This is a genomic window from Siccirubricoccus sp. G192 (assembly GCF_019084075.1).
In the GTDB taxonomy this organism is placed as follows: Bacteria; Pseudomonadota; Alphaproteobacteria; order Acetobacterales; family Acetobacteraceae; genus G192.
Window position 1 is genome coordinate 1 of sequence record NZ_JAHREN010000003.1, and the last position, 57,671, is coordinate 57,671.

Below are 57,671 nucleotides of genomic sequence, written 5' to 3' on the forward strand. Positions count from 1 at the left end.
TCATTTGTCGGCAATCCGGCAACTCCGGCCTTTCGCCTCCAGACCGCAGCGCAGGAGGTCCTTCCAGAAGCCAGAACTTCGCGTGTTAAGCTATCGTGATAGGAACTTAGCGCGTAGGGGCAGGCATTGGTCGAGCGACAAGAGCGGCGGGGGGGGAACCGCCGAAGGCGGCAATTCACTTGTCCACATCGACGCGGACCTGATCAAGCGGATCCAGACTACAGCCATCGACCGGGCGTCTCCGCGTCCAGCCTGGTGCAACAGGCCCTCACCAGAATTCTGAAACACGAAACACACCCGGCGTCCCGAACGGGCGCTTTCGAGTCCGAAGTGCAGACTGCCCGTGACCTGTGTGAACCCCACCCGAACGTCCGGCGGTCCGATCCCGAGCCGGACATTGAGGCTATCGCCGAGGTCATCGAGGCTGCGGTGGGGACGCGGCCGGCTTCTTCGCGCGCAACCACATCACGGGCGGCATGCGCCAACTGTTCGAGCTCGGCATCGCCCGCCTCGACAAGCGAAGTGACCAGGCGGTCTACACGCTCACCCAGGCTATGGGCGGCGGCAAACGCACCTGATGGTCGCGTTCGGCCTTATCGCGAAGTCGGCCGCCCTGCGCACCAGGGTTCTCGATGAGGCTGGCATCAACGCGCCCAACGGCTTCGGCGACGCCAAGGTAGTCGCCATCTCCGGCCGGAACCCGACGGACAACTTCATCTGGGGCGAGATAGCCCGCCAGCTCGGGCGCGAGGACACCTTCCGGAGGTTCTGGAGAACGGCGCTCGCGCGCCCGGCGAGAAGGACTGGGTCGAGCTAATCGGCGACAGGCCGACGCTCATCATGCTGGACGAGCTGGCGCCCTACCTGGACTACGCTCAGACGCGCGAACTTGGCTCTGGCACCTAGCCAACGTCGTCACCTACGCCCTGGCGAACCTGTTCTCGGCCGCCATCAAGCTGCCGCGGTGCATGGTCGTTGTCTCCAATCTCTCAGCCGCCTATCAGGGCGCTAGCAAGTCCCTCGCGCAGACGGTCGCGAACCTCAGCCAGGAGGTCCGCCGCAGCGCGAAGGAGATCACTCCCGTCGCCCTTAACTCCGGCGAGGTGTTCGACATCCTCCGGCGTCGCCTGTTCACCAAGCTTCCAGACCGCGAGGCCATCGACAAGGTGGCCGTGGCCTACGCGAAGAGCATGGACGAGGCCGTCCGCTCCCGCGTGGTGGCCAAGACGCCCGAGCAGTTCGCGGACGAAATCCACCGCTGCTACCCGTTCCATCCGAGCCTGCGCGACCTGGTCGCCATGTTCAGGAACAATGAAGGCTTCCGGCAGACCCGCGGCCTGATGCGGATGGTCAGCCGCGTCGTACGCGACGTGTTCCGCGAGGGCAGGCCGAACAACGTCTACCTTATCGGCGTCCAGCACATGGACCTCAACGATTCCGACATGCGGAACGAGGTCCTGCCCTTGGCGAACCTGCACAACGCGGTCGCCAAGGACATCGCCGACGGCGGCCAAGCCCACGCCGAGACCGTCGACAAGGAGCTGAGCTCCGACGCGGGTACGCAGGTGGCCAACGTCCTGCTCTCCGCGTCGCTGATGCAGGGCTTCGACTCGAAAGCGGGCCTAACCAAAGAGCAGGTCATCGAGTGCCTGATCTCGCCTGGGCGCACCATCGAAGAGTTCCAGAACGCATTCGATGCGCTGCTGAAAGATGCCTGGTATCTGCACCGCGGCTCGGGCGATGTCGTCTACTTCGCCCAGCAAGAAAACATCACGAAGCGCCTGCAATCCGAGGCCGAGAAAGCACCCCAGCCCCGGATCGACCAGAACATTCAGGAGCGCTTGGCGCTCGTTTTCAAGGCGGTCTCCGGCAAGGCGTACCAGGAGGTCCTGGCGTTGCCCGAGATCGGCGCCATCGACCTCTCCGGCCCGCGCAAACTCATCGTGGTCAGCCCCGACAGCAAGCTGCCGCCCGAGACGGCCGAGAAGCTCTTCGCGGGCCTGACCCAGAAGAACAACTTCCTCGTCGTCACGGGCAGCCCGACCCACTTCGCCAGCCTGGACGGCGTCATGCGCCGCCTCTACGCGGCCGAGAAGGTTCTTCGCGACCTCCGCGCCGATGACCCGCTCCGGTCGGAGGTCGAGGATCGGCGCAACGGCGCCGAGTTCGAGTTCCTGACCACGGTCGAGCATGCCTTCAACCGCATCTGGTATCCCGGCAGGAAGCCCGATCGGTCCATGGGGCTGCTGGAGCAGAAGTTGGAACTTCGGACGGCGAAGGGCGCCGACGGCCGCTCCTCGCTGTCGGGCGAGGCCGCCATCGAGACCGCCCTCATCAAGGCGGGCAAGTTCGAGCCGAATCCGGAAGCCAAAGCCGATGGCTTGATCACGCGCATCTCCGGCAACCCGGAGACGAACCAGGGTGGTCAGCTTTGGCCCGACGGCTCCGCCTTCAACACCATTCCCTGGTCGGACATCACGGCCCGGGCCAAGGAGAACCCCCAGTTCGTCTGGCTCCCGCCAGGCGGGCTGGAAGCCATCAAGCGCGAGGCCACCAAGACCGGGAAATGGCGTGACCGGGAGAACGGCAAGATCCAGCGGGGACCGTTCCCACCCGACATGACGCGCGTCTCCATCACCGAGGAGGGCCGCAACCATGACACCGGCGCGGTGACCCTGTCCGTGCAGGCCGTGGATGCCGGGCAGACGCCCCGCATCCACATGGCGGAGGGCACCTTTGTCAACGGAAGCAGCCCCGAGCTCAAGGAGCTCCGCTTCACGACCACGGCGCTCCGCCTCGCCTTCCTGGTGATCGACCCCAAGGGTGACCATCCGACGGGCGACGCCTATGTCTGGCGCAACAGGATCACGCTCCAGCACACCACATCGCCGAGCGCGGATGGCCGCAAGGTGGAGCTGTTCGCCAGGCCGTCGGCGGCGGCCATCCGCTACACGACGGACGGGTCCAACCCGCGCGAAGGGACCGTCTACGAAGGTCCATTCACCGTCACGCCCTTCATGGCGCGCGGCGGCAGCGAGGTGATGGTCCGCGCTATCGCCATCGATGGCGATCTCGAAGGGACGGAGGACTTCCGGATCTCCGTCCAGAAGGCAAAGCCGAAGGAGCCCGGTGACCCGGACTCTGTGGATACCGTCCCCACGCTTCGCGAATACGTGGACGAGACCCGTGCCGCGAACTTGACGCTCGACATCAGGCAGACCAGCACGGAGAGCTTCTTCGCGCTGGCCGGGGCGCTGAAGGATGCGAAGGCACAGGCCGTGATCGCGCAGATGCAGGTCGGCTTGGGCCAGGAAGCCTTCTCTATGCGCCTCGGCAGCGACCTGCGGCTCTCCGGTGAGGGGCTGTCGAACGTCGTCGAGTCCATCCGCGTCGCCGTCGGGCAGCCGAACGCCGATGTCACCGCCCACGTGAAGGCCGTCAGCTTCCCCACTGGGCGCGATCTCATCGCCTTCGTGGAGACCCTGAAGGTGGACGTCGGCGATCCGCGCGACTGCGTGACGCAGCCGCAGACGAGGTCCACATGATGGCCGCCGCCGTCAGGAAGGATCCGGCGCCCGGGCGGGAGCGCGCGCCCAAGGGCGACCCGACGGTCGTCGACTCCCGCAAGGCCGTCGAGGCGGCGCGCAAGAACGCGCGGAAGGCCGCCGTCGTCGGCTTCGGATGCCCAGCCGTGGACTGGCCGCACCACATCCGCGTGGTGATCCCCACCGGACGTGGCGAAGACATCCGGCTGGTCGAGGACTTCGGCATCCTGGGTCATTCGGGGGGGCGCCCCGACGAGCTGGACCGGTGCATCATTTCCCGGCCGCGCTGGAACGCGATGGCCGAGACAGCGAAGCAGGACCTGAACGCCAAGCTACGCGAGAAGGGCCTGCCGACCAGCCGCTGGCAGACAGGCGACAACAAGGTCGAGCGCATTCTCGGCACGGAACTCCTGACTCTGGCCTGGGCTGTCGCCGCGGCCGACGAGGGCGACATGGCGGCCGTGATCGCGACCTGGGTGTCCCTCCAGTCCGCCGAGCGGCTGTGGCTGGCCGGGCGCGTGCTGGCAAACCCGAACGACCGGGTCCGGCGCGGGCTGGCCCTGCTCATGTCCGCGGGTCCGACCGCTGTCACCGAACCTTTCGCCAAGTCAGGCCCGTCCCAAAAGGGAACCGGCGGCCTGCCCCTGTTCGAGGCGCCCTGATCATGGATACCGCTGCCACCAAGGGCGGCTTGGCGCCTTTCAGCCTCAAGGACGCGCCCGCCCTCATCGAGCGGGTCTTCCCGGCCCAGAAGGTCGGCGCCGAAGCGCAGAAGGAGCGCAAGGCCGTTCAGTCGCAGACCCTCACAGCGCTGGGCTCCTACTGGAAGGGTCGGAAGCCGCTTTCTCTGGTGAGGGCTTGCGTCCTGGCATCATTGCTGCCCGCGACGGACGACCCGGAGGCTGACCTCCAGACCTTCGAGGCACTAATGCGAATGGACAGCGCTGGAGTCCTTCGCCGTTCACCCGTGCTTTCCGCCCAGGATGTTTGGGATAGCGCCGCGGTTTCGGCCGACGAAAAGCTGAGGCACATCGAGCATCCCACGACAACGGGAGGTCGCAATGATGCTTCCTCCGACGACGCCGACGCGGGCGGAGCAGCGCGCTGGATTCGACTGTCCGGCCTACCAACGCGAGAGAAGAAGCTCATCGAGAAGGAACGGCAGGAGATGAGCGCGAGAGCTCTCCTTGCGATGCCCTTCGCGGAGCAGGTAGCCCGCTGCAAGAGAGTAGAGAACGTCGAAGACCTAGGGGACCCGAACGACCCCCTCTACGCTGGGGTTTGGATCATCATTGGCGCCAGGCTCGGCACCGCGTCGCGGAACCTACCGGACTTGGTCCGCGAGCTCGGGATCGCGCGGTACGGACATAACCCGACAGTGGGCGACCCATTCTGCGGTGGCGGGTCGATCCCGTTCGAAGCTGCTCGCATCGGCTGCAGCGCCTTCGCGAGCGACCTGAGTCCCGTTGCAGCGATGCTCACGTGGGGGGCGTTCAACATCGTCGGTGCCAGCGCAGAACGGCGCGAGGCTATCGCCCAGGCGCAACAGCTCGCCGCACGTGCGGTTGCGAGTGAACTCGAGCAGCTGAAGGTAGAGACCAACGAGCGAGGAGACTTCCCTAAGGCGTACCTATACTGCCTTGAAGTGGTCGATCCGCAGTCAGGCTGGCGGGTCCCCCTCCTCCCCTCTCGGCTGATCAGTTCGCGTCGTCGCTGCGTGGCTCGACTCGTGCCAGACCATGCCCGGAAGCGGTTCGACATCCTCATCGAGGAAGGAGTGTCATCGCGCGAACTCGCGGCTGCCGCCACCGGAACTCTAAAGGACGGTCACCTCGTCTACCAGGTTTCCCCCATACCAGGTGAACCCGAGCGAGAGTGGCGCATCCCGATCACGCGGCTGCGTGGCGATGGTGAAGGTGGTGACGGAGCGCAACTTGCCCGTGGAAACCGCCTACGCGCCTGGGAGATCAGCGATATTGCTCCAAGGGAGCCAGAATGGGTTGCCGACGCACCGCCCGTGGTGCCCGGTGCACCACGTGGGGCATGGCGCGGTGGCGACATCTGGCTCGAAAGACTCTACGCAATCCAGTGGATGGACGGACGGGAGGTCCGGCAGGGCAAATCAAGGCCGAACACATTCTTTGCCGTCCCGGATGCGAATGACCTATCCCGAGAGCACCGCGTAACGCGCTTCGTCTCGGACAACCTGGCCAATTGGCAGGCGCAAGGCTTTGTTCCCGATATGCGGATCGAGCCCGGGGAGAAAACCGACGAGCCGATACGAACGCGGGGCTGGACGTACTGGCACCACCTGTTCGCCTCTCGCCAGCTTCTGTTCCTCGCGTTGGTACAGAAACAAGTCAAACAGCTGGACGAGCCAGCGCTTGCTCTTGGCCTGGCGCGCATGGCGGATTGGTCAACAAGGCTGTGTCGCTACGGAACTGGTGCCTCGCGAGAGTCCATAGCTCAGACCTTCTACAATCAAGCCTTGAATACCCTCTACGCATATGGGGTCCGACCATTCCACTTTGCCCAGGAGTACCTCCTCGAGCCGTTCAGCGCGTGTCCGATGGCTGGCGACGGCCGTGTAGAAATGGGGTCTGCAGCAGAAACCCCATACCGATGTGACCTTTGGATCTACGATCCACCCTACGCGGATGCGGTGGTATATCACGAAATCTCGGAGTTCTTTATCGCCTGGCTGCGACGAAACGCTCCTGCGCCCTTTGACCGTTGGACCTGGGACAGCCGACGTCCTCTGGCCATCCAGGGCAAGGGAGACAAGTTCCGCGCCGACATGGTCGCCGCCTTCCGAGCGATGGCGACTAGCATGCCAGATAACGGCCTGCAGGTCTGCATGTTCACCCACAAGGATGCGGGGGTCTGGGCGGACCTGGCGCAGATCGTGTGGGGCGCCGGGTTGCAGGTGACGGCGGCTTGGTATGTCTCGACCGAGACGACCAGCGAACTGAAGCAGGGCGGCTACGTCCAGGGCACCGTCCTCATGGTGCTGCGGAAGCGCGTCGGCGACGAGCATGGGTTCCGCAGCGACATCGTGCCGGAGGTCCGGGACCGCGTGGCGAAGCAGGTCGCCACGCTGACGGGCCTCAACCAGAAGGCCCACGGTCGCGGGCGGGACGAGAACGTCTTCAGCGATGCCGACATCCAGATGGCAGGATACGCCGCCGCGCTGGAGGTGCTGACCGCCTATACGCATATCGACGGCACGGACATGACGCGCGAAGCCCTCCGGCCTCGCGAAGGGAAGCGCACCACCGAGGTTGGCATCGTCGAGGAGATGATCACCCTCGCCGTGCAGACCGCCAACGAGCTCATGGTCCCGGACGGCATTGCCGAGGGCATGTGGGAGCGCTTCAGCCCAGAGGAACGCTTCTACCTGAAGATGACTGCCACCGAGGCCACTTGGCCTGCCGGGCAGCTCGGCGGGAAGCTGGACGACTACCAGAACTTCGCCCGGGTCTACCGGGCGACGGATTGGGAAGACCTCATGGCGGAGCGGTCGCCGAACAAGGCCCGCCTGAAGGGTGCCGCCGAGTTCAAGCGTGCCCTCATGACCGGCCATCCCTTTGCCGCCGGGACCATCCGCCCGACGCTCTACGCCATCGCCGAGCAGTGGCGCGCCACCGCGCAGGACGAGGACCCCAGGACCTCCGGCGATCGCATCCTACATGGCCTCCGCGACCACTTCGGCCTGGAGAACTGGAGGCAGGCGAGGGACAACGTGCGGGCACTCGCCGCTTGGTTCGGCACCGTCTGGGAACGCCAGCGCGCCGAGGAGGCCGCCGCTGCCCGGGTCGTCGCGGGCCTGATCGCGTCCGAGAGGCTCGCAGGATGAAGGCGAAGGAGTCCCGGCTGCTCGACTTCCTCGGCAGCTCAAAGCAGTTCGTTATCCCGATCTACCAGCGGCCCTACCGCTGGGAGGAACCGCAGTGCCGGAAGCTGTGGCAGGACGTGCTGCGCGCGGGCCGAAACCCGAACGCGGCGGCCCACTTCGTCGGGTCGGTCGTCTACATCCAGGACGGCCTCTATAACGTCACCGATCAGCCATCCCTTCTGGTCATCGATGGGCAGCAGCGCCTGACGACCTTCATGCTGATCATCGAGGCCCTGGCACGTGCCCAGGGCGAGACCGAGCTTTCGGGCGACTTCGCCGCCCGCAAGCTGCGCCACTACTATCTGAAGGACAGCGTCCAGGACGGCGAACGCGCCTATAAGATGCTGCTGTCCGCCACGGACCGCACCACGCTGAAGGCCATCATCGACGGAAAGCTTCTCCCCGACGACCACAGCATCCGCATCAAGCAGAACTTCGAGCTGTTCCAGTCGTTGATGAAGGAGGCCGACCTCGGCGAGGTTTGCCAGGGCTTGGCGCGCATCCTGATCGTGGACATCTCGCTGGAGCGGGGACACGACAATCCGCAGCTCATCTTCGAGAGCCTGAACTCGACCGGAAAGGAGCTCGGCCAAGCCGACCTCATCCGGAACTACGTCCTGATGGGCCTCCCGCCGAAGCAGCAGACCCAGCTTTACGAGGACCACTGGCGGCCCATGGAGGTGGCCTTTGGGCAGGAAGCCTACGCCACCCACTTCGACAGCTTCATGCGCCACTACCTGACGCTGAAGACGGGCAACATCCCGAAGATCGAGGACGTGTACGACGTGTTCAAGACCTTCGCCCGCGAAGAGGAGGGCAAGGGCACCACCATCGGCAACCTGGTGGCCGACATCCACCGGCATGCGCGCTACTATTGCCGGATGGCTCTCGGCAAGGGCGAGCCGGACAAGGCGCTGGCGGAGGCCCTTCAGGACATCCGCGAGCTGAAGGCGGAAGTGACGTTCCCCTTCCTGCTGGAGCTGTATGCGGACCACGCCGATGGCGTCCTGAGCCGAGACGACCTGCTCGCGGCGCTGCGCATGATCGAAGCGTATGTCTTCCGGCGCGTGGTCTGCGAGATCCCGACCAACTCGCACAACAAGACCTTCTCGACCTTCGGCAAAGCCTTGCGGAAGGACCGCTACCTCGACAGCATCCGGGCGCACTTCCTCACACTGCCGTCCTATCGGCGCTTCCCCAACGACGCCGAGTTCAGGAAGGCGATGGAGACGCGCGATCTCTACAACTTCCGGAACCGCTCGTACTGGCTCCGGCGGCTGGAGAACCATGATCGGAAGGAGAGGGTGGCGGTCGAGGAATACACGATCGAGCACATCCTCCCGCAGAACGAGAACCTGTCGGACGCCTGGAAGGATGCCCTGGGTCCGACATGGCAGTGGGTGCGCGACACCTACCTGCACACGCTCGGGAACCTGACGCTCACCGCCTACAACCCCGAACTGAGCGACCGGGCGTTCCTCGAGAAGCGGAACATGACCGGCGGCTTCGCGGACAGCCCGCTGCGCCTCAATAAGGGCCTGGGCCAGCTACTGAACTGGGACGAGGCGGCCATCCGGAAGCGGGCGGAACGCCTGTCCGAGATGGCGCTCACGGTGTGGCGGCCGCCAGTCCTGGATGACGCCGTACTGGCAACCTTCAAGCAGAAGAAGACCGAGCAGCAATCCTTCACCATCGCGGATCACCCGTACCTCGCCGGGGGTCCCGTGCGTGCGCTGTTCGATGCCCTTCGTGCCCAGATCCTCGCCCTCGATCCGGCCGTCGCCGAGGTGTTCCTGAAGCTCTACGCGGCCTACCGGACAGAGGAGAACTTCGTCTCCGTCGTGCCGCAGGCAGCCAGGCTGAAGCTCTACCTCAACATGCCCTTCGCGGACTTGCAGGACGCCAAGGGTGTGTGCCGGGACGTCACCAACATCAGCCACTGGGCCACGGGGGGATGTAGAGCTGGACTTCGGGAAGCTGGACGACCTCCCCTACGTCATGGGCCTGGTGCGCCAGGCGTTCGAGTGGCGCATGGACATGCCCGGGGCAGACTGATGAACGCGCCCGATGACGCGGCACGGGAAGCCGCCCCTGATCGCGGAGCCGGTATTCTGCGGTTCAGTTCCCGCCGCCAGCGGCTGGATCACGCCTTCCTGCGCGATCGGCTGCGGGGCGCCCAGACGTACGACCGGATCGCAGGCTACTTCCGGTCCTCTATCTTCGAGGTCGCCGCCGAGGAGTTGGCGACTGTTGGCCGCATCCGCGTGGTCTGCAATTCGGACCTGAACCCGCAGGACATCCACGCCAGCAAGGAGGCGCGGACGCGCGCCCTGGTGCAGCGCTGGTGGGAGGGCAGCGGCGAGGCGGGGGTGGCCGTCGAGACCCTGCTGAACAGGAACCGCTACGTCATGCTCCGGGATCTGCTGCAGGCCCGTGACGCCAATGGCGGACCGAAGGTCACCATCAAGGTTGTGGACCGCCTCACCGCACCGCTGGTCCACGGCAAGGCGGGTATCATCACCCTCGCCGACGGGTCGAAGACCTGCTTCATGGGATCGGTCAACGAGACCCGCGAGGCGTGGCAGGACCACTACGAGCTGATCTGGGAGGACCCGTCTCCTGAAGCGATCGGCTGGACCCAGGAGGAGTTCGACTTCCTCTGGGACAAGGCTGTCCCCCTTCCGGATGCGGTCATCTCGGAGATCGCCCGGTGCGCCGCCCGGGTGGAGATCAGGCTTCCCGACTGCCCGCCATGGGACGAGCGCGGCACCACGGACATCGCCCGCGCCGTCCTGGCGGAGGCACCCCCTGGTCCGGGCTGGCGAGGGTCTCCAGCCCTGGCAGAAGGCGTTTGTCTCCGAATTCCTTCGGCAGCGCGAGGTACACGGCAAGGCCCGCCTGCTGCTCGCCGACGAGGTCGGCGTCGGCAAGACCCTTTCGATGGCAACCTCCGCCCTGGTCACCGCCCTGTTGGGGGACGGCCCCGCGCTGATCCTGGCGCCCGCGACCCTCTGCGAGCAGTGGCAGACCGAGCTTATCGAGAAGCTCGGCGTGCCGTCGGCGCGGTGGATCTCGAACAGGAAGGAGTGGATGGACCATCGGGGCCACGTGATTCCCAGCCGACCCGAGGACATCGTGCGGTCCCCCCTACAAGGTGGCGATCGTCTCCACCGGCCTCGTGATGCGGGACAGCGTGGAGCGGAAGGCGCTTCTGGAACGCCGCGCCCGCCCCGGGGAAAGCCCGTATGGCATCGTCATCCTGGACGAGGCCCACAAGGCCCGCGGTTCGGCGACGCCGAGCGGAGAGCGCGAGCCGAACAACCTGCTCCAGTTCATGTCCCGAATCGCGCTGAAGGCCCGGCATGTCATTCTGGGAACCGCCACCCCGATCCAGACCGACCCGATGGACCTGTGGGACCTCATGAAGGTCCTTGGGTCCGGCGCCGACCACGTGCTCGGCGATGACCTCTCAAGGTGGCGTAACAGGCCGGAGGACGCTCTGCGGCTGATTAGGGGCGAGGTGCGTCCCCGGGCGGAGGCCGATGCCTGGGAGTGGCTGCGAAACCCGCTGCCGCCGGGCGCCGAAAGAGAGGCCCTTGTTCGGCTTCATCAGGCAGAACTTCGGCATGCCCGACACGGTCGCGGTCACCGACCGCTCCCCTGTCGATCTTGACGAGTTCTATCGGCAGGACCTCGCCGACAGGCTCACCCACGACCCGGATGGCCGGGCCTTCTTCCAGGAGCACAACCCGGTCGTCCGGCACACTGTGCTGCGTCGCAGGCGCGCGCTCGAGGAGGCGGGCCTGATGAAGCCCGTCGCGGTGGACCTGCATCCCCGCGACGACGAGCCGGACCGCCGCACCCGTGCCTTCTTCGGCGCGACTGGGAAGGCGGTGATCGCGACCATCGCCCTCCAGGACGCCTTCAAGGTGGCCGACGCCTACACGTCGGCCCTGATGTCGAGGAACAAGGGCGCGGGCTTCCTGAAGAGCCTCCTCCTTCAGCGCATCTTGTTCCTCCTCGACGGCCGGGCTATCGACGATGCTGGCCATCGCGCGCCGCTCGGGGGGTTGCGGAGGCGGGGCCGGACGAGCAACCGACGGTGCTGGGTGCCGACGACGACGACGAGATGTTCGACCTCGGCGATCTCGGCGAGGCCAGCACCGCCGAACGGAACGCGCTCCGCGAACTCCTCACGCATCTCCGCAGAGCCCAGCAGGCGTCCCCGACAGGCGCCGACGCAGATCCGAAGCTCCAGGTGCTGCGGCACTACCTGAAGGAGGCCGGGCTCAACCAAGGGCGCCGCGGCTGGCTGGACGCGCATGGGTGCATCATCTTCAGCCAGTACTACGACACCGCCAAATGGGTGGCGGACTGTGTCGCGGCCGAGTTTCCCGCGATCCCGGTCGGTCTCTACGCCGGAGCCGGTCGTTCGGGGATCTACAAGGACGGCCAGTTCGCCTCGACGGATCGCAACGTCATCAAGACGGCGGTCCGGAACCATGAATTGCGGCTGCTCGTGGCTACGGATGCGGCATGCGAGGGTCTGAACCTCCAGACCCTGGGCACGCTGGTGAACATCGACCTGCCCTGGAACCCGTCGAAGCTGGAGCAGCGGATCGGTCGCATCAAGCGGTTCGGCCAAGTGCGGGACCGCGTGGACATGCTGAGCCTCGTCTACGAGGGTAGCCGCGACGAGGTGGTCTACGATCGGCTGTCGGAGAGAATGAAGGACCGCTTCGACATCTTCGGCCAGCTTCCTGACACGCTGGACGACGACTGGATCGAGAACGAGGAGACCCTCGAGGCCGAGCTGCGCAAGCACGCGGACCGGAAGCGCCAGGCATCCGCCTTCGACGTCCGCTGGGGGGGGCACGGCCACGGGCGAGGGCGCCACCGAGGCCCAGCGCTCCTGGCAGCGGGGCTGGGAAACGTGCACGCAGGTGCTGGCGCGTCAGGACGTCGAGGAGGTGCTTTGCCGCGGCTGGTAGATCGTACTGTTTGCCGAACTCTGACGACGCTGCGGGAGCTCTGCGGCGCTCAGTTTAGGCGCTCCATGGCGAGGCTTGTCGAGCCTTCTGGATCCTTATTACCCACGGTAACTGCCATTACCGCAGGCGACGGAGGGCGTCGGCGCGCGTGCTCGACCTAACTGCCAAGTTCATCATCTTTTGCAGGTGCCCTTCCCTGCCCCGCCCGCGCCAGGATCTCGTGTGCCCGTCCAGGCCGCGAACGCGCAGCACGAGCCGCGAAGTAGCGCTCCGCCTCCGCCTGCGCGCCGACACGGGCGGCGATCGCCGTCGCGATGTACTGATTCAGGCTAATGCCCGCGGCCTCGGCCTGCGCGGCCGCGCGCTCCTTCAGGTCGTCGGGCAGCCGCAGCGGGAAGCTGCTCATTCTCTCATCCTCCTGAGCACATTCCCCGGCCGCTCGGCCGGGATGCCGAACCGCGCCGCGCCGTCGCGCAGGTCGGCCAGGTTGAACGTCGCAATGGCGTCGGCGCTGCCATTCACTGCCGTCTCCAGCACCAGGTCGTCGTCGGGGTCACGCGCGCCGGGGCGGACGCGGAAGTCGAACACCACCGGCACGCAGACACCGGCGAGTTCGTCGAGCACCGCCAGCACCTCCTCCGCCGAGATGCCCGCCATCTCGAGCACGGACGCGCGCGTGAGCACGGCCTCGTACTCGAGGATCAGGGGCGTCGAGAGGAGGAGCCGCACCTCCCTATCGAGCGCCGCGAGCAGCAAGCGACGCGACGCGCCGGCGGCGCTCGTGAAGCCTGCGACCACGACATCGGTGTCCAGGACCACGCGAAGCACCATGACATCGTATATGACATCACTGTGTCGCTTTCGTCTACCTCAGGCCGCCTGTCACGGACCGTCAATTGGACGTTTGGTTGCGTGACACAGCGGCAAACGGCAGCGACACTGGCTCCACGATGCCCGGCGATACCCTGAATCCTGTCCTATCCGCCGCCAGCCCGGGCCCGGCCCGCTTCGTCGCCTACCTCCGGGTCTCCACCGACCGCCAGGGCCGCTCTGGCCTCGGCCTCGAAGCGCAGCGCGCCGCGGTCGGCGAGCACGCCAGCCGTGCCGGCGGCGCGGTGCTGGCCGAGTTCGTCGAGGTGGAGAGCGGCAAAAGGAACGACCGGCCGCAGCTCGCCGCGGCACTCGCCGCCTGCCGGGCGCATCGCGCCACGCTGCTGATCGCCAAGCTCGACCGCCTGGCCCGGAACGCGCGCTTCCTGCTCGGCGTGGTCGAGGGCAGCGGTGAGGGCGGCGTGGTGTTCTGCGACCTGCCCCAGGTCCCTCCCGGGCCGGTCGGCAAGTTCCTGGTGACCCAGATGGCCGCCGTCGCCGAGCTCGAGGCCGGGCTGATCAGCCAGCGCACCAGGGCCGCCCTCGCCGCGGCCAAGGCACGGGGAGTGAAGCTCGGCAACCCGCGCCTCGTTGCCGGCACCGCCGAGATGGCGCGTAAGGCCGGCGCGGTGCGGACGGCGCAGGCCCAGGCGCGGGCCGCCGACGTGCGGCCCTACATCGAGCAGGCCCGCCGGGCCGGCGCCACGACGCTGCGCCAGCTCGCGGCCGCGCTCACCGCCCGCGGCATCCCGACGCCGTCCGGCACCGGGCACGCCTGGCGGGCCGAGCAGGTGCGCCGAGCTCTCGGGCGGAATCAGCAATACTTCCCGCCTTCAGGCCGTGCTGTGTAGGACCACCTTGGTGTCCCAGCAACTGCGTGCGGTACAGGCTACGCTCGGCAGTATTGCGGGCCTCTTTCAGCCCTGGACCCTGACGCCAGCCCAGGCATCCAGGAAAGCCCGTACCTCCGCTGGGCTTGGTGCAAAGCCTTCAAGATCCTGAAGCGCTGCGACGATGGCGGGCCACACGGGAGCCGATCCCACAGTGGATCGCACCAGCGCGGCCTGCCGCAGATCCGTCCCGTCAGCAGCAAAGCCTTCGAGCAGTCCACGATCAGCGTGGGCAAAAACCGCCAACCCGACCGCCGTTGGGCCGTCACCGATTCCTGCTGCGGTGGCCGCCAGCCGCAGCCGGTTGAGAAAGCGCTTCATTTCCCGCGGCGAAGGGCGGGCGAGGAAGGCGGCCTCCGCCCAGTGGTCGAGCGCTCGGGCAAAGGCAGGCTCGTCTTCCTCTACCAGCGGCAGGGTGCGGCGTCGCCAATGTAGCCCGGCGGCGAGAGCGATGAGGCCGAGCACGGGCGCGAGTAGTAGAGCAACGGTCCGGGGCGTCAGCGCCGGCCCTGGGCTGCGCTGCTCGATTACCCAGGCCGGCCGCTCCTCTGGCCTCTCCGGCTGGGGCGTGCTGGGCGGGGTTGTCGGCGGGATGGGCACGGCTGGAGGGGCCACAGCCGGCGCGGGCGCCGGGGCTTGTACGGCCGGCGCTGCCCTATCCGGGATCAGCCCGACCAGCGTCCATCCACCGAAGAATGCGGATCCCGCGAGGCCTAGTACCACCAGCCCGATCGCCGCCGCCTTCCAGGCGGGATCGCGCGGCGCCTCATGCTCCCGCGCTGCCTCTCGCATCAGCCGACGGGCCGCGGCGGCGCCGAAGCTAGGCACTTCCACCTCGATCTGGATCAGCTTCTGCAGGTAGCTCTCGGCGTAGGCCGCACGCTGCTGCCGCTCTTCCGTCACGCCCTCAGGCGCCATCTCCTTTGCCATGGCGGCATGGGCGAGGCCCATGGCGGTCAGGATCTGCTCGCGCGCGATCGCCAGGATGATGAAGCAGCCAGTGGAACTCGAGAGGAAGTTTAGCACCTCCATTACCTCCGCCACCTGGTCCGGCCGGCAGCGGTCAAGGTCGTCCACGATGATGGTGAGCGTCCGGTCACCGAGCGCCTCCGTTACCTCCCGCAAGGCCTCGGCAAAGCGGGCGCGGAAGGCGAGTTGGCCTCCGAGGTCCTGCCAGCGTACCGCACGCGTGCTGGCGGCGAGCAACTTGCCGGGATCGAGGCCGGCGGATTTCAGCTTGTCGCGAAATCCAATGGCAGCAGTGAGCGCGGTGAGCAGCAGCGCGACCAGTGGGGCGAGGACCTTCAGCGCGGCCTCTGCGCGCTCCCACCCCCAGCTCGTGCGCAGCACCCCCTGTTGCGGCCGTGGCCAATCGGCAGCGAACAGCATACCAACGATGGCCGCGAGGAGGATAAGCGCCGCGGCCCAGAAAAGGGGCCGCCGCTTTATCCGGCCACACCACAGCCGGCCTCGCACGGCAAAACCGGCAATGGTCATGACGGACGGTACCGCCTGATCTCGCACCTGCTGCAGCAGGGCGGCAAAGATGTTTTCTTCCTTTTGGTGGTGCCAGGCATTGAACCAGACCGGGCGAATGCCGTGCGCGCGGAGATCGTCCTGTAGGCGCGCGAGCACGCTGCTTTTCCCGCTACCCCAGGCGCCGGTGATAGCGATTGTTAGCGGCGGCTCGGTCCGACGGTTACGGAGGAAGCGGGAGAGGCGGGCGGCGAGGTCCGTGGTGCCGGCCACGTCAGGGTCGTCGGGAGCGAGCGGCCGGTCGGTGGCGAAGAGCGAGGCAGTGTCGCCGACTGCAGCACGGCGAGCCGGTGGGAGCGGCTGCATGGCCGGCAGGACGGCAATGAAGGCGCAGCCGAGAAGAAGCCAGGATAGAAGCGGGGGATAGCGCTGGTGGGCGATGCGCTGCCAGGTGGCGCCGGCATCGGTGCTGCGCAGCAGCGTGCCGCCCGAGCCCGCGGCGAGGGCGGTGCGCCCGTCCGGCGCGATCGCCAGGGCGCGGAGCCATGCCCTGCTGCCGGCGACGACGGGGGCCCAGGTGGCGCCGGCATCGGTGCTGCGCAGCAGCGTGCCGTCCGAGCCCGCGGCGAGGGCGGTGCGCCCGTCCGGGGCGATCGCCAGGGCATAGAGCCATGCCGTGCTGCCGGCAGCGACGGGGCCCCAGGTGGTGCCGGCATCGGTGCTGCGCAGCAGCGTGCCGTCCGAGCCCGCGGCGAGGGCGGCACGCCCGTCCGGGGCGATCGCCAGGGCGCGGAGCCATGCCCTGCTGCCGACGACGGGAGCCCAGGTGGCGCCGGCATCGGTGCTGCGCAGCAGCGTGCCGTCCGAGCCCGCGGCGAGGGCGGTGCGCCCGTCCGGGGCGATCGCCAGGGCATAGAGCTCTGCCGTGCTGCCGGCGGCGACGGGGGCCCAGGTGGCGCCGGCATCGGTGCTGCGCAGCAGCGTGCCGCCCGAGCCCACGGCGAGGGCGGCACGCCCGTCCGGCGCGATCGCCAGGGCAGTGAGCCATGCCGTGCTGCCGGCGGCGACGGGGGCCCAGGTGGCGCCGGCATCGGTGCTGCGCAGCAGCGTGCCGTCCGAGCCCGCGGCGAGGGCGGTGCGCCCGTCCGGCGCGATCGCCAGGGCAGTGAGCTCTGCCCTGCTGCCGGCGGCGACGGGGGCCCAGGTGGCGCCGGCATCGGTGCTGCGCAGCAGCGTGCCGCCCGAGCCCGTGGCGAGGGCGGCACGCCCGTCCGGGGCGATCGCCAGGGCAGTGAGCCATGCCGTGCTGCCGGCGGCGACGGGGGCCCAGGTGGTGCCGGCATCGGTGCTGCGCAGCAGCGTGCCGCTCACGCCTGTGGCGAGGGCGGTGCGCCCGTCCGGGGCGATCGCCAGGGCGCGGAGCCATGCCCTGCTGCCGGCGGCGACGGGGGCCCAGGTGGCGCCGGCATCGGTGCTGCGCAGCAGCGTGCCGTCCGAGCCCGCGGCGAGAGCGGTGCGCCCGTCCGGCGCAATCGCCAGGGCAGTGAGCCATGCCCTGCTGCCGGCGGCGACGGGAGCCCAGGTGGTGCCGGCATCGGTGCTGCGCAGCAGCGTGCCGTCCCTGCCCGCGGCGAGGGCGGCACGCCCGTCCGGGGCGATCGCCAGGGCATAGAGCTCTGCCGTGCTGCCGGCAGCGACGGGGCCCCAGGTGGTGCCGGCATCGGTGCTGCGCAGCAGCGTGCCGTCCGAGCCCGTGGCGAGGGCGGTGCGCCCGTCCGGGGCGATCGCCAGGGCATAGAGCTCTGCCCTGCTGCCGGCGACGACGGGGGCCCAGGTGGCGCCGGCATCGGTGCTGCGCAGCAGCGTGCCGTCCGAGCCCGTGGCGAGGGCGGTGCGCCCGTCCGGCGCGATCGCCAGGGCATAGAGCTCTGCCCTGCTGCCGGCGGCGACGGGGGCCCAGGTGGCGCCGGCATCGGTGCTGCGCAGCAGCGTGCCGTCCCTGCCCGCGGCGAGGGCGGTGCGCCCGCCCGGCGCGATCGCCAGGGCGCGGAGCTCTGCCCTGCTGCCGGCGGCGACGGGAGCCCAGGTGGTGCCGGCATCGGTGCTGCGCAGCAGCGTGCCGTCCGAGCCCGTGGCGAGGGCGGTGCGCCCGTCCGGCGCGATCGCCAGGGCTTGGATATCCAAACCAATGATCGGTAGCCGGGCGAAGGCGTGCGTCTCGCCCGGCTCGATCCACCAGGCGAGGCTACCGACACCTGCTGGCCTATTCGGGTCATCCCGCAGTGGCAGGAGACGCGCCGCCGCCAGTGCTGCGAGAGCAAAAGCCAGCGCCAGCAGCAGCCAGGGTCCGCGCCGCCGCCGCCACCGGTCCCAGCGCACACGTGCCGGCCCAACCCCGGAGCTGGCGGTGGCTGTCTCGGGCAGCGGTGCTTCCGGCATGGGCGGACCTCGCGTCCTCGTCCCTAGGCTAACCGCCGCCCTGACAGGTCCTCAATGACCTATGGCACTGCCCGGACCCGCGAGGCGGCAATGGCCTCTGCCGAGGCGGCCGCCGCATAGGTTCGGGGATCCGGCCTGCCCAGAAATTAGTCCAGCATCTCATCTGGGATCACCGGCTGTTTGCATCCTGGCATACGATGCCTCCTCAGCGGCATCGTACGGCCCCACACACGGAAATCCCCGAGCGTCTCCTGATTGCAGATAGGATTGCTGGACCGCGCAGTTGCCTTTCGTTGCAGTCCGCCTCAGCGCCGCCATGGTCGGACCGCGCTGCCGACACGCCGGACATGTCTCTTCAACAGTGCCGGGCGCCGCCAGGAAGCGGCGCCCCCCGAAGGAGACCACCATGCGAAAGCTTCTCGCGGTCGCCGCCCTCGCTGTGCTCATCGGCGGCGCGCAGGCTGCCACAACCTCCGCCACGGCCGCGCCATGGTCAGGTGGCGCCACAGTGGCACCGGGCAGCGCGTCCGCACCGCTGCTGCAGGACGCCCACTACACCCCGCGCGGATACTATCATGCCCCGCACAGCCGTCAGCACTATGCGCCGCCACGGTACCAGGCGTGGCATCAGCCCTATTGGCATCGCCCCGCGCCGCCGCCGCGCTTTGATCAGCGCCATCCTGGCCACTGGCGCTGAACCTCGTCATGGCGGTCGGGGCGGAGATCAGCCCTCGCCAGCCGCTTATCCGCCTCGGGTGACACAGGTACGGTCCAAGCCGATTGGCTGGGGTGCCTACCGGGTTATCGCCTCATGATTATCTGTATCTATGTCCACGAAAGTCGGATGCATCCATACCCGCTGAGGCCCGTGCTGTATGTGAGCCATCGTCATGCGGCGCTGACCCGCTCAAGAATAACATCGACTCCTCGGCGACCGGCTGGGATCCGCTCCGCCTCCGGCAAGGGACATGGTGCGGAGTCTCGGCAGTGCATAGCGTTCCGGACCAGGCCCCCGTCGGCTGACAGCAGGAGATCGCATTCCGGCAGGTAGGTCGCCAGTTGCGCGTCGCACGGAGTTCCATCGTTGACCTTTTGGAAGCGCTGCAGGTACTCGAACGCCCACCACAGCCAGAAGCGAGGCATAGCCGCGGCATTCACCTCATGGAACCAGAATCCACCCCACGAAGGATCGCCGAAATTCAGTCGTTCGACTTGTACCCAAGGCTTCAGCCAATCGAGGTAGGGGTGACCGGGTATGCACAGTGCCATTGTCGTGGTGGTCCACGCATTGAAGCGCCAAAGCGCGACCGGTTCACCGCTCCAACCCGGAACGGCGGGAGCCGGAGTGCCGGTGATGGTCTCAAGCGACGCGAATTTTGGTAAGGGAATCTCGCGGAACTCCTGGCGCCGTTGACGCGCCCTCCTGGCGCGCCGCTTCCAGCAGCTGGCCGTGCCAGCTGTCCTCCGCCGCAATGTGCCTGGCCATGGCCTCGGTATCAAAGCGGGTCCGATCCCAGAAGCCGCCCCGTTCCCGGGTCCAGTCGTAGCGCTGCCTAGCGAACTCACCGCGATCGGGTTTCCTGTGCAGCCACTCTGGGTGGAGCCGCCGGATCTCGCCCAGCAGTTCTCCGCACACGGAGTAGGCCTCGGGCATTAGTCGCCGCCATTTCTTCAACGTGAGCAGGCTTATTTGCCGGCGCCTGCCCTCGATGTTAGGCCGGTGCAGTGACTCGAACACCACGGCAGGCGCGACCAGGATCTCCGTGTGGCCGTCGCGGACGGCGCGCAGCAGATCCGGACCTGCGCCCTCATCCGCGAGATAGCTCCACGCGTTGGTGTCCAGCAGCACGCGCCTTGGCCGCCGCGTTCCGTTTGCGGCGACCGGAATCGTGGCCGCGGACGGCCGTGTGACAGGTGGTTGCTTTACCTGGCTTTGTCGTGCGGCCATCACTTCTCTGCCCTGCACCATGACCGCTCAGCACCCGGCCGCAGGCGGTGAAAGCTTTCCGTCGCGCAGGTCTGACAGCACGGACTGCAGGCTCCGCGTCGCCTCGATGCCGCTTGCCTGGTTGTAGTGGCGCGTGGCGATCTCGTCATCCCGGTGGCCGAGCAGCGGCGCCGCGATGCCGATGTGCCCGGGATCCTCGGTTGCCAGTGAGGTCACGGCGCTGTCCCGGAAGAGGTGCGGATTGACCCCCCGGCCGAACTCCCTGCGGGTCCGCAGGATGATCCGGTCGTAGACGGCGTCACCCACCATGGCGGAGCCGTCTCCCGACACCCAGAGCGCCGCGTTGGCCGGACGGCTCCAGCGGCCGCGCTGCCGACAGAGGAAGGGCCTGTGCTCGGCGAGGTACATCTCCAGCCGCGGCACCAGGGCCTCGGGCCAGGGCATGTCGATTTCCGTCTCGGTCTTGGTTTCGTGGGCCGGGACCCACAGCCACCAAATCGAGTCGCGGCAGGCGACGTGGCGGCCCAGCCGCAGCCCAGTAAGGTTACGGCGCCGCAGCGGTCGAGCGGCCAGGAAGGCGATGATCAGGCCGTCGCGGAACTGAAAGGCGCGTTGCCGCAGTGTCGCCCTCACCGCGGCGCTGTCCATCAGCCGCAGGCCGAACTCGTAGAGCTCGCGGCTGCCGACCGTGCGCGCGCACTTGTCCCGGACTGGGCGGTGACGCGCGCGTACGCGAGCGGCGGCGTGCCGGATCCAACCCCAGTCGCGACCCGGGTCCATCACCCGCGCCACACTGTAGAGCTCCACGAGACGCGACTGCTGGGTGGAGGTGGAGCGTGTGGCCGCGACATCGCCGAGATAAGCCTTAACTCGCTCCGGCGTGATCCGGTCGCCCGGCGGTACTGCTGGGTCGAGGGCCCCGGCCGCGTCGAGCCACTCGAGCCAGCATCCATAGCCAAAGGCGAACTTAGTGTTGCTGATCGGCCGGCAATGCGCCCGCGCGCCACCCGGCTCCAGCCAGTCCCCCGGCTCGAGCGCGGCGAGCCAGAGCCGCCGGTCGGCCCCGGGCCAGGCAGCAAGGGGGGCGGGAGACACGCCGCCGCGTCACGGGCCGCCATCCGTGCGCAGGCCCAGGATGGTCCGATCGAAGTGGCGGACTGCGGCCGGGCTCTCGAGGCCGGTGTAGAAGTCCCTGGTGGTCTGCATCGAGCGATGGCCGAGCACGCGCCGGACCACCTCGTAGCCACCCGGGTTGGCGTCGAGGAACAGCTTGGCCCCGATATGGCGGAACAGGTGCGGGTGGACCTCGAGGCCGGTGTGCGTGCGCACGGTCCGGCTGATGCGCTGGCCAAAGCTGTGCCGGTCCTTCGAGCTGCCGTCACGGCCCGGGAAGAGGGCGGTGCTACCCTTCGGCGCGAGCCGCTTGCGGAAGTCCTTAAGGTAGCGGTCGAGCAGGGCGGTGCTCTCGAGCGGCAGCGGGTAGTCGAGAGGGTCGCCGTTCTTCACCTCGTAGCCGCGGATGACGAGGTGCAGCGCCCCGCTTCGGCGGTCCAGGTGGCGCTCGATGTCCAGGCCGACGAGGTTGCTGATGCGGAGAGGGGCCATCAGCAGCAGCTCGATGGCTAATGCGTCCTGCGCCAGCAGGGCTGCGCGCCAGGGCTGCCGCGTGCATCCGGCAAGGTCGAGGAGCTTGCGCGGCAGGTTGAGCAGGGCACGCACCTTCTCTGGATTGTTAAGGGCGCGCAGCCGGTCCCGGTTCGTCTCGGTCATGCCAGGGTTGGACGCGTTGAGTCTGCGGACCGAGACGGCAATGGCGGCGAGTTGCTTGGGCGGGACCTCCACCCAGTGCCGGGCGACGGCCTTCAGCATGCCGGCGGTCTCGGCGATGTGGTGGGGTGGCTTTTCGTGCGGGCGCTCCTCCTGCAGGCACTCCTTCTTCAGGCGCCTCTCCCTCCAGCGCTCCAGGAAGTAGCGCAGGCCCGCCTTGAACGCCTCGAGTTCCACAAGGTCGGCGAGCCGCTGGAGCGAGGTTGGATCGCGGCCCTGATGCACGAGCGCTGAGGCGAACCGGCGAAGCTGGTACTCCCTCAGCGCCAGGGTGATCGGGCGGAGGGGGGCGCGCCGGCCCTTTTTCGTCGAACGGGTCGAGCCCGGCGAGGCGGTCGAGCCATGCGCGGACATCCGTGTACAGGCTGGCGGGGAAGGCGCTCCAGGGCAGGGTGAAGAGGTCAGTGCGGGCGGGGGGGGGACGGCGAGCGGCCGGCCAGGCCAGTCGGGAATCTCCCGGCAGGCCCGGTTCCAGCCACGGCGCGCCTCACGCAGCGCCTCGTCGGGTGCCTTGAGCAGACCGGTGGCGACGTAGGCGGCGAAGCGCTCCATCACCGCCTCGTCCACGCTTGCGGGATCGACGCCGGTGTCGCTGGCGAAGTGGCAGAAGTACGAGAGTGCGGTCTTGAGGCGGCGCGACCCGAGCCGGTCCCAGAGCGCCTTCCATTCGGGCGAGAACGGCCTGCGATGCCGGCCCGGGGCGGCGGGCCGCAGCAGCGCGACGGCGGCGTTCAGCAGGGAGCGGACGTTGTGCCAGCGCTGCCGGCTCAGCCCGTGCGCAGCGGGAGCGACCTCGGCGAGGCGGCGCCGCAGCAGGTGCGATTCAGCCCTGACCAGGGAGGGCTCCCGCCCGATCGCCCGCGCCGCCGTTCGAACGGCGGAGGCGAGGTCCTGGCGGCGGCGGGGCGGAAGGTCGGCTTGGCCGACGACGGCCAGCACGTCGGCCAGGGTGACGACGGCCGGGACTAGGGCCACCGGGGCGACTGGAGGGCGGCGAGTGGACATGGGATGCCTCGTTATGCCACGAGATCATTAACCCTGATTCGGTAAAACTCCCTATCACAAACCAAGCTGATTCGGGCGTGAGATTCTTACCGAGGCGACGGTGGGCGGAGTTCAGAGGGGAGGAAGGTCGCCGCGATGGAGCAGCACGAAGGGCCTGGGGTGCGGCCCTTAGTCGTCTTGCCCCTCGCTGCCGGACGTGCCCCGCCTGGACGGCGATGCGCCCCGAGGAATCGCTCCAGATCGGTCTCCGCCATGCGCACCTGGAGGCCGAAGCGGTGTTCGGTGAGGTCAACCGTGGCGACCTCCGCAGCGTCGAGCAGCTTCCCCCTCTGGCGCTCGTCTGGCGCGGTCACGGGCTGCCGGCTGACGTGTGCCATGCCCGGAGATCCTCCTATCCACATGGCGCGCATTTTCGGAGGGCCTCGACGACGGGCGTCACCGCGACATCCGTGACGAGGACCGTGTTGCCGAACCAGCCATCGTGAGCCCAGCCCCTCACTCCTGGCCGGTCTCGGCGTGTGCTGCCGTAACAACAGGGGGGTGCCGTCGCGGGTGTGGTGGGAAATCGGGGTGGCGTAGTCTCCGGCTTGTTCAACGAGCCATGACCGGCGTTGGCGCGCCGGTGGAGACCACGCCATGGACAAGAATAGCAGCAGGGCGCTTGCCGAGCAGGCGCTGTTTGCCGGGGAGGCTTGGTTCGACCCGATTGAGGCTGGGCTCCGGGGCCGGATCCGGGGCCTGATCGAGGAGATGGTGGAGCAGGAGCTCGAGGCGGCGCTGGGGCGCGGGCGCTACGAGCGGGCTGGCGGGGCCGTGGGGCACCGCCATGGGCACCGCCGGCGGCAGCTGACCGGCTCTTTCGGGCCGGTCGAGCTGGCGGTGCCGCGGGCTCGGCTGCAGGCCGAGGACGGCAGCACCCGGGAATGGCGCAGCGCCGTGCTGCCGCGCTACGCCCGGCGGACCCGCCAGGCCGAGGCCCTGATCGCCTCAGCCTATCTCGCCGGCACGAACACGCGGCGGGTGCAGCGGGCGCTGGCGGCGCTTGTTCCGGGACGCGGTGGGCAAGGACGTGGTGAGCCGGGCCTGGCGCAAGGTAAAGGCGGATTGGGAGGCCTGGGGCCGGCGTGACCTGGCGGGCGAGGACATCGTCCGCCTCATTCTGGATGGCACCGTGGTGCGGGTCCGGCTGGATCGGAAGGCGACCTCTGTCTCGCTGCTGGTGGTCCTCGGCATCCGCCGGGATGGGCAGAAGGTGCTGCTCGCCATCCGCGCCATGGGCGGGGAGAGCGAGGCGGCGTGGCGGGCCGTGCTCAATGACCTGCTCGCCCGCGGGCTGCGGACCCCGGAGTTCCTGATCATCGACGGCGCGGCCGGCCTTGAGAAGGCGCTGGCTGCGCTCTGGCCGGCGGTGCCGGCCCAAAGGTGTACCGTCCATAAGCACCGGAATCTCCTCGCCCATGCGCCGGAGCGGCTGCATGAAGAGATCTCGAGCCCGGCGGCGGCGCGGCCTGCACCACCACCTCGGCGGTCACCGCGTCACGGTCGCGCTTGGCACCCCGCCGGCGCCGCGACCGCTTGCCGCCTTTGCCCGCCCCGGCGCCGCCGCCGGTTGCCTGCTCCATCCCGGAAGGCCGCGACGGTGGCCGCGGCGGCAGACCCTTCAGCCGGGCTACCCTCGTCGCGCAGCGCCTGGTTCTCCGCCTTCAGGGCCGCATTGTCGGCCGTGAGTTCGGCAACCTTCGCCACCAACGTGCCGACAAGGTCTCGGAACTCGGCGAGCGACAACGTCTCCAGCAGTGCCGGGTCGGGTGGCGACATGAACAGGGTGAATCACGACGCCCCCGCAGGCGCAACCGCCTCGCCCAGGAATTTGCCCCAGTTACCGGCGGGGGGATGTCCGCCAAGCCCGGGAGCGTAACGCGAAGGCCGACAGCCTATGTTACAGTTCCGGACACTCCGTTATTTTTGGCCCTGGCGGAGCAAAGATCTACGGTGCCGGCAATGTCGCACAGTCCTCCAACGAAATCGCAAAACGCTGGGCGAGGATGGCGTAGCGGCTCTGCACCTCGGCAACTTCCAATTTCAATGACCTAGCTATTGTCTGCATGCGACCAAGCCCGATTGGATTGCGCGGGTCCATGAATGGCGGAAGGCCGTCAAGAGCTCTTGAAAGCAGTTTGCGATCAATCTCCTCCAAGGTCTGAGTAAGCCCACTGATTGCAATGCGGTGCTCCCCCGCATCGTGATGCTTGAGGGCTTCTCTGAAGCTGCGCATCGCGTGGGGATCGCCGAGTTTGCCGAGCGCCCCGGCCGCGGCGCGGCGCACCCTCCAGTCCTCGCCGGGAGCAAGGCGGGCGAGCAACGGCTCGACCGCGCGGGGATCGCCGAGCTTGCCGAGCGCCCCGGCTGCGGCCTGGCGCACCCAGGTCCCCTCGCCAGGAGCGAGGTGGGCAAGCAGCGGCTCGACCGCGCGAGCGTCGCCGAGTTCGCCGAGTGCCCCGGCCGCGACGCGGCGCACATCGATGTCCTCGTCGGCGGCGAGGCGGGCGAGCAGCGGCTCGACCGCGCGAACGTCGCCGAGCTTGCCGAGCGCCCCGGCCGCGCCGTGGCGCACCGTCCAGTCCTCGCCAGCGGCAAGGCGGGCGAGCAGCGGCTCGACCGCACGAGGATCGCCGAGTTCGCCGAGCGCCCCAGTTGCGCCGTGGCGCACCCTCCAGTCCTCTCCGGGAGTGAGGCAGGCGAGCAGCAACTCGACCACGCGAGGATCGCCGAGCTTGCCGAGCGCCTCGGCCGCAGCATGGCGCACCCTCCAGTGCTCGCCAGGAGTAAGGCGGGCGAGCAGTGGCTCGACCGCGCGGGGATCGCCGAGCTTGCCGAGCGCCCCGGCTGCAGCCTGGCGCACCCAGGTTCCCTCGTCGGTGGCGAGGCGGGCTATCAGCGGCTCGACCGCGCGAGCGTCGCCGAGTTCGCCGAGCGCCTCGGCTGCGGCGTAGCGCACCCTCCAGTCCTCTCCGGGAGTGAGGCGGGCGAGCAGCGGCTCGACCACGCGGGGATCAAGGAGCTTGCCGAGCGCCCTGGCCGCGGCGTAGCGCACCCTCCAGTGCTCGTCGGCGGCGAGGCGGGCGAGCAGCGGCTCGACCGCGCGAGCGTCGCCGAGTTCGCCGAGCGCCTCGGCCGCAGCCTGGCGCACACTGACGTCCTGGTCGGCGGCAAGGCCGGCGAGCAGCGGCTCGACCGCGCGAGCGTCGCCGAGCTTGCCGAGCGCCTCGGCCGCGGCTTGGCGCACATTGACGTTCTGGTCGACGGCGAGGCGGGCGAGCAGCGGCTTGACCGCGCGGGGATCGCCGAGTTCGCCGAGCGCCTCGGTCGCAGCTTGGCACACACTGACGTCCTGGTCGGCGGCGAGGCCGGCGAGCAGCGGCTCGACCGCGCGAGCGTCACCGAGTTTGCCGAGCGCCTCGGCCGCGACGCGGCGCACATCGATGTCGTCGTCGGCGGCGAGGCGGGCAAGTAGCGGCTCGACCGCGCGAGCGTCGCCGAGCTTGCCGAGCGCCCCAGCCGCGGCCTGGCGCATCCTCCAGTCCTGGTCGGCGGCGAGGCGGGCGAGCAGCGGCTCGACCGCGCGGGGATCAAGGAGCTTGCCGAGCGCCCTGGCTGCGACGCGGCGCACATCGATGTCCTGGTCGGCGGCGAGGCGGGCGAGCAGCGGCTCGACCGCGCGAGCGTCGCCGAGTTCGCCGAGCGCCTCGGCCGCGGCCTGGCGCACATCGATGTCCTGGTCGGCGGTGAGGCAGGCGAGCAGCGGCTCGCCCCCGCGGGGATCACCGAGTTCGCCGAGCGCCCTGGCCGCGGCCTGGCGCACATTGATGTCGTCGTCGGCGGCGAGGCGGGCGAGCAGCGGCTCGACCGCGCGAGCGTCGCCGAGTTCGCCGAGCGCCTCGGCCGTGACGCGGCGCACACTGACGTCCTGGTCGGCAGCGAGGCGGGCGAGCAGTGGCTCGACCGCGCGAGCGTCGCCGAGCTTGCCGAGCGCCTCGGCCGCGGCCTGGCGCACATTGATGTCGTCGTCGGCGGTGAAGCGGGCAAGCAGCGGCTCGACCGCGCGAGCGTCGCCGAGCTTGCCGAGCGCCCTGGCCGCGACGCGGCGCACATCGATGTCCTGGTCGGCGGCGAGGCGGGCGAGCAGCGGCTCGACCGCTCGGGTGTCGTCGAGTTTGCCGAGCGCCCCGGCCGCCGCCTGGCGTACCCGCCGCGGGCGGTGGTCCGGCAGTAGCTGCTCAAGCATAAGCAACCATTCCTTAAGCTCGGCCGGATGCAAGGCTTCGAGAATTTCTACAACGGCGTCCTCGTCGGACTGCTCGCACAGCAGGAAGTCTCCTAACCGAGCGACAGTAGTGGACATCGGGCGCCAGCCAGCCCTCAACAGGTCGGAAATCCGGGCTCCGGCAACGAATTGCATCGCATTGCTGCCCGCCAGCCGGTTCAGCAATGCCTCACTGACCTGGCTTAGAGCTGGTTCCTTGCTTGAAGTATCAAGCATACTCAGGGCCAGCATTGCCTCGATCTCGCTCCCGCTCTCGATAGTCTCGAGAGACAGCTTCGGTTCGCGTACCATCTGGCCAGCCGGGCTCGCCTTCCATGCTAGGTCTTTGGTAAGGCGCCAGAGTGCCCGGCGCTCATCGCCTGACTGATGCGCTAAAGCTGCTAGCAATGCTCGCGCAAAGGTGGTGCGCCAACGCGTCGTGGCCAGTTCATATACCGCCAAGACGAGGCTCGACGTGACCCAAAGGTTCATTTCTTCGGCTCGCACGGATGCCGCGAACGCAGTCGCAATCTCCGCACCTACCGCCTCGCTGGCGTTCGGCTCGTCCGCCAGGCAAAGGGCAGCTTGCTGCGCCCGCGCGCGCTTGAGCCCAGGGCCATCCCCTGTCCCGAGAATCGCGTGCAATGTCGGATCTACATCGATGTCCCGGCAAATCGCGATGCAGAGCCGGAGCGCCTCGCGCCAGCTTTCGACGACTACGACGTCCTCGTCCTTAAGCAAGCCCGTCGTTTGCACTCGCTCGACGCGGCCTGCGAGCGGCCCAATCTGGTCAGCAAGGCGGCGTTCGGCAGTATAACCCGGGTACTTACCATCTGCCAGTGCTCGGGCCGCGAGATACTCCTGAAACGTCAGATGGCGGAATTCATACACCGGGGTCTGGCGGCCGCTGATCCGACGGCGACCTGCCTGATACAGCAGGCCGGTACGCGCCTCAACGACGCGCAGAAAGTCTTCCGGCGATCGCGCTCGCACATCGTGCGCCGCAGGATGCTCGGATCGCATGTCCTCCAGCAGCCGCACTATCTCCGTTTCATCTAGTTGCTGCACGCCGCGATCGCACATTGCATATGCGAGATATGCAAGTTGCGGGACGGCTTCCCGCCACTCAATCGGTCTGTCGACCTCTGGTCTCATGTTCAGCAGAACGTCGATCGCTTCTTCGTAGAGGTCGGCTCTACGCTGCGGTAACTTGCCGACCTTCCGCTTTACAAGCGCCATGGTGGTGAGCAGGATAGGGCTTCCGGTGAGACGCTCGATCCTATCGCTACTGTGGATCTCTGCGATCAACTCACGGGCGGCGGCGTCCCGCCGCTCTGGCCGCTCCGTCAACGCACACCACTGGCGCGCAAAGGCATCCTTCTCGCTGCCTGCCAAATCGGCCAGCGTGGCGTGTAGAAAGCCTCGTGCTAAGCGCCTTCCCATGTCCCGGTAGCCGACAATGCGCGATGTGGCGACGATCCTAAGCTGCGGTTTGGCCTGCGCCAGCTGGTCGACGCGCTCGCAGAATTTCGCACGCTCCCGGGGATCATTGATCTCGTCCAGGCCGTCGAGCACCAACAATGCCGTGCCGGCGTCGACCACACCGCGCAGATAGGGGACTAAGTCCGCAGATTCTGTTGGATCAAGTTCATTGCTACGGAAACTGCGTCCGAGGAGTGTGTTAAGGTCTCCTGCCATGTCTGCCGGACGTAGATCACGGCAGCGAATCAGGATGGGCAGTAGATCGGTGTCCGGCAGCGAACCGACCTCCGGCAGATCCTTCCAAGAAGGGTCGTGCTTCAAACGGAGTAGATATGCGGTGGCGATCCAGCGGGTGAAGGTGGTCTTACCAGAGCCAGGGTCGCCAAGCAGTACTACACGAACGCTGCGCGAAAGGCATGTGCCAATAGGCACACGCTCTCGACGGCTGCCTTCCTGAGGAGACCGTCCGTCCCGTGCCACTCCTCGTTTCGCGTCGGCCCTTAGCTGTTCCAACTCCTTAAATTCGGCGTCACTCTCCTTACTATCCGGAACTACGAGCACGCGCGCCGGCATGTAGAGGCGCCGCAGTTGTAACTCCCGCTGAACCACATGCACGTCCGATGCTGGTAAGTTGGCGAGGTCCAGCAAATCACAGGTTTCTAGTAAAAGGGTGCGATACTTCGCCGCAGCGGCCTCTCGTCGCTCCGTGCTCGTGGTGCCGGGGCCAGTAGAACCTCGGCCCGAACGGCGCGGTGCCCGTCTCCGTCTCAGCCGAGTTGGCAGCTGAAATCCGAAGTATCCACCTTGGTGAGTATCGTGGTCAGCCGCCCAGACCGCGCCCCTATCATTCCATTTGCGCAGATAAACAGTCCCTCTTCCACGCGCAAAATCCATAGAGACGAAGTTATAAGCATTTGTATAGCGCGGATTCTCTGCTGTGCGCCGATCGTACGCGGCTCCGGCAGGAATGAGTATGAAGTCTCCTCCGGGTCCGAGTGCAACGGCTACGTTCGGCTCGTGTTGATGGCCACACAAGATCACGTCGACGGCTCGTTGCAGGCGTTCCTGTACGCGGGCGCGATCAAAGTCAGCAAGCCATGCAAAGGGGTGGTGGATTACGGCAATGCGGAGATCGTGCTCAGAAATTCGTTGCAACGAGCCGTGGATCTGTGGCTCGCCGACAACAAGAACGCCGTAGTCGTTCACCTCTTCATTCTTGCCCTCCGCCTTTCGTCTCGCACACATCCAAGCAGAGTTTAGGCCAAGTAGGGCCACCCGCCGTCCAGCCAGTTCCCACTCCCGTAGCGACGCGAAGGTAGGATCGGGCTGACCGGTGTATCCTGCAACAAAATCGTGGAATGCGCGCAATGGCTCCATTGCGCGGTCGCGGCGCCGATCATCGGTCAGCCATTGATGCACCGCGGCCTCGCCCGGTAGGGGCTGCTGTAGCGGCGGAGGCGCCATATCCCAGGCAATCTGCCGGTCAAGATCATGGTTCCCTGGCACTATGAACAGTCGCTCGGGTTTCAGTCCGAGTGCTTCGAGCACGGGATCAAGCAGAAGTTTTCGTGCCGCAGCAAACTCTGTCGGCTGGCCAGCGAAGGCGAGATCACCACTGAAGATGACGAAATCCAATTTGCGAGTGAGCGGTCGATATTCGCCCGCTGCCGAATGTCATCAATTAGGCGGTCGAGGACGACTGTCCGGCCGAAATCTTCGCCCTTTTGGTGCCAATCAGACAGGTGCAGCCAGTTGATGGTGTTCATTGTCAGCCCTCGAACGTCCTAAGACCCCCCACAGCAACTTTTTCACATTCATGAGCAATGCAACAAGCACCCGGCAATAGCAGGCCTCGTAAGAATCTGAACGCGAAATAAGCGGGCAGGTTAGTTCGGAACCGACACATTGGGCCATGCGCCAGCCCACCCCCACCATATCGGGCCGATGTCTCACACTGACTTTCTGAGCCCCGTTGATCTGCCACCGCCGTCTGCTCGCCGCGTTCCCCGCCCCAGCCGCGGCGACGGCTGGAACATCCTGGCCGATGTGGAGGTGTTCGTCTTCGCCGTCGAGGCCGAACTGGAGGCCATGGACGGCGAGCGGGTCGGCGTGCACCGCCGTGGCCGCAAGCCGGACCTGAGCTTGCGGCGGCGGCTAATCGGGCTGATCTGGATGCTGACCTTCGGCGGCATGCAGTGGCGCATCGCCGGCTGGCTCTCGGGCATTCCTTTCACCACGCTGCACACGAGCTTCGCCCGTTGGTCCCGGCTGGGGCTGTGGCGCCGACTGGGCCAGCGTCTCGCGCTGGACTGGCGGCTGGCCTGCGGTGATGTCGTCCTGCCCTCGGCGGTGGTGGTCGACAGCCGCTCGCTGTGCTCGGCCCCGAGCGCCTGGGCGCGGGGCATCGATGGCGGCAAGCTGGTCAAGGGCTCAAGCTCTTCGCCGCCTGCGACAAGCATGGCTCGCTGCTCGACCTTGAACTGCATCCGGCCAACACCGATGACCGCGCTGGCACCCTGCCGATGCTGCCGCGGCTGGCCGCGCTCGGCTTCCAGGGCGACCTGCTCGGCGACAGCGGCTTCAAGGGCGCTCCCTTCGCCGCGGCGGCACTCGGGCACGACATCCACGTCGCGGTCTCGCCCGGCGGAACGCGGGACGGGCACTTCCTGCCGAGCGGCATCCGCTGGGTTGTGGAGCGGTTGTTCGCCTGGATGAGCCGCTATCGCCGGCTCAACATCGTGTATGACCGCGCTCCCGACCTCTTCGCCGCGCACGTCTGGATCGCGATGATCTCCATCATCTCACGCCGGCTCGTCGCTCAAACCCAGGCGTAGCAAGGGATTTATTCGCGTACAGGGTCTAAGCTTGGCTTTGCACGTGCCGTGACGCTTTCGTCATGAGGCATGGATCCAGAAGAAGCCCTTGGTGGCGATGAACTCGAGGGCTTCGTCGAGCGGCATGACCTCCCGACCGAAAGGTCCGGGGTTGCCCCAGGCCTCACGTCGCCACCACAGCACCTGAACCCGGTTGCCCTGACCGGTTGGGCGCAGCCGGGCGACCGGTCCACCGGTGCGCCGGCTGTAGAGCGTGTAGCCCTTGTTGGCCCGCACCACCTCGACGCCGCCGCGCCGCGACGGCCAGGGGTAGGCTTCGATGCGGGCGCGCATATCATCGGGGCTGCTGGCCATCGGCCTCCCTCCTGCCTCCGGCCGCGTTTGGCGCCTCGGGGGTCTCGGGCGGAGGCGGTGTGCCATGACGCCGAGCGTGGGTCCGGCGGTGCTGGACGGCTGGATGCGGCCCTTCCGATGCCACTTCACCGCCGCGGTCTGGCGTCACGTGCTCGTGCTGGTCTGTGGCGCCCTGCTGGCGCCGGGACGGCGGACCGTTGCCGCGGCCCTGCGGGTCATGGGCCTCGGCGAGGCGGCTGGCTTTGCTGTCTACCATCGCGTGCTGAGCCATGGGCACTGGTGCTCGCAGGCCCTGGTATCGCAAACCGCTGCCAACTTTCAGCGATGCTCTCGCCCTGGTTCGGCATGAACTCTGGACCGCACAGCTTTTCGCCACCTCGCCGCCGACCGGGACAGCACAGAATGCCTCGGCCGATCTTATCGGCCGCCTGCTACTCGTCGCTTGCCGGCCGCCATGACACGTCATGACAGCCCGCGCGCGTTCGCCATCGACGACGAGGCGCTGGTACAGGTCGGCGTACTCACGATGCACGTCTGCGTGCAGCCCGAGCACGGGCGCCGCGGGCGGCTTCCGGGCGAGCGCCCCGTGAACCTCTGGGAAGGAGCGCTCGAGCGCCGAGGCGCCCTGCCCCCAAGAGGGCGCCCGACGATCATGAGGCCGGTAGAACGAGGCCGCATTTCCGACCGGTCGGGCTCCTCAGCCGTCCTCCTTGCGCGCGGTCCGGAACACCTTTTCGGTGACATTGTTGCGCCAGAGATCGGCCGGACGCAGGTAGCCCAGCGCCACCTCGGTCGAGCGGTGCCGGGTCTGCCGCATCAGGTCGGCCAGCCCGGCGCCCGCCTCTCCCGCCGCGGTGGCCAGCCCGGCTCTGAGCGAATGCCCCGAGAAGCGCTCCGGCGCCGGCAGGCCGGCGTCCACAGCCGCCTGCTTGACCAGCCGCCACACCGCCTTGTCGGAGAGCCCCTGCCCTGTGGGCCGGCCGGCCTTGGTCACGGCGCAGAACAGCGGCCGCTCGGCGTCGGAGGCCCCGCCGGTGAGGTCCGCCGCCCGCCGCCGGAAGCCCAACCAGGCCTCCAGCGCGGCCATCGCACAAAACCCCGGCTCGGCCGGGTTGGCCCAGACCGCCACCTGCTGGCCGGCGGCGCGCGGATCGGTTTTGGAGCGCCGCACCAGCACGGTCACCCCCCGCCCCGACTCGCAGACCACCTCGCCGAGGCGGAGCGCGGCCAGTTCGGCCCGGCGCAGCGCCGCGCCAAAGCCCAGCAGCAGCATCGCCCGGTCGCGGGCGCCGAGTGCCGTGTCGGCCCCGGGCCGGGCCGCCAGCATCCGCCGCAGCGCGTCGGGCGTGGCGGCGGCCGCCCGCTTGCCCGGCCGGGTGCCCTTGGTCCGGGCGACGCCCTCCAGCACCATGGCCAGGCGGGGATCTTTCAGGTCGAGGGCGATGCCAGCGAGGCGGTGCGCCGCCTGGATGGCGGCCAGGTGCACCCGCAGGCTGGCCAGGCGGAGCCCGGCATCGGCGCGCTTGACCACGTACATCGCCAGGATGTCGGGATCGCCGGCCAGCGGCTCGCGGCCGAGGCTGTGGCACCAGGCCGCATAACCGCGCCAGGCCGAGCGATAGGCCCGCAGGGTGCCCTCCCCTCGGGCCTTGGTGGCATAGACCGCGGCGCGGGCTGCGAGGGCCCGCAGCTCCTCCGCCCGGGCGCCGCCGCCGGGGACCACCAGGTCACCAAACAGCCTGGTGTCGAGGACCAGCGCCGCGGCACCAGCGCGCCCCTCCCCCTCCCCCGTCCCCGCTATCGGCGGTCATGCCGGCCGGAAAGGATTGCGCAGGGTCAGGCGGCCGTCGATTACCTGCCCGTCCTGCAGATCTTCCGAGAGCAGCGTGGCGCAGCCCGCCTCGAGGGCGGCGGCGAGGATCAGCGCGTCGTAGATCTGGTAGCCGGTGCGCGCGGCGATCTCGAGGGCAGCGTCATGCGTGCCGAGGCTGAGGGCGAGCGGCGGCGGGCAGAGGGTCCGGATGGCCACCAGCGCCTGGGTGATCTCCGGCCAGGGCCGGCGCAGCTTGCGGCGGGCGACGGCGACGAACTCGTTCAGCACCTGGACGCTGACGATGCCACCCTGCGCCAGCAGCGCCCGGGCGGCGTCCGAACGGGGGTCTGGCTGCAGCGCGGCGTAGAGCAGCACATTAGTGTCCAGGAAGGGGACACCGCTCATCCGCCGCGCTCATTGGCCTCGTCGCGGGAGAAGCGGAAGCCCGGCGGCAGGGTCCAGCCGAGGGTGCGCAGGGCCTCCAGGGCCTCGTCGCGGCGGCGGTCGCGGCCGATGCGGAAGGTGCGGGGGTCCGCCACCTCGATGGCGATCTCGTCGCCCTCCTGCAGGCCGAGCGCCTCGACCACCGCGGCGGGCAGGCGCACTGCCAAGCTATTGCCCCATTTGCCGACCTGCATGCCGCCCTCCATCTGGATAGACATCTGACAAAAGTCTATCCGACAGGGGGCCGCCGGGCAAGCGATTCCGTCCGCAAAGTCCTGTTAGCGGACGGAATGCGGAAGCGCGGTGGCGGCGAGGAGTCGGGGGCCAAGGGGGCGGACCGCAAAGCCCCCCGAGCAACGCAACGGAATGCGTGTTTGTCTTTCACATTCCGCTACACTGCCCTGTGTTGGTGCGGAGATGCTGCGTGTCGGACAGCCTGTATCCCGAAGAGCCGGAGGATGCGGCCGATGAGGCTCCCTGGCGCCCGGTCTGGGAGGACGAGGAGGCCGGGCCGGAGATGGCGGTGCCGCCCTGGATCTCTCCCAGCCGGGCGCGGAGCCTGCGGCGTCGGGAGCCCGACTGGTCCGCCCTGCTGGTGCCGCTGGCTGCCGCCGAGGATGCCCTCTCCCGGCTCGATGCCGCGGCCGAAGCCGCCTGCCCTGCCCTGCGCGAGGGTCTGGTCGCCCGCCTTGCCTTCGCCGAGGCCGCCGGCTGGCTCGCCGCCGCCGCCGACCGCGCCTGGATCCATCCCCGTGACCTGGCCCTCGCCGAGGCCGGGCTGCTCGGCGACTTCTCGGCCGCGGCACTCGGCGGCCGCGGCGCCGCCGCGCTGCCGGCCACCAGCGGGGTCCTCGGCACCCCAGGCCGCGCCAGGGCGCTGCTCGCCGAGGCCACCGACCGGCTGCCGGATGGTACCACCCTGGCCCAGGGGCTGGCCCTCGCCCGAGCGCTGCGCCGGCTGGCCAGCACGGGCTGGGACCCCCTCGCCTCCCCTGAGGTCGCGGCTGCGGCCCTGGCGCCGCTCACCCCAGAGGGTGCTGACGTTACAGCCCTGCGCCTGTGGCCGGAGCGGTTTGCCGCCTGGCGCAGTGCCGCCCTGGCGGTGCCCCGCGCCGGTCAGCCGCCCGGGCCGCCGCCGCTGCTCGCTGCCGCTGAGGCGGCATCAGCCTGGCTGACCGCCGAGGTGCTGCAGGACAGCCGGCCCACCCCGGCGCAAGCACTGCTGCTCGCTGCCGCGGCGGCGCGGCGACGGGGCCGGCTGCGGGTCATCCCCCTGCCCTTCTGGAGCCTCGGCCCCACCGAGCGACCGACCATCCTGCCGCTCGGCGATCACGCCGCTTGGCCCGCAGTGTTCCTGAACCGGGTCGCCGCCGCTGCCCAGCGCGGCCTCGCCGAGCTCACCCGGTTGCGCGAGGCCGAGGCGGCCGCCGCACGCCTGGTGGCCGCCAGTCGGCAGAGCCTGCTGCCCGCTGCCGCCGAGGCGGCGCTGCGTGCCCCTGCCCTAACCGCCCGCGGCCTCGCCCGCCAGCTCGGCGTCACCCCGCAGGGCGCCCTGCTGCTGCTCCAGCGGCTGCAGGGCGCCGGCGTTCTCAGGGAGGGCACCGGGCGACGGAGCTTCCGGGCCTACGTGGTGCAATAGGCCACAGAGGCGTTAGGAGTGATCTCGGCACGTTCCACGTCCGGTCTTTGGTGTCACGCTCTGCACCGCCCTTTGCGCCACCTAGAAGCTACTAGTTAGCTTCCCGTTGACGCCCAGATAGCCTCCAGGCGACTATCAAACGGTGATCCGCTAGCAGGAGGGGAGCTAACGGTATGCCCACCATCGTCTTCGCGTCGCCAAAGGGTGGCGCGGGCAAGTCAACATCCGCCGTAGTCCTAGCAACGGAATTGGCCCTGCGGGGCGCGCAGGTCGTGGTCATTGATGCCGACCCGAACAGACCTGTCAGCCATTGGGCCAAGCGGCCGGGTAAGCCCGAGACGCTAGCCGTTCTGTCGGAGGTGACGGAGGCGACGATCATCGATGAGATCGAGGCCGCCGCGGCCCGCGTGCCATTCGTCATTGTCGACCTGGAGGGCACGGCTAGCATGACCGTTGCCTATGCGATCAGTCGGGCCGACCTAGTCATAGTGCCAACCCAGGGCAGCCAACTGGACGCCGCGGAGGCGGCCAAGGCAATCCGCCTAATCCGGCAGCAGGAGAAGGCGTTTGGGCGGAGGATTCCCTACGCTGTGCTCTTCACCCGAACTTCGGCGGCAATCCGGCCCCGCACTCTCCAGCACATCCGCGAGGAGATGGCACAAAACAATGTCCCAGCCTTCGAAACCCAGATGCATGAGCGCGAGGCGTTCCGCGCCATCTTCAGCTTCGGCGGCGCACTTCCAGGCCTGAACGCAGGCCAGGTCAGCGGCCTGGATGCTGCGGTAAAGAACGCGCGGGCCTTCGCAGCCGAAGTAGTGGGGCTCCTGAAGGCGACTGCGGCGCGGCCAAAGGCGGAGGTAGTAGCGTGAACGGCGACCGAGCATCCATGTTCGAGCAGGATGGTGATCTCGATCTAGGCGAGTTCAAGCCCAAACCACCGGCGCGGCCGGAGCAGGTGAGGGGGGTAGCCGAGCAGGTGGGCTTCCACAGCCGCGAGCCAAAGGCGGCACCGGCCGTACCAATACCAGTCGTGTCCGAGCGACGGGAGCCCCGGCGCTACCGGACTGGCCGAAACGTTCAGCTGAATCTCAAGGTCCGGCAGGAGGCAGTGGACGCCTTCTACAAGCTCGCCGACGAGCAGGGCTGGGTTTTGGGCGAGGCATTCGAACGGGCCGTGGCGGCTCTGGACAAAGAACTTCAGGAAGCGAGCCAATAGATTTCCGGTCGCTATCTGGCAGCTACCAGGGAGCTACCAGATAGGCGTTCACCCAAGTAAATCAAACTGTTGGGCAAGGAAGTTGAGAACTCCAAGGGCTATCCAACCACCGCCAGCGTCACGAAGCCGGTAAGAACGCGGCTCGGCACAACTCAATGCCCGATTCGCTCACAATTGGCCTAGGTTTATCCTGTGGGGTTTGGTGACGCGAATGCTGGAACCCACACCTCACCACGGTTTTCCCGTGGGGTGAACCGACGCAGGTGTGGGGTTAGGTGCCGCGAATCCGGCTTATCCCGTGGGATGAACCGACGACTCAACTAGTAAAGAACAACTATCTTTCTACTAGCTCCGTCGGTTAACCCCACACTTGACGACGCTGATTACAGACCGCCATTCTCGCTAAGAACGCTGGTGGTGAATGCTGTGGGGGACATACACCGTCTGGTCGTCCAGCACGGACGCGAGAGAGCTCGGGAGATGGTCCCGACGAAGCAACGCCATCTTGTTGATGTCGCGGCAGAGGTCTTGGCTGACGAGGCCCAGAACCTAGGCATTACCTACAGCGGCTTCTGCCTGACCGGTTTTCCACACAAACGCCTCCCTGATGGCGAGGTTTGGGAGAAACGGGGCCACAACGTCACCCTGCTCGTCGAGCCGGGACGCTTGAAGACTGGCCCAGGACCAACTGTCCTGTTCGGCGTTCCCTACGGCGCCCGGGCCCGCATGATCCTAATCTACCTCCAAACACAAGCGGTTCGGACAGGGAGCCGAGAGGTTCACCTTGGGCGGTCCATGCGCAACTGGATGGGCCGGATGGGGATGGCGGTCGGCGGCGAAACCGCCCGAGCATTGCGCGACCAAGCCCGACGGATCTCGGCCTGCAGCATTAAGTTTTTCTGGACTGTCACCGACGAGGCTGGCCGCGCAAGCGATGGCTTCGAGCGTGGAGCTATCGTCCGCAATGGACTCTTCTTCCGTGATGACGGTGAACAGGGGAACCTCTTTGAGGACATCGTCACCCTCGATGAGACCTTCTACAAGGCACTGAGTGATCACCCGGTACCACTGCTCGAGAGCGCGATTCGGCAACTGAAGGAGCGCTCAATGGCGCTCGACATTTACATTTGGCTTGCCTACCGACTCCACGCCCTCGCGCAGCCGGCGCCGATCAGCTGGACCTCACTGCATACGCAGTTCGGCACCGGCTTTAAACTTGTCCGCCAATTCAAGCCGCATTTCCTGGACGCCCTTGCAGCCGCGACAGCCGCCTACCCAGACGCAAGGGTAAATGTGACCGAGACAAGCGTGACGCTCCATCCATCGCGGCCCCCAGTGGCTCGTATCGGCTAGAGCGTCGGTAGACCCCACACCCTTTTCTCTCGGGGATCTACCAGCAATATCAAGCTCCTGCATTGCCGCCACGAATGGCTTCGTGGACAGATTTGTCCTCACGGCCAACCACACTGGAGACAGCGACAACATAGCGGCGGTCGCCGGAAATCTGCTTGCTACCGTGGCATCCACTGCCACGTCTGGATTAGAGCAGCTTGGTTCCCACCTGCCGGGACGAGCTGCTTGGCGCCTTGGGACGCGGTAGCGCCGGGCGCAGGGCAGGGGAGAACGATGTGTTCTGTGCCGGGCCTTCGTAGCCGTCATCGACAATGAGGCGTAACTGCACCGCACCACCCTGGGCTCCGGCCACCTCGGCCGGCAGCAGGGTCAGCGGCACCGGCCAGAAACACTCGACCCGGTCCTCGCCACGCAGCGCCAGGAACACTACCCGCTCCACCTGGCCACCCTCGCCGGTCTCGACCGCAAAGCGGAAGACCAGCCCCTCGGCCGCCTCGGTGCCCAGCGCCAGCGAGAGCTGCTGCGCCTCGCCCTCCTGCCGGCGCAGTGTGCGCTCGGTCGGCTCGTCGGCGGCGCCGCGGTAGAAGCGGACCGGCACGCCCTGGCCATTCGAGCCGATGACGAAGACGAAATGGGCGCTGTCGTCCAGCACCTCGAGCCAGGGATAGTCGCCGGACGCGGCGGCCCGCTTCAGGCGATGGCGGCCAAAGGCGAAGGCGCGGCAGCCGACCGACCAGGGATCGTCGCCGAGCTCGTAGCTGGCCATGGCCAGGGCATCACGGCGGGCATTGGCCAGCAGCCTGGCGCAGAGCCGCAGGCGATCCTCGCTCAGCGCTGGGTGGAAGTCCCAGGGGAGACAAGGTGGCGCAGGGGAGGGCGGCTCCATATCGGAACCATATCACGACAAGACTCGGTAAACGGAAATGGGGCGATGCAAGCCTCCCCTAAGTTCGCTCGGGATTGTGGATGCCACCTCTAGGGGAGCCCCCTCAATTCGTCTGCCAAGTTCGCAAAGTCAGGAAAGATCTCCCCCCTCGTGATGCTGCAAGCTTGAATCTCCAGCGCCATGCGCTGGACGCACTTGGCTGGGATACAAAATTTGAATAAGTACTTCTCATGACCAAGTCGAGTATTGAGAGGCTTACGGTCTGAGTGCACAGTAAATGCGCCCTGCTGTACCACCATCCGCGCATCATGCTCAACAGACATTACCGCGAGTACCTTGCCGTTCTCCTTTCTGGTTCGGAAGGCCGGCTCGATCATCTTCTCGCTGATGTAGCCATCTATAGGTGGTGTCACTCCTTCGAAGCCCTCTGATTCATTGAGCGTATGAGGTGCAAGCATCCAGATGACGGCATCTGCTGGGGCGTAGTTCTTGTCAGAATACTTTGAGACAGCGAAGTACGCGGCGATAAGTGGCGAACGTGACCAGTCAAGCAGCCGAGTAGGGAGGCCATAGTGCTGCATCAAGCTGAGCCACGCTGGGAAATCGTCGCGTTCAGGTACAGCTGAGCGTCGGAGTGCTGCGCGAGTGCGAAACCTATTCGTGAAGTTACGCTCATGATCACTATTGTAATCTCGCCAGATAAACGGCTGGATGTCCCAGTCCACTGACCTATGACCTCGGAACCAGCGAACCACGCCATCAGACTGCAACATTTTACAAACTTGGTCGATGAGTTCGCCAGTGCTGTGAATCAGCACTGTATTGTCCTTTGCAGAAGCTGCCATGGGTTTTCTACCCCCACTGCTATCCCTCAGGCCAGTTCCGCGGTCGGGTCCGGCCGAACCCCATAGGACCGCAGCTAAGCCGCGCTCGGCTAGACCTTTTTGGCGAGAGCAATCGGCTGCTGCGGCCGGACCATAGTGGGCCGTGTGAGATAAATGCTGTGCCCGTAGCGTGGCCGTGCGCAACGGCAAAATCTACTGCTGGGGAGGGGAAGATTTCCAGAGAGGCGTTTTCATAACTAACCTACGTTGAGTTAGAGTCTGTACGCGAAATAACCGGGCTTTTTGTGTTGACTTCGATACGGGAGGCGGCGTCGGCCCAGTCCTCCCATGTCGGGCCTATGTCTTGCGCGGGCATTTCCAGCGTCGCTGACCTGCCGCACATATTTTGGAACGCAATGATTAAGCGGCGACCGATCGCTAAATCCCTGACGCACAAAGAGGTTTATTTGCGTACAGCCTCTTAGCATGAACAGCAGATCTGCGCTGCAGGATCCTACACTGCGGTCGCAGGCGGGCCGTCTACATACTTATAATTGCAGTCTGGCTCGCTCGGGATGTGGAAACCGCTTCTTACGCAGTAGCTGGCGTCATACTGACGGGAAGAGGCGGAGGCCGCGACGCCGGGCGCTTGTTCCGGCCCTGCCTCACCCGCGGTAAGCGGGGGATCGCGGTGGAAGGCAAAAGGGCAGACCCGGACAAGCGTCCGAGTTTCGGTCGCCATTGGGTGACGAGCTGCTCACGCGCCAACTCGACATTGCCAACGTCTGCGTCCTTGGGATCCGCCTCCTCGCCGCGCTCCTGAGCGCCGCTACGGCCCGAGGGCGCGAGCGGATATGCACATCAACCCTTTGGTCGAACCGGCCTAGTCGATGGCTGAGCCAGATGGACCGCGTTGCCGATCTGCGAGCTAGGCCAGAAATCAATCTCCGAGAACCATGGCTAGGAGGTTGCGGATATGAGTTGATCGGTGCGTAACAGACCGGGCGGGGCTGATGCATGCCGCCGAGCGAGACATTCATTCTTGTTGTGCATGCGCGGAGCGCCCGACTTGACGGTGAGGCGCTCGTCAAGGCGATCCGTAGCCGGGCGCGCGATTTGCACCTGACGGTGCAAGCCCCGTACGATCCCGAAGCGATTCGTAAGGCGCTGACCGAGACAGGGGCCCCGCGCGCATTCCTGCTCATCGCGGGCCCGGCTGATATCGACGCGCAAATCCGCGCTCTGGCAGAAGCGCACCCCGGTGTGTGCCTTGTCGCGGTTGAACCGCGGGCGGACAGGATCCGCCTGGAAGTGCCGCAGCTCGGGCTCGATGGCCTTGTCTCCCTACTGCGCAGCATGCCGGCCACTTCTCTCGGCGGTAAAGGGATGGCCGAGCGGATCGCGCATGTCGCGATCGCCCTCGCCGAGGGAAACCAGGAGAATCAGGCCGACACGCGCGACGGCATCATTACCGACTGGCTTGATGCCACGCTCCGTCTGCACATTGCGCGTTCGCGCGTGGCGGATGACGAGAAGCTGCCGGGCCTGACACTATCTGCTGCCACGGCAGACCGCCTTCTGGCACAGCGGCGTGGGCGCAGCGCGGAGATTGCACCGGACTTGCTGCTCGACATGCATGCCCAGGCGGAAGCGAGACTCACCAAGAGCCTGGACGCGGAGGAGGAGGAGGTCACCCGCCTGACCCGACTTGCGCGCCGGATAAGGCTGGATTCGATCGAGGTGAAAGCGCTGCTGCTCTGCCTGGCTCCGGAACTTGATCCCACCTACCAGCGCGTCTATGGCCTGCTGAACGATGATCTCAGCCGGCGTAGTGCAACACTCGGTCTCGTCGCGTCCGTGCTCGGCGAGCCGGCCACCATGCGGCACAGGCTCGCGACGCTTGGCGGCCTCGCGCGCTGGCGGCTAGTCGAGCCGCACCACGATGCGGCGCTTGCGGCAGACCACACGCTGCGCGTGGATGCCGCCATTGCTGCCTGGCTGATCGAGGATCGTCCGCTCGCGGCCGCCGATCCGCGGTTCTCCGGCTGGCTGCATGCCGGAAGCTGGGGTGGTTCCGAATTGGTGGATGGCTGGCCGGAGACGGAGCGCTTGGCAGGACTGCTGGGCGACGCGGCGCCGGGCTTCATCGTGCTGGGCGGCAGCACCCCTGCAGCAGATGAATGGTGCGCCATTGCCGAAGCCGCGGCGCAGCGTCAAGACCGCGAGCTGCTGCGCGTCGTGCCGCCTTCATCGACGCCATCCGGTTCGGCGGACCCCAGCGAAGCGGCGGCGCGCATTGCACGCGCCGCGCGGCTGCTCGATCTCGTACCGGCGATCGTGCCGGACGGCCATGGAGCGGACCCCGGCACAGCGATCGCTCTGCTGGAGGGCCTAGCGAGGCAACCCGGCTTTGCCGAGAGCGGGCCCGTGCTGCTCCTGGCGGACCCCGGTCCCTTCGCCGCGGCCCTGGCGCCCGGACGCTACATCGTCCTGGCGCGCGCGCCGACCGCCATGCCGGCGCGCGTAGACATGCTGCGGAACGCCGCGTCACGGCACGGGGTAGGGCTCGCTAAGGCGGGGGCTGAGAGACTCGCTGCGGTGTTCCCGCTGGCTTCCGCTGCGATCAGCAATGCTGCGGAGCTGGCAACGGCGTTGGCTGCCGCCGAGGACGCCAATACGCGAGCAGAGGAGCCGCATCTCGCGCGCGCGCTGCGCAGTATCGCTATGCCGCGGCTGCCACAGTTCGCACGCCCTATCGAGCCCGCCTTCAGCCTCAAGCAGATCAAGCTGCCCGAGGAGCAGTCGGCGCAGCTGCGGGAGATCGTGGAGCAGTGCCGGCATGCTGGCACGGTGCTGGACCGCTGGGGCTTCGGTGCGCAGCTCCCCTACGGCCGCGGCGTCGCCGCGCTGTTCTCCGGTCCCAGCGGCACTGGCAAAACGATGGCGGCGCAGGCCATCGCGCGGGCGCTCGGGACCGAGCTGTTCCAAGTGGACCTCGCCCGGGTGGTCAGCAAGTATATCGGCGAAACCGAGAAGAACCTGGACGTAGTCTTCGACGAGGCAGAGCGTGCCGGCGTCGTGCTGCTCTGCGACGAGGCTGATGCGCTGTTTGGTAAGCGAGGTGAGGTCAGGGACGCGCACGACCGTTACGCGAATCTGGAGACAGCCTACCTTCTGCAGCGCCTCGAGGCCTTCGCGGGCCTTGCCGTGCTCACCTCCAACCTCCGACAGAATATCGATTCCGCCTTCCTCCGGCGGTTGCGCTTCGTCGTGGAGTTCCCGCGCCCGGACGCGGCGGCGCGCGAGTACATCTGGCACCAATGCCTGCACGGTGCGCCGCGGTCGGATGACGTCAACGAGCTTGCGATCCGGGTGCTGGCGCGCCGGCTCGAGCTCACAGGGGGGGAACATCCGACAGATCACGCTGCGGGCAGCCTTCGCCGCCGCGGCCGAAGGCAAGGGCGACAAGGCTGCGATCACGCTGGACCATCTCGTCGAGGCGGCGCGAGCGGAACTCGTGAAACTCGGCATGCCGGGCGTTGAAACGGCGCTCGCCGCCTTGTCGCGTGCGGCGTGAGGCGACGATGAGTGATCGTGCCATCGAGCAGGTATTGGAAGCGCTCAGGGCCCGCCTGCAGGCCGCCCTCGGCCGCTCCCGGGCGACTGCCACGGTGCATGTCGGGCCACCGGACGACAGCGAAGCGCAGTCCAGCGATCTCAGCATCCTCCTCGTGCGCGCGGCCGCCACGCCCACGCTGCGCAATGACAAACGGCACCTTCCGCCCACGCAGGAGGGCCAGCCGCCGCGCGTGCTGCCGGGTGCGGTGCCGCTCGACCTCACGGTGCTGCTGACCACGGCGAGCAAGGAGACGGGCGGTGAGCGGGATGCACTCGGCCGGCTCGGGCGGGTGATCCAGACGCTCGCACTTACGCCGATGATCGGTCCGCCGGAGGTGCCGGACCAAGAGGCCCGCATCACCCTCGAGCCCGCAACGACGGAGGAACTTACCCGGATCTGGGCGATGTTCCCCCAATCCTCCTATCGCCCCTCCCTGATTTACCTCGTCACCCCGGTCTGGATCGATCCGCCCGACCAATCAGAGCCGCCGATGCCGGTGCTCAGCGACAGGCGGCTTGTCGGGCAGTTCGCGTCATGAGCGGCGCGTGGGAAGGGGCGCGGCGCACGGTCCACTTCGACGCGGCTGCGGAGCGGCGCGTGCTGTTCGCTGTGGAACTGCTGGATCCGCTCACCGGAGGCACTATCAGCGCCGGTGTGCGGGTTTCCGTGCGCGGGCTGGCGGACAAGCCGCTGCACAATCTCAGCGGGCGCTTCGTCTTCCTGGAGGAGCCGGGGGCGGTGCCGGGCAAGGTGCGGGTCGAGATCCTCGGTGCTCCTTTCGAGCCGCCCGAGGAGGTGGATGCACCCACCCCGCCGCTGGCCGATGATCCGCCGGACGTTGTCGCCAGGAAGCGGCTGCTGCGCATCCTGCTGCACCCCTCCCCTGCATACGTGTTCCCGCCCGACGCAACGGTGCTCCGCGGCTGGGTGACGGACGGTGAGGCGCGGCTGCCGCGGGTGCTGGTGAGGGCGAGCTTCACCGACCGTGTGGCCGGCCACCTCGCGGCTAGTCCGGCAATGACGAATGCGCAAGGCGACTTCGCCCTGCCGCTACGGCTCTCCCTGCGCGAGCGCAGCCGGGGCGATCGCGTGGAGTTGCAGCTCAGCTTCACGCGCGGCACCGGTACCGACGCAAGGAGCCGCATGTCTGGCGCGCTGACCGTCTCCGAGACCGGAGATGTCTCCACCGGCAATCCTCCAAAGCCCGTCGAAGGCTTCGACTGGCGCCAGCTAGATGCGGCCTGATCCGAAGGAGGGATTCCGCCCACATGTCAACGACCACATCGCCAAAAACTCACCCGGCGCCCGAGGCCTCCCCGCCCAAAACCTTGGAGGAGGCGGCCAGGCAGCTTGCTCTGTCCGCCGCCAAGGGCAAGTTCCTCGATACGGTCAAGGGCGAGAGCCAGCAGGCGATCGCCGGCTTCGCCGTGCAGCAGAAGAGCTATGAGCTCAAACATGAAACTCTGCGCACTAGGTGGGAGCAGAACGAGCGCGCCGTGAAGGATCTGCGCGGAAAGCTGATCCACCAGTTTGGTGATTGGAAGGAATTGCTTTGCAAAACAGTGTGCCAGACGAAGGACGAGATTGAGGCCGCCGAGATCGCGCTCGGTAAGAAGTCGGAAGCGGTGGAACTTCCTCTGCAACGTCAGATCCAAGAAGCCGACGGGGAGCGGCAGGCGGCAAAGGAAAGATTCACATCCTGGTCAAAGGCCGCCGACACGCTCGAAAAGGCCCTCACGGAGACGGCGGCTGAGATCCAGCAGGTCGTGCAGCTGCTTGGCAAGCCGGAGAAGGTCTTCGCGCTCTACCGCTTCTGGGTGCGGCTGCAGCCCGCGCACTACGCCGTCGCCGCCTCGAAAGAGTGGGCGCTGTTCCAGAACGGGGAAGTTTCCACGGGCAAGGCGCCTTGGGAGGCAATCTGCGCTAACTGCCGCGAGGAAGGAGGTTCCGGCACCGGGCAGGACCGCGGCAACATGCCGGCCGAAAAGGCGAATAGCGGTGCCGGCGTGTCCAGCCGCAACAAGGATACCGCAGCGACGCCCGCCTTCCACAACTTCGGCGACCTCCACGTCGAGGCGAAAGACCCATGCGCCGGGGGGCGGCGCATTTGGGTGAAGATTGAGGATAGCACGACGAAGGTTCCCGACCCGGCGAGTCCCGGGACCTCCATCCCGGTCGGCGTGCGGGTGAAGGTGGCTTACTGGAGCGAGGAGCCCCAGAACGGTGTGTTCGATCCCTTTGCCGAACCGTGCCGCGAACCACGCCCGACTCAGAAACCCGAGGATTTCGACAATGTAGTGATCGCGGATGAGACATCGCCCGATCACTTCGCGAAGCGTGTCAACGAGAACTCGGCCCTGGTCAAGCTTTCCATCCTGGACGGTGCGAACTCACCTCCTCAGGTGGTACGGGAGGAGAGATGGCTGGACCAGGGCGGCAACGCCAATGGCGGCGCGACGCCGGCACGCGCTGCGCACCTAATACCCAAGGACCAGCTCGACGCGACCCTCATGCAGGCGCTCGAGACCTACCGCGAGGCAGGTCTAAAGCATGCAGAGAAGCTCGCACAATTCGAGATCGCCAAGGCCGATTTTGCTGTTGCAAAGAAGAAGCTAGATGACCTTCGAAAGGGTGAGGAGGAGGACGCAAAGACACGCCTGCAGAATTCGCCGCGGCCAGCCGACACCAAGACCGGTGCGGAGACGGACAGTCAGAACACGTCGGCGTCGAGCAAAGCCAGGCAGGTGACCGCGTGACGAGGAGCTGAGCGATGCCCGAGTATCTAACGCCCGGTGTCTACATAGAAGAAATCGAACGTGGGCCCCGCCCGATCGAGGGCGTCGCCACCAGCACGGCAGCCTTCATCGGTGAGACGGAACGGGGTCCGACCAGGCCGCGCCTCGTTACCGGCTTCAACGACTACCTCCGCTGGTTCGGGACCGTCTTCGATCCAGCGAAGTTCATGCCGCACACTGCCAGCGGCTTCTTCGAGAACGGTGGGAAGCGCCTCTATGTGTGCCGCATCGTGGGTGACGCGGCGACGACCGCCTCCCGCGACTTCGGCGACCTCCATGTCGAGGCGACCGGGCCCGGCGCCTGGGGCCGCCGCATCTGGGTAAAGATCGAGGACAGCACGACGAAGGTTCCCGACCCAGCGAGTCCCGGGACCTCCAAACCTGTCGGCGTGCGGGTGAAGGTGGCCTACTGGAGTGAGGAGCCCCCGGACGGCGTGTTCGACCCCTTTGACGAGCCGCGTCGCACGCCGCGCCCAGCCTTGCCGCCCGAGGATTTCGACGACGTGGTGATCGAGGACGAGGCATCGCCCGATCACTTCATGAAGCGCGTAAACGACAACTCGCCCCTGGTCAAACTCTCGATTCTGGACAGCGCAGCATCGCCTCCGCAGGTGTCTCGAGAGGAGGCGCGGTTGGACCAGGACGGTGTCGACGACCCGAATCCGATCGGCACCGATGACTACGAGGGCGCTAATGTCGAAGCCGACAAGCGGCGCGGCCTGGAGGCGCTGAAGCTAGATGAGTTCCGCGAGGTGTCGCTGGTCTACGCGCCCAACGCGCCCACGGATGTTGTGAAAAAGCTGATCTCCCACTGCGAGAACCAGAAGTTCCGCTTCGCCGTCGTGGACAGCGCACCGAATGTCGGCAACTCCGCGAGCCTTGACCCTCGCACGATGATCCAGGAGACGCAGTACGCAGCCTTCTACTATCCCTGGATCTATGTGCCGGATCCCAGGACGGGTGTGAAACGGAAGATCCCGCCAGGCGGCCATGTCCTCGGCGTTTACGCCCGCACGGACATCGACCGCGGTGTGTATAAAGCTCCGGCAAACGAGACGCTCGGTGGCGTGATCGAGTTGGAATACAACATCGATGACAGCACTCAAGGGCAGCTCAATCCACGTGGGGTGAACGCGTTGCGCCGTTTTCCAGGTCGAGGTCTGCGGATCTGGGGTGCGCGTACCCTCTCTGCCAATGCATTGTGGAAGTACGTTCCCGTCCGGCGGCTCTTCATTTTCATCGAGCGCTCGATTTACGAAGGCACGCAATGGGTCGTCTTTGAGCCGAACGACGAGCGGCTCTGGGCGCGGGTCACGGACACGATCCGTCTCTTCCTCCGTGGCCAGTGGCGCGGCGGCGCACTGATGGGCCGCACCGAGGAAGAGGCGTTCTTCATCACCTGCGACCGTACCACGATGACACAGGATGACATTCTAAACGGGCGTCTGGTCTGCGAGATCGGAATCCGTCCTGTTTACCCTGCGGAGTTCGTCATCTTCCGCATATTTCAGCACACCGCAGAGCCGCAGCGCTGAGACGGAGAGATCGAGATGGCACGCAAAGACCCCCTCCGCAATTTTTCGCTTCCGCCTCGAGATCGACGGCATCACTCAGGCGGGGTTCAGCGAGGTGGCAATCGGTGAGACGACGACCGACGCCGTTGACTACCGCGAAGGCAACGAGCCTGCGCATGTGCGCAAGCTCTCCGGGCTGACGAAATACGGCAACATTACACTCAAGGCCGGTTATACCGATTCGCTGGAGATCGCAAACTGGCACAAGCGGATTGTGGCCGGCGAAATCAGCAGCCAACGCAAGACTGTCACCATTGTCGTGCAGGATGAACTTGGCGCTGACAAGGCCCGCTTTGTGATCAGCGAGGCCTGGCCGTTGAAGTACGACCCGAGCGACCTCAATGCCAAGGGCAACGAGGTCCTGATCGAGACACTCGAATTGGCCAATGAGGGCCTCGAGCGCACGCGCTAGCGCGCGATCCGAAGGAGCAAGCCGATGAGTAACAGGGCCGCACCGGCTTTTAGGACCGAGGTGGAATTCATCTTGCCGAAGGGCTACCTCGACGAACACGGTGTGCTGCACCGCGAGGGCGTGATGCGGCTTGCCACAGCGGCGGACGAGATCCTGCCGCTCCGCGACCCGCGCGTGCAGGCCAACCCCGCCTATCTCGCCGTCATTGTCATGGCACGCGTAGTGGTACGGCTGGGCTCGCTTCCTGAGGTGGATACGCGCGTCGTGGAGGGGCTCTTTGCCTCCGACCTCGACTATCTCCAACGGCTATACGAGCGGCTGAACGGCGCGGAGGAGAGCGAGCCAGCGCCGGGGATCGCCCTGCAGGGCGGCGCCCCGAGCAATCTGCGCGCGGGGATGACAGTCCTGGGGGAAGCCTAACGGCCTATCCTCGACGTCTGCTCTACGAGGAGATGGCCTTTCTCGCCTTCCACTTCCACTGGAGCCGTGAGGAGCTGATGAGCCTAGAGCATGCGGAGCGGCGGCGCTGGTGCCGCGAAATCTCGGCAGTGAATCGCCGGTCGATCGGCGCACCGCCGAACCCCTTCGACCTGGCTTGAGGCGAGCGCCATGACGCGCCAGCAGGATCCCTACCGAGGCTTCCGCTTCCTCATCGAATTCGAGCGCCTGCAGCAGGGCGGCTTCAGCCGAGTAAAGGGCCTGGCGAGCGAGACGAAAGTGGAGTCTTACCGTGAGGGCGGCGTGAACGACTTCGAGCACCGTCACGTCACTCAGACCTCATTCCCGAATATCGTGCTGGAGCACGGCCTAACCAATGAGAGGCTCTGGGAATGGCACCGCCGGACGGTGGAGGGGCGCGTGGAACGCAAGACGCTATCTGTCATTCTGCGCGACGCAAATGGTGACGAGGTCTGGCGGCTGCACGCGCATGGGGCGTATCCCGTGAAGTGGTCGCTGGCCGACCTCGATGCATCGAGCAGCGCGGTGTTGGTCGAGAGCGTCGAGTTCGCGCATCACGGACTCCGCCGGGGATGAGCGCTCTGAGGGACATGGCGCACCGACCCGGCGTCGCGGCGCGGCAGGCCTGGCCGGTCCGGGCGGCGCGGCGTATGGGCGCGGGGCAGCCGGCTGCACGGCGTGGCTGGACGCCGCTGGCGCTGGCCTGGCGGCGGGCGCGCCTGGCTGCACCGCGGTTGGAACTGCGGCTGGCGCAGCGATTCGAGCTGCTGCTGCGGCGCGGAGAGTCCTGCGGGCTGCTGGTGCATGGCCCGCTTGCCTCAGGTACTGCGCCGCGCGGCGCGGCGGCGTCGCACCCGGACCGCCCGAACACGTCGCACTGCGCGGCCCTCGCTTGGCGGAATGGCCGGCCGGATAGGACGCCGCGCAGCGCGCTTGCGGCGGCGCGGTTGCGGCCGCTACTGCAGGATCCGCGTGCCGCCGCCGCGCAGGCGCCCGCCCGCCCGGGTATCCTGATGCTGCGGCCCCTACTTCGGTTGCCGCGCGCCAATGCGGAGGTCACTACCCTGTCCTCGCGGCGCTACCCGGACGACGCTATAATCGCCCCCGCATCCATTGCCGTGCAGTGGCCCGACCGGCGTGTGCCCGGCTTCATGGGACCCTTGCCGGCAGGACCTGCTGGCGTGTGGCCCGCATTGCGGCTGCGAGCGGCTGGGCCGGCGCTGGGGCACCTCGACGCGTCCGCCTCGGCCGGGCTGGTCCGGCAGATGGCACCGATCGAGGCGCAGAACCGCGCTCCGCTCGCCCTAGTGCTACATGGTGAACGCGGCCGGGCTCGCCCGGAGGTGGCTCGGCTGACGGAGGCCGCCAGGCGGTTGGACCTTGTTTGGCGCTTGTCCGAAGCTGCGGCAGCGGACGGTGTGGGCGCGGGTGGCAGCACGACGCATGCCGCGCCTTCACAGGCCGTGTCCATCCATACCGCGCTTGCTCAGGCCACGCTCCGCGAGGCTGCCGATGCACCGCTCACCGCCGCGGCGCCTGCCGCGATGCCCCGCACGGCGGTACCCGCGCGGGCCGAGTCGGCGCCGAGCGAGCGTTTCGTGGACGATGTCGTCCGACGCATCGAGCGGCGGTTGCGCATCGACCGTGAGAGGCGCGGGCTGTGAGCGGGTCGCAGCCCATGAACAAGCTTGAGAAAGCCGTGATTGAGATCATGGCCGGGGAGCGCCGGGGCACGCGCATCGGGGTGCTATTCAATCCCACCGAGTACACCATCGAGCGGTCGAACACCTATAAGGCGACCGCGCTGCTCGGCCTCGGCAGTCCGCTGCTGCAGTTCGTCAACGGCGATGCAGACCAGCTCTCTATGGAGCTGTTCCTGGAGGATTTCACTGACCCGCCGCGCGCCGGCCCAAGTGGACCGCCGCGGAGTGTGTCAGAGCGGATCACCGAATTGTCCCGCCTCCTGCTGATCGACAGCTCCCTGCATGCGCCGCCGCCGGTGAAGTTTGCCTGGGGGCGGCTGAGCTTCGATGCAGTCATCGAAAAGTTGAGCCAGAAGCACACGCTGTTCCGACCGGACGGCACGCCGGCACGTGCGACGCTCTCCGTCTCCTTTAAGGAGTATCGCTCGCTTGGCCGGCAGCTCCGGGAGCCGCGGCGCGAATCCGCCGATAAGACGAAGCGGCGGCAGCTCGACGCCTCCGACTCTATCTGGGCGTTGGCGGCGCGCGAATACGGCGACGCCGCTTTCTGGCGCCTCATCGCCGAGGCGAGCGACCTGGACAACCCACGGGAGCTCGCTGCCGGTACATGGCTCTTGCTACCGCCGTTGGAGGAGAATGGCGTTGCGCCTACAGGAACTCGCTGAGCGCCACGGCGACTTCTACGTCCCGGCCTTCGCGGTGCGGCTTGGTCGCGCCGACCTAGTGCGGCAGATGGCGGTTGCCGTCTCCCAGGCCGAGGCGGATCTCAGCCTATCGGGCATGGGCCGCTTCAGCTTTACGGTCGTCAACGCCTTCGACGTGGCGAAGCAGGACTTCCTGACAGGCGATGGGACGCCACTGCTGGAGAAGCTGACTTTCGGCGCCTCGGTCGAGGTTGCTATGGGCTACGGCGATGTGCGCGCGCTGCCCGTGCTGGTTTCCGGCGTGGTGACGGAGATCGGCACGAACTTCGCGGAGGGCGGGTCGCCGGAACTCACCGTCTCCGGCTACGACCACAGCTACCCGCTCTCGGTCGGCAAGAACAGCCAGAACTGGGCGAAGGCGAAGGATAGCGACGTAGTCGCAATGATCTCTCGTGCCCACAACCTCGACACGGATATCGTGCCCACGCGGGAAGAGCACGCCCAGATCGAGCAGAACCAGGAGAGCGACCTGGAGTTCGTCCGCAAAATTGCCGAGCGCAACCGCCGCTACAAGGTCTACATCTCGGGCGGGCGGACGCTGCGCTTCGGACCGGCGCGCGACGGCTCAGGCCCAGTCGCGACGCTCGCCTTCGGCGCGGGGCTGCTGAGTTTCAAGCCCGAGGCGAACCTGGCCGGCCAAGTCGGCGCGGTGGAGATCCATGGCTGGGATCCGAAGCGCGGGGAGCCCATTGTCGGGCGTGCTCGGCGCGGTGACGAACCCGGCCGCGACGCCCGCCGCGAGAGTGCGGGCGACAAGCTCCAGCGCGTCGTCCGCGGTCAGTCGGTGCTGCGGCTGCGCCAGCCCGTGCTAAGCCAGGCGGAAGCGGAGGCTCGGGCGCGCGCCGCACTCGCGGAACGCGCCGAGCAGTTCCTGAGTGGGGAGGGCGAGAGCCTCGGCCTACCGGAGATCCGGCCGGACACGAACGTCGCGCTGGAGAGGATCGGGACACGATTTTCTAAGACGTACTACGTCGAGCAAGCGACGCATCGAGCGGACAGCAACGGCTATCGGACCCGCTTCAAGGTGAAGGAGACGACGCTGTGAACGCCATGCTGGAGCACGCGCCCCGCGAGACGGCACTTGAGGCCGGCGGCTATGCCAAGGGCGTGGCCGTCGCGCTGGTGACGCAGAACAGCGACCCGGAAGGCCTGGGCCGGGTCAAGGTGCGCTTTCCCTGGCACACCCGGCCGAGCGAGAGCCACTGGGCGCGAATCGCCGTCCCGATGGCAGGCAAGGAACGCGGCACCTTCTTCCTGCCGGAGCCCGGCGACGAGGTGCTCGTCGCCTTCGAGCGGGAGGACATCCGATTTCCCTACGTCGTCGGCGCGTTGTGGAATGGCAAGGACAAGCCACCCGCGACGAATGCGGACGGCAGGAACGACCTGCGCTTCGTGCGCTCCCGCAAGGGGCACGAGCTGACCTTCGATGATGGCGCGCGAGGGCGTGTCGAGCTGAAGCTGAACGATGGGAAGCGGCGGCTCTCTATAGAGGACGACACGGTCCGGTTGGAGGACGGCCAGGGCAATAGCCTCGAATTCTCCTCGACGGGCGGCAGTGTGACGCTGCGCGCCTCCCGCAAGCTGGCGCTCAGCGCGCCGGCCATCTCGATCGAGGCCAGCGGGACGCTAGAGCTAAAGGCCGGGCCGACACTGACCATCAAGGGCGGCCTCGTGCAGATCAACTGAGGGAAGCACATGCATGGGACAGCCCGCTGCACGTCTCGGCGACCCGACGAGCCACGGCACGCCACTGGGCCCCGGGCCTGGGCTGCCGAGCGTGCTGATCGGCGGACAGCCCGCCTGGCGCGCGGTCGGAGACACGCATCTCTGCCCCCTCTCGGACGGGCCGAAGCCGCATTTCGGCGGCACGGTGCTGCGCGGCAGCGCGACCGTGCTGATCGGCGGTTTCCCGGCCGCGCGGCAGGGTGACACCGTGCTGGAGGCCGCGCCGCCGAACGCCATCCTCGGTGGTTTCCCTTCCGTGCTGATCGGGGGCTGAGACGCCGTGGAGGATCGCAAGGAATTCCTTGGTCGCGGCTGGGCTTTCCCGGTAGCGGTGGATCCCGAGACCGGCCGGACCGCTATGGCGGAGCACGAGGCCGATATTCGCCAAGCCATTCGTATCATCCTCGGCACCAGCCCGGGCGAGCGGGTGATGCGCCCAGATTTCGGCTGCGGCGTGCACGACCTCGTCTTCGAATCGCTTGACACCGCCGCACTCGCCCGCGTCGAGGACAGCGTGCGCGATGCGCTGGTGCGGTTCGAGCCGCGGATCGAGTTGCTGCAGGTGGCGGCCGACGCGCTGCGTGCGCCCGAGGGTGAGCTCACCGTGAGCATAGACTACCGCGTACGGCGTACGAACCAGAGCGGCAATCTCGTCTATCCCTTCTACTTCCGCGAAGGTGCTGCGTCATGAACGCGCAGCCGCCCGTCTTTCCCCGCCTCGACCGACGGCGCCGGCGCGAGCTGCTGGAGGAGATGTGGCGGCTGGTGCCGACCTTCCTGCAGGATTGGCAGCCCGGGCGTGATGAGGAGGATGTTGGCCAAGCGCTGATCTCCATCGCGGCCGCCCTGCAGGCGGAGGTAACGAGCCGCCTAGATCGCGTGCCTGAGAAGGCGTTCCGGAACTTCCTCCTGTGGGCCGGGATCAGGCCGGAGCCCGCCCGCGCGGCACGGCTTCCGGTGGTGCTGCGTATGGCAGAGGCGGCGACCGCTACCGTGCTCGCACCGGCGCGGCTGCGGCTGCAGGCGCAGACCGAGCCCGAGCCCACAGTCTTCGAGACCGAGCAGGCACTGCGGGTCGTGCCGGGCCGGCTCACACATTTGGTTGCGGCGGATGGCAGCGGGGACAGCATCTTCCTGCCGCCTCCGGGTCTGCTGGCCCCCGAGGCGCCGGCGGGCGGGCTGACGGTGCGGCGGCATCCTACCAGCCCCGCAGGCGCCGGCGCGGTGCGCCTGCAGGTCACGCCGGCCCTTGGCCTGGAGGCTGGGCAGATCCTCTGCATCGGCACGCGGCAGCACGTCATCGAGGCCGCGGAGCAGGACATCGTGACCGTCGCCCCGCCGCTCACGCAGGGGGTGGACGAACGGACGCCGCTGGAGGTGGAGACGGGCTTCACCCCATTCCGCCGTTCCGCCGCGGCCAGCGGCATGCCCGGCTGCTTCTCCGAGGACCGGCAGGTGCATGCGCTCTACCTCGGCGATGCCGATCTGCTGAAGGTCGAGGGCGCAGCGACGATCGCCCTGCTCCGCGGCGCTGCGCTCGCGGACGCGCAGTGGTCCTACTGGGGCAGGGAGGACAAGGGCGAGGCCGGCTGGCGGGGCATGACGGTGAAGACCGATGGGGACCGCCTGCTCCTCGCCAAGCGTGACGGCGCCATCGAGCCGCGCGAGGTGGAGGGCCGCGCCGGGCGCTGGATCCGCGCCGAACGGGCCGCGCGCGAGAGGGCCCTGACCCTGCGCGAGCTCCGGATCGCGACCGCCTTCGACGCCGAGGAGGCCAGCAAGGCGGGGCGCCCGCCGCTGCGCTTCGAAGCCTTCGCTAACACGGTGCCGCTGGTGACGAACACCGAGTTCTATCCGCTGGGGCGGGAGCCGCGCCTGTTCGACACCTTCTATCTTAGCTGCCCGGAGGCCTTCTCGAAGCCCGGCGCGAAGGTCACTCTACAGTTCGTCCTCGCCGACGCGACGCTGGGGCCGTTGGTCGCCACCTCCGGTGCATCCTCCGCCTTCGCGGTTGCGCAGGACGGATCGCTTTACCGCCTGGACCTCGCGGGTGCCGGCGGGCAGCTGCGCATCGTGCCGCTCGATGCGCCGGCCGTGCGGCCGCCTGGCGCGGCGCTTCCCTCGCCAGACGATCGGCGTGTGGCGCTGACGCCACAGCAGCGCCCGGCCGTGGCGCGCGACGCTTTGCTTGCTGCGGCGCGTGCGGGCGCGGATGTCTGGCTCTGGGCGTTGATGGCAGAGCCCAATGCTTGGCCTGCGGGCTGGAGCGCTCTTGGTGCGCCGGCTGAAGCTGCCGAACCTGTCGCACTGGTCCTTTCCTCCACTCAGGGCGCGCCTACGGTGTTCGCGGCGGTGGGTGGGAGCATCTTGGCCCGCCGCCTCGCTCCGGGTCACGCAGGGCAGGGCTGGCAGCAAGCCGGCACCCTCGACAGGGACATCACCAGACTAGTGGGCGTGCAGGAACCGCTCGGGATCCCGCTTTCGAAACCGCCAGTGCTGCTGGCGGTGACGGACGGTGCGCTTCACTTGATCCAGCAGGGCAATGCGCCAAAGCGCGTGCCGGGTGTGAAGCTCAGCGGAGAGGTCGAACCGGTCGCGCTGCGCCGGCCGGATGGCCGCATTCTAGTGATGGCGGCCGATCAGGAACGCCATCCTGTCGGCCACCTGGTAAAGGCTAATGGCACCTCGGCGCAGAAGATCTGGACGGCGGGCACGGTCCTTCCGAAAGGTGGGGGCTTCGCGCTCATCCCCGTCGCCGGATCGCCCTTCCCCGTGGCAGTGTTCCGCTCGGACAAGGGGCAGGAGCTCAAGGCTTGGCTGGTTGGCGCGGATGAACCGCTGCCCGACCAGCAGGAGCTGCCGGCCGATGCCCTTCCCGGTGTGCAGCCGGCTTGGATTGCCGGGCACCTCCTTGTGGCGGGACCGGAGCGCGACGTTTTCGTGCGCCGCTGGGAGGGCGGCCCGACGGTGGTGCCACGCCTAGCGGCAGACCTGCTCTCCGGCGTGCGGCTGGAGACCGCCGTGGATGCCGAAGCCGTTGAGCGGATCGGGCCTGGTACCGGTTGGCAGGTCAGTCGTGTCCGCGAGGTGATCGAGGAGACAGGCGTCGCCGCGACCGCCATCTACGTGCCAGAGGCGCCGTTCAGCGAGAAGGGGAATACCGGAGAGCCCAAGTATCGGCTGCTCGGGGCCGACGCTGACCATAAATTCGAAGGCGGCGAGGCGAGCGGGGAGGGGAAGCTTACGCTCAACGAAAACGACAAGGAGGCAGCAGTCGGCCGCACGATCCGCGTGGAGGATGCTGGCGCCCGGACCTTCCACCGGATCACGGAACTGCCTCCGCCCTCCGGGACCTTGCCGCGCAAGGTCGCCGGTCTGCTCCCACCGCTCGCCGCCCAGCCTGGCGCCACGATCGCCTATGACTACCCGAAGGTCCTGGCGGAGGACCTGGAGGGAGCAGCGCGTCCGGTCTTGAACCTGCACGGCATTGCCGAGGAGGTCCGCAAGCGGATCGAGGAGGCCGGCCTCGTCCTAGATGCCGTTCCTACCTTCCAGCGGATCCGGGGCTTCGGGAAGACGAACACCGACCTGGCGGCGCTTGGCGCGGCGTGGACCACCCCGCCCAAGCCGAATGCCCAACTGGCGCTCGTCGTCCCCGCGCCGACCGGTGCTACCAGCTGGGATCACCAGCAGGACCCCACCGATCCCAATCCTGAACTCTCCTGGGAGTACTGGAATGGCTTCGGATGGTGGCGCATCGAGCGGCTGCTGGACAACACGCGCCACCTGCTCGACAGCCGCGACCTCACCTTCGACGTTCCGGCGGACATCGCCGAAACGGACATCGCCGGCCGCACTAGCCACTGGATCCGTTCCCGGCTCATCGGCGGCGAGTACGGGCGCGAGGTCTACAAGGTTGAGAGCACGGGGCCGGACGGCAACAAGACCACCGTCCAGACCGCCGTGCGCGACACCAGCCAGATCCGCCCGCCGCGCGTCCTGGGGCTTGCGATCTCCTACGAGGTGCCGGATGCAGAGGCCCGCCCACCCGAACACATGCTCAGCCTCGACAGTGGCGGCTGGCGCGATCAGGCCGAGGCGAACCGTGCCCGCGACGCCGTCGTCACCGCCTTCGAGCCGCTCGGGGAAGTTCTCGGCCGCCTCGGGCCCGACCGGGCTGCCGCATCCGGGCACGGCCTCTACATCGGCTGCGATGCGCCACTCCGGGGCGGCTCGATCCGCCTGCTCGCCCTCGTGGCCGAGCAGGCGGGGGAGACCCGGCTGATGGCCGAGGCACTCCGCGACGGACGCTTCGCGCCCGTGCCGCTGAAGGACGAGACGGGCGGGCTGCATCAGCCCGGGATGCTCACCCTCTCGCTCGACGCAGCCCCGAGCCTGGCCGCGCTGTTCGGGGTGGAGGCCTATTGGCTGCGCCTGCGTCCCACACAGGACGCGCCCTGGCAGCCCGAGCTGCACGGCCTGTTCCTGAACGCCGTCATGGCGGAGGCGGCGGAGACCCAGGAATTCGAGATCCTCGGCTCCTCCGACGGCGCGCCGCGCCAGCGCGTCTTCCTCGCCCGCCCGCCGGTACTGCCGGACAGCCTGGAACTCCGCGTGCGCGAGCCGCTGGGCGAGGAGGAGATCGC

General features: G+C 67.6%; 44 protein-coding genes and 4 pseudogenes (1 of these 48 running past the window's edge). 33 read left to right on the top strand and 15 right to left on the bottom strand.

Annotated elements, in window-relative coordinates:
* Positions 1 to 577: 577 nt before the first annotated feature.
* The 9 genes and pseudogenes from KSF81_RS27990 (at position 578) to KSF81_RS28025 (ending at position 12,592) form a co-directional block, all read left to right on the top strand.
* A complete protein-coding gene (locus KSF81_RS27990) occupies positions 578 to 817 on the top strand; it encodes a hypothetical protein (protein ID WP_217382139.1) in 240 nt (79 codons plus the stop codon).
* 118 nt (positions 818 to 935) lie between these two features.
* Entirely contained in the window at positions 936 to 3,545 is a 2,610-nt protein-coding gene (locus KSF81_RS27995) for a DUF499 domain-containing protein (RefSeq protein ID WP_256444398.1), read from the top strand.
* Complete coding sequence (locus KSF81_RS28000) at positions 3,542 to 4,207, top strand: DUF3780 domain-containing protein (RefSeq protein ID WP_217382141.1); 666 nt, start codon at positions 3,542 to 3,544, stop codon at positions 4,205 to 4,207. The genes KSF81_RS27995 and KSF81_RS28000 overlap by 4 nt, the downstream gene beginning before the upstream one ends.
* 2 nt (positions 4,208 to 4,209) lie before the next feature.
* On the top strand, positions 4,210 to 7,401 hold the full coding sequence (locus tag KSF81_RS28005; protein WP_217382142.1) for an anti-phage-associated DUF1156 domain-containing protein: 3,192 nt from the start codon (positions 4,210 to 4,212) through the stop codon (positions 7,399 to 7,401).
* Positions 7,398 to 10,091: pseudogene (locus tag KSF81_RS28010) on the top strand (DUF262 domain-containing protein); the annotation flags it as partial. The gene KSF81_RS28005 and the pseudogene KSF81_RS28010, both read left to right, overlap by 4 nt.
* 34 nt (positions 10,092 to 10,125) lie before the next feature.
* Positions 10,126 to 10,431, top strand: a pseudogene (locus KSF81_RS32605) (hypothetical protein); the annotation flags it as partial.
* A 163-nt stretch (positions 10,432 to 10,594) separates the two neighbouring features.
* Positions 10,595 to 11,113 carry a hypothetical protein gene (locus KSF81_RS28020; protein ID WP_217382144.1) on the top strand — a complete coding sequence of 173 codons (519 nt, stop codon included), beginning with the start codon at positions 10,595 to 10,597 and terminating at the stop codon, positions 11,111 to 11,113.
* Positions 11,037 to 11,717, top strand: a complete 681-nt coding sequence (locus KSF81_RS30805) for a hypothetical protein (RefSeq protein WP_254454364.1) — start codon at positions 11,037 to 11,039, stop codon at positions 11,715 to 11,717. Before KSF81_RS28020 ends, KSF81_RS30805 begins: the two co-directional genes overlap by 77 nt.
* 89 nt (positions 11,718 to 11,806) lie before the next feature.
* Positions 11,807 to 12,592, top strand: coding sequence for a C-terminal helicase domain-containing protein (locus KSF81_RS28025; RefSeq protein ID WP_375293389.1), 786 nt, complete (start codon positions 11,807 to 11,809; stop codon positions 12,590 to 12,592).
* Here KSF81_RS28025 and KSF81_RS28030 read toward each other — a convergent pair.
* Entirely contained in the window at positions 12,589 to 12,837 is a 249-nt protein-coding gene (locus KSF81_RS28030) for a toxin-antitoxin system HicB family antitoxin (protein WP_217382146.1), read from the bottom strand. The two genes, KSF81_RS28025 and KSF81_RS28030, sit on opposite strands and share 4 nt — an antisense overlap.
* Complete coding sequence (locus KSF81_RS28035; protein ID WP_217382147.1) at positions 12,834 to 13,262, bottom strand: putative toxin-antitoxin system toxin component, PIN family; 429 nt, start codon at positions 13,260 to 13,262, stop codon at positions 12,834 to 12,836. The genes KSF81_RS28030 and KSF81_RS28035 overlap by 4 nt, the downstream gene beginning before the upstream one ends.
* Positions 13,263 to 13,381: 119 nt before the next feature.
* On the opposite strand from KSF81_RS28035, the gene KSF81_RS28040 reads away from it, so the two are divergent.
* On the top strand, positions 13,382 to 14,152 hold the full coding sequence (locus KSF81_RS28040; RefSeq protein ID WP_217382148.1) for a recombinase family protein: 771 nt from the start codon (positions 13,382 to 13,384) through the stop codon (positions 14,150 to 14,152).
* A 66-nt stretch (positions 14,153 to 14,218) separates the two neighbouring features.
* Here KSF81_RS28040 and KSF81_RS28045 read toward each other — a convergent pair whose 3' ends face one another.
* The 4 genes from KSF81_RS28045 to xerC all read right to left on the bottom strand — a co-directional run bounded on the left by KSF81_RS28045 (position 14,219) and on the right by xerC (position 22,886).
* Positions 14,219 to 18,106, bottom strand: coding sequence for a YCF48-related protein (locus tag KSF81_RS28045; protein ID WP_217382149.1), 3,888 nt, complete (start codon positions 18,104 to 18,106; stop codon positions 14,219 to 14,221).
* A gap of 1,360 nt (positions 18,107 to 19,466) precedes the next feature.
* Positions 19,467 to 19,955 carry a hypothetical protein gene (locus KSF81_RS28050; RefSeq protein WP_217382150.1) on the bottom strand — a complete coding sequence of 163 codons (489 nt, stop codon included), beginning with the start codon at positions 19,953 to 19,955 and terminating at the stop codon, positions 19,467 to 19,469.
* Positions 19,956 to 20,081: 126 nt separating this feature from the next.
* Positions 20,082 to 21,149, bottom strand: a complete 1,068-nt coding sequence (locus KSF81_RS31725) for a site-specific integrase (RefSeq protein ID WP_217382151.1) — start codon at positions 21,147 to 21,149, stop codon at positions 20,082 to 20,084.
* 9 nt (positions 21,150 to 21,158) lie between these two features.
* Positions 21,159 to 22,886, bottom strand: a complete 1,728-nt coding sequence (gene xerC, locus KSF81_RS28060; RefSeq protein ID WP_217382152.1) for a tyrosine recombinase XerC — start codon at positions 22,884 to 22,886, stop codon at positions 21,159 to 21,161.
* A gap of 636 nt (positions 22,887 to 23,522) precedes the next feature.
* On the opposite strand from xerC, the pseudogene KSF81_RS30815 reads away from it, so the two are divergent.
* A pseudogene (locus tag KSF81_RS30815) lies at positions 23,523 to 24,375 on the top strand (IS256 family transposase); the annotation flags it as partial.
* 498 nt (positions 24,376 to 24,873) lie between these two features.
* On the opposite strand, the gene KSF81_RS28075 reads toward KSF81_RS30815, so the two are convergent.
* The 3 genes and pseudogenes from KSF81_RS28075 to KSF81_RS28080 form a co-directional block, all read right to left on the bottom strand.
* Positions 24,874 to 29,319, bottom strand: a complete 4,446-nt coding sequence (locus KSF81_RS28075; protein ID WP_254454365.1) for a HEAT repeat domain-containing protein — start codon at positions 29,317 to 29,319, stop codon at positions 24,874 to 24,876.
* 423 nt (positions 29,320 to 29,742) lie between these two features.
* A pseudogene (locus KSF81_RS32610) lies at positions 29,743 to 30,306 on the bottom strand (hypothetical protein); the annotation flags it as partial.
* Positions 30,198 to 30,437, bottom strand: coding sequence for a hypothetical protein (locus KSF81_RS28080; protein ID WP_217382235.1), 240 nt, complete (start codon positions 30,435 to 30,437; stop codon positions 30,198 to 30,200). The pseudogene KSF81_RS32610 and the gene KSF81_RS28080, both read right to left, overlap by 109 nt.
* Positions 30,438 to 31,043: 606 nt before the next feature.
* Here KSF81_RS28080 and KSF81_RS28085 point away from each other — a divergent pair.
* Entirely contained in the window at positions 31,044 to 31,505 is a 462-nt protein-coding gene (locus KSF81_RS28085) for a transposase (RefSeq protein WP_217382156.1), read from the top strand.
* A gap of 60 nt (positions 31,506 to 31,565) precedes the next feature.
* Here KSF81_RS28085 and KSF81_RS28090 read toward each other — a convergent pair whose 3' ends face one another.
* Positions 31,566 to 31,859, bottom strand: a complete 294-nt coding sequence (locus tag KSF81_RS28090) for a hypothetical protein (RefSeq protein ID WP_217382157.1) — start codon at positions 31,857 to 31,859, stop codon at positions 31,566 to 31,568.
* Positions 31,860 to 31,923: 64 nt separating this feature from the next.
* Between KSF81_RS28090 and KSF81_RS28095 the strand changes: the two genes are divergently transcribed.
* Positions 31,924 to 32,208: a transposase gene (locus KSF81_RS28095; RefSeq protein WP_217382158.1), complete on the top strand. Its 285-nt coding sequence runs from the start codon at positions 31,924 to 31,926 to the stop codon at positions 32,206 to 32,208.
* A 348-nt stretch (positions 32,209 to 32,556) separates the two neighbouring features.
* On the opposite strand, the gene KSF81_RS30825 is transcribed toward KSF81_RS28095, so the two are convergent.
* The 3 genes from KSF81_RS30825 to KSF81_RS28110 all read right to left on the bottom strand — a co-directional run bounded on the left by KSF81_RS30825 (position 32,557) and on the right by KSF81_RS28110 (position 34,334).
* Positions 32,557 to 33,582 (bottom strand): tyrosine-type recombinase/integrase, encoded by a 1,026-nt coding sequence (locus KSF81_RS30825; RefSeq protein ID WP_217382159.1) that lies wholly within the window; start codon positions 33,580 to 33,582, stop codon positions 32,557 to 32,559.
* Between the two features lie 84 nt (positions 33,583 to 33,666).
* The gene (locus tag KSF81_RS28105) at positions 33,667 to 34,077 is read right to left on the bottom strand and encodes a PIN domain-containing protein (protein ID WP_217382160.1); all 411 of its coding nucleotides are present in this window, start codon (positions 34,075 to 34,077) and stop codon (positions 33,667 to 33,669) included.
* Entirely contained in the window at positions 34,074 to 34,334 is a 261-nt protein-coding gene (locus KSF81_RS28110) for an AbrB/MazE/SpoVT family DNA-binding domain-containing protein (protein WP_254454367.1), read from the bottom strand. Before KSF81_RS28110 ends, KSF81_RS28105 begins: the two co-directional genes overlap by 4 nt.
* Before the next feature lie 206 nt (positions 34,335 to 34,540).
* Here KSF81_RS28110 and KSF81_RS28115 point away from each other — a divergent pair, with 206 nt between their 5' ends.
* The 4 genes from KSF81_RS28115 to KSF81_RS28130 all read left to right on the top strand — a co-directional run bounded on the left by KSF81_RS28115 (position 34,541) and on the right by KSF81_RS28130 (position 38,324).
* Positions 34,541 to 35,755 carry a helix-turn-helix domain-containing protein gene (locus KSF81_RS28115; RefSeq protein ID WP_217382161.1) on the top strand — a complete coding sequence of 405 codons (1,215 nt, stop codon included), beginning with the start codon at positions 34,541 to 34,543 and terminating at the stop codon, positions 35,753 to 35,755.
* 173 nt (positions 35,756 to 35,928) lie between these two features.
* Entirely contained in the window at positions 35,929 to 36,624 is a 696-nt protein-coding gene (locus KSF81_RS28120) for a ParA family protein (protein ID WP_217382162.1), read from the top strand.
* A complete protein-coding gene (locus KSF81_RS28125) occupies positions 36,621 to 36,971 on the top strand; it encodes a hypothetical protein (protein ID WP_217382163.1) in 351 nt (116 codons plus the stop codon). Before KSF81_RS28120 ends, KSF81_RS28125 begins: the two co-directional genes overlap by 4 nt.
* 480 nt (positions 36,972 to 37,451) lie before the next feature.
* Complete coding sequence (locus KSF81_RS28130; RefSeq protein WP_254454368.1) at positions 37,452 to 38,324, top strand: replication protein RepA; 873 nt, start codon at positions 37,452 to 37,454, stop codon at positions 38,322 to 38,324.
* A gap of 187 nt (positions 38,325 to 38,511) precedes the next feature.
* Here the strand turns inward: KSF81_RS28130 and KSF81_RS28135 are convergent, their stop codons facing one another.
* Positions 38,512 to 39,210, bottom strand: coding sequence for a hypothetical protein (locus KSF81_RS28135; RefSeq protein WP_217382164.1), 699 nt, complete (start codon positions 39,208 to 39,210; stop codon positions 38,512 to 38,514).
* Positions 39,211 to 39,299: 89 nt separating this feature from the next.
* Positions 39,300 to 40,055, bottom strand: a complete 756-nt coding sequence (locus tag KSF81_RS28140; protein ID WP_217382165.1) for an FRG domain-containing protein — start codon at positions 40,053 to 40,055, stop codon at positions 39,300 to 39,302.
* A 996-nt stretch (positions 40,056 to 41,051) separates the two neighbouring features.
* Between KSF81_RS28140 and KSF81_RS28145 the strand changes: the two genes are divergently transcribed.
* From KSF81_RS28145 to KSF81_RS28220, 16 genes are all read left to right on the top strand, one after another.
* Complete coding sequence (locus KSF81_RS28145) at positions 41,052 to 43,577, top strand: ATP-binding protein (protein WP_217382166.1); 2,526 nt, start codon at positions 41,052 to 41,054, stop codon at positions 43,575 to 43,577.
* Positions 43,578 to 43,618: 41 nt separating this feature from the next.
* Positions 43,619 to 44,191, top strand: a complete 573-nt coding sequence (locus tag KSF81_RS28150; RefSeq protein ID WP_217382167.1) for a Pvc16 family protein — start codon at positions 43,619 to 43,621, stop codon at positions 44,189 to 44,191.
* Positions 44,188 to 44,898, top strand: coding sequence for a hypothetical protein (locus KSF81_RS28155; RefSeq protein ID WP_217382168.1), 711 nt, complete (start codon positions 44,188 to 44,190; stop codon positions 44,896 to 44,898). Before KSF81_RS28150 ends, KSF81_RS28155 begins: the two co-directional genes overlap by 4 nt.
* Before the next feature lie 23 nt (positions 44,899 to 44,921).
* The gene (locus KSF81_RS28160; protein WP_217382169.1) at positions 44,922 to 46,409 is read left to right on the top strand and encodes a hypothetical protein; all 1,488 of its coding nucleotides are present in this window, start codon (positions 44,922 to 44,924) and stop codon (positions 46,407 to 46,409) included.
* 14 nt (positions 46,410 to 46,423) lie between these two features.
* Complete coding sequence (locus KSF81_RS28165; protein WP_217382170.1) at positions 46,424 to 47,983, top strand: phage tail sheath family protein; 1,560 nt, start codon at positions 46,424 to 46,426, stop codon at positions 47,981 to 47,983.
* Between the two features lie 40 nt (positions 47,984 to 48,023).
* Complete coding sequence (locus KSF81_RS28170; RefSeq protein WP_309139785.1) at positions 48,024 to 48,434, top strand: phage tail protein; 411 nt, start codon at positions 48,024 to 48,026, stop codon at positions 48,432 to 48,434.
* Positions 48,435 to 48,458: 24 nt separating this feature from the next.
* Positions 48,459 to 48,854, top strand: coding sequence for a hypothetical protein (locus KSF81_RS28175; protein WP_217382171.1), 396 nt, complete (start codon positions 48,459 to 48,461; stop codon positions 48,852 to 48,854).
* Positions 48,855 to 48,871: 17 nt separating this feature from the next.
* Positions 48,872 to 49,033, top strand: coding sequence for a DUF6760 family protein (locus KSF81_RS28180; protein WP_309139786.1), 162 nt, complete (start codon positions 48,872 to 48,874; stop codon positions 49,031 to 49,033).
* Positions 49,034 to 49,043: 10 nt separating this feature from the next.
* The gene (locus KSF81_RS28185) at positions 49,044 to 49,469 is read left to right on the top strand and encodes a phage tail protein (protein WP_217382173.1); all 426 of its coding nucleotides are present in this window, start codon (positions 49,044 to 49,046) and stop codon (positions 49,467 to 49,469) included.
* A gap of 14 nt (positions 49,470 to 49,483) precedes the next feature.
* Complete coding sequence (locus KSF81_RS28190) at positions 49,484 to 50,557, top strand: hypothetical protein (RefSeq protein ID WP_217382174.1); 1,074 nt, start codon at positions 49,484 to 49,486, stop codon at positions 50,555 to 50,557.
* Between the two features lie 14 nt (positions 50,558 to 50,571).
* On the top strand, positions 50,572 to 51,261 hold the full coding sequence (locus KSF81_RS28195) for a hypothetical protein (protein WP_217382175.1): 690 nt from the start codon (positions 50,572 to 50,574) through the stop codon (positions 51,259 to 51,261).
* On the top strand, positions 51,233 to 52,345 hold the full coding sequence (locus KSF81_RS28200; RefSeq protein ID WP_217382176.1) for a phage late control D family protein: 1,113 nt from the start codon (positions 51,233 to 51,235) through the stop codon (positions 52,343 to 52,345). Before KSF81_RS28195 ends, KSF81_RS28200 begins: the two co-directional genes overlap by 29 nt.
* Positions 52,346 to 52,350: 5 nt before the next feature.
* Complete coding sequence (locus tag KSF81_RS28205) at positions 52,351 to 52,986, top strand: phage baseplate assembly protein V (protein ID WP_254454376.1); 636 nt, start codon at positions 52,351 to 52,353, stop codon at positions 52,984 to 52,986.
* Positions 52,987 to 52,999: 13 nt separating this feature from the next.
* Positions 53,000 to 53,299 (top strand): PAAR domain-containing protein, encoded by a 300-nt coding sequence (locus KSF81_RS28210; RefSeq protein WP_217382178.1) that lies wholly within the window; start codon positions 53,000 to 53,002, stop codon positions 53,297 to 53,299.
* Between the two features lie 6 nt (positions 53,300 to 53,305).
* Positions 53,306 to 53,716: a GPW/gp25 family protein gene (locus tag KSF81_RS28215; protein ID WP_217382179.1), complete on the top strand. Its 411-nt coding sequence runs from the start codon at positions 53,306 to 53,308 to the stop codon at positions 53,714 to 53,716.
* Positions 53,717 to 54,348: 632 nt separating this feature from the next.
* Positions 54,349 to 57,671: the 5' portion of a hypothetical protein gene (locus KSF81_RS28220; RefSeq protein WP_217382180.1), read on the top strand. The gene runs 703 nt beyond the window's last position; the window shows 3,323 of its 4,026 coding nt (coding positions 1-3,323); the start codon lies at positions 54,349 to 54,351; its stop codon lies beyond the right edge, outside the window.

Coding starts and splice junctions, on each gene's coding strand:
- KSF81_RS28210 (WP_217382178.1), top strand. CDS start 53,000: ATGGGACAGCCCGCTGCACGTCTCGGCGACCCGACGAGCCACGGCACG.
- KSF81_RS28185 (WP_217382173.1), top strand. CDS start 49,044: ATGACGCGCCAGCAGGATCCCTACCGAGGCTTCCGCTTCCTCATCGAA.
- KSF81_RS28005 (WP_217382142.1), top strand. CDS start 4,210: ATGGATACCGCTGCCACCAAGGGCGGCTTGGCGCCTTTCAGCCTCAAG.
- KSF81_RS28190 (WP_217382174.1), top strand. CDS start 49,484: ATGGCGCACCGACCCGGCGTCGCGGCGCGGCAGGCCTGGCCGGTCCGG.
- xerC (WP_217382152.1), bottom strand. CDS start 22,886: ATGTCCACTCGCCGCCCTCCAGTCGCCCCGGTGGCCCTAGTCCCGGCC.
- KSF81_RS28200 (WP_217382176.1), top strand. CDS start 51,233: ATGGCGTTGCGCCTACAGGAACTCGCTGAGCGCCACGGCGACTTCTAC.
- KSF81_RS28030 (WP_217382146.1), bottom strand. CDS start 12,837: ATGAGCAGCTTCCCGCTGCGGCTGCCCGACGACCTGAAGGAGCGCGCG.
- KSF81_RS28140 (WP_217382165.1), bottom strand. CDS start 40,055: ATGGCAGCTTCTGCAAAGGACAATACAGTGCTGATTCACAGCACTGGC.
- KSF81_RS28130 (WP_254454368.1), top strand. CDS start 37,452: ATGGTCCCGACGAAGCAACGCCATCTTGTTGATGTCGCGGCAGAGGTC.
- KSF81_RS28080 (WP_217382235.1), bottom strand. CDS start 30,437: ATGAACACCATCAACTGGCTGCACCTGTCTGATTGGCACCAAAAGGGC.
- KSF81_RS28045 (WP_217382149.1), bottom strand. CDS start 18,106: ATGCCGGAAGCACCGCTGCCCGAGACAGCCACCGCCAGCTCCGGGGTT.
- KSF81_RS28165 (WP_217382170.1), top strand. CDS start 46,424: ATGCCCGAGTATCTAACGCCCGGTGTCTACATAGAAGAAATCGAACGT.
- KSF81_RS28000 (WP_217382141.1), top strand. CDS start 3,542: ATGATGGCCGCCGCCGTCAGGAAGGATCCGGCGCCCGGGCGGGAGCGC.
- KSF81_RS28120 (WP_217382162.1), top strand. CDS start 35,929: ATGCCCACCATCGTCTTCGCGTCGCCAAAGGGTGGCGCGGGCAAGTCA.
- KSF81_RS28035 (WP_217382147.1), bottom strand. CDS start 13,262: ATGGTGCTTCGCGTGGTCCTGGACACCGATGTCGTGGTCGCAGGCTTC.
- KSF81_RS28145 (WP_217382166.1), top strand. CDS start 41,052: ATGCCGCCGAGCGAGACATTCATTCTTGTTGTGCATGCGCGGAGCGCC.
- KSF81_RS28135 (WP_217382164.1), bottom strand. CDS start 39,210: ATGGAGCCGCCCTCCCCTGCGCCACCTTGTCTCCCCTGGGACTTCCAC.
- KSF81_RS28110 (WP_254454367.1), bottom strand. CDS start 34,334: ATGTCTATCCAGATGGAGGGCGGCATGCAGGTCGGCAAATGGGGCAAT.
- KSF81_RS28090 (WP_217382157.1), bottom strand. CDS start 31,859: ATGGCCAGCAGCCCCGATGATATGCGCGCCCGCATCGAAGCCTACCCC.
- KSF81_RS28150 (WP_217382167.1), top strand. CDS start 43,619: ATGAGTGATCGTGCCATCGAGCAGGTATTGGAAGCGCTCAGGGCCCGC.
- KSF81_RS28160 (WP_217382169.1), top strand. CDS start 44,922: ATGTCAACGACCACATCGCCAAAAACTCACCCGGCGCCCGAGGCCTCC.
- KSF81_RS28195 (WP_217382175.1), top strand. CDS start 50,572: ATGAACAAGCTTGAGAAAGCCGTGATTGAGATCATGGCCGGGGAGCGC.
- KSF81_RS28105 (WP_217382160.1), bottom strand. CDS start 34,077: ATGAGCGGTGTCCCCTTCCTGGACACTAATGTGCTGCTCTACGCCGCG.
- KSF81_RS28095 (WP_217382158.1), top strand. CDS start 31,924: ATGACGCCGAGCGTGGGTCCGGCGGTGCTGGACGGCTGGATGCGGCCC.
- KSF81_RS28155 (WP_217382168.1), top strand. CDS start 44,188: ATGAGCGGCGCGTGGGAAGGGGCGCGGCGCACGGTCCACTTCGACGCG.
- KSF81_RS27990 (WP_217382139.1), top strand. CDS start 578: ATGGTCGCGTTCGGCCTTATCGCGAAGTCGGCCGCCCTGCGCACCAGG.
- KSF81_RS28205 (WP_254454376.1), top strand. CDS start 52,351: ATGCTGGAGCACGCGCCCCGCGAGACGGCACTTGAGGCCGGCGGCTAT.
- KSF81_RS28175 (WP_217382171.1), top strand. CDS start 48,459: ATGAGTAACAGGGCCGCACCGGCTTTTAGGACCGAGGTGGAATTCATC.
- KSF81_RS28040 (WP_217382148.1), top strand. CDS start 13,382: ATGCCCGGCGATACCCTGAATCCTGTCCTATCCGCCGCCAGCCCGGGC.